Annotated in this window: 43 protein-coding genes and 2 rRNA genes (1 of these 45 running past the window's edge); 25 read left to right on the top strand and 20 right to left on the bottom strand. The window is 43.7% G+C overall.

Going from position 1 to position 57,671, the window contains the following annotated elements:
* On the bottom strand, positions 1–457 hold the 5' end (the start) of the coding sequence (locus E5672_RS08285) for a methyl-accepting chemotaxis protein (protein ID WP_136781773.1). Its footprint begins 860 nt before the window's first position; only the first 457 of its 1,317 coding nucleotides appear in the window; the start codon lies at positions 455–457; the stop codon falls past the left edge of the window.
* A gap of 273 nt (positions 458–730) precedes the next feature.
* Complete coding sequence (locus tag E5672_RS08280) at positions 731–1,618, bottom strand: LysR family transcriptional regulator (protein WP_136781772.1); 888 nt, start codon at positions 1,616–1,618, stop codon at positions 731–733.
* Between the two features lie 98 nt (positions 1,619–1,716).
* On the opposite strand from E5672_RS08280, the gene E5672_RS08275 reads away from it, so the two are divergent.
* The 4 genes from E5672_RS08275 to E5672_RS08260 all read left to right on the top strand — a co-directional run bounded on the left by E5672_RS08275 (position 1,717) and on the right by E5672_RS08260 (position 6,189).
* Positions 1,717–3,216, top strand: a complete 1,500-nt coding sequence (locus E5672_RS08275; RefSeq protein ID WP_136781771.1) for a CoA-acylating methylmalonate-semialdehyde dehydrogenase — start codon at positions 1,717–1,719, stop codon at positions 3,214–3,216.
* A gap of 11 nt (positions 3,217–3,227) precedes the next feature.
* Positions 3,228–4,106, top strand: coding sequence for a 3-hydroxyisobutyrate dehydrogenase (mmsB, locus tag E5672_RS08270; protein WP_136781770.1), 879 nt, complete (start codon positions 3,228–3,230; stop codon positions 4,104–4,106).
* Between the two features lie 531 nt (positions 4,107–4,637).
* Positions 4,638–5,354 carry a hypothetical protein gene (locus E5672_RS08265; protein ID WP_136781769.1) on the top strand — a complete coding sequence of 239 codons (717 nt, stop codon included), beginning with the start codon at positions 4,638–4,640 and terminating at the stop codon, positions 5,352–5,354.
* 70 nt (positions 5,355–5,424) lie between these two features.
* Positions 5,425–6,189 carry a zinc-dependent metalloprotease family protein gene (locus tag E5672_RS08260; RefSeq protein WP_136781768.1) on the top strand — a complete coding sequence of 255 codons (765 nt, stop codon included), beginning with the start codon at positions 5,425–5,427 and terminating at the stop codon, positions 6,187–6,189.
* Between the two features lie 81 nt (positions 6,190–6,270).
* Here the strand turns inward: E5672_RS08260 and E5672_RS08255 are convergent, their stop codons facing one another.
* Both E5672_RS08255 and dld read right to left on the bottom strand, forming a co-directional pair.
* Positions 6,271–8,301, bottom strand: a complete 2,031-nt coding sequence (locus E5672_RS08255; RefSeq protein ID WP_136781767.1) for a BCCT family transporter — start codon at positions 8,299–8,301, stop codon at positions 6,271–6,273.
* A 224-nt stretch (positions 8,302–8,525) separates the two neighbouring features.
* Positions 8,526–10,259, bottom strand: a complete 1,734-nt coding sequence (gene dld / locus E5672_RS08250; protein WP_136781766.1) for a D-lactate dehydrogenase — start codon at positions 10,257–10,259, stop codon at positions 8,526–8,528.
* Between the two features lie 273 nt (positions 10,260–10,532).
* Here dld and E5672_RS08245 point away from each other — a divergent pair, with 273 nt between their 5' ends.
* Positions 10,533–11,210, top strand: coding sequence for a helix-turn-helix transcriptional regulator (locus tag E5672_RS08245; RefSeq protein ID WP_136781765.1), 678 nt, complete (start codon positions 10,533–10,535; stop codon positions 11,208–11,210).
* A 37-nt stretch (positions 11,211–11,247) separates the two neighbouring features.
* Here the strand turns inward: E5672_RS08245 and E5672_RS08240 are convergent, their stop codons facing one another.
* The 5 genes from E5672_RS08240 to E5672_RS08220 are packed head-to-tail and all read right to left on the bottom strand — an operon-like array spanning position 11,248 to position 14,901.
* Positions 11,248–12,009 carry a CsgG/HfaB family protein gene (locus E5672_RS08240; RefSeq protein ID WP_136781764.1) on the bottom strand — a complete coding sequence of 254 codons (762 nt, stop codon included), beginning with the start codon at positions 12,007–12,009 and terminating at the stop codon, positions 11,248–11,250.
* A gap of 8 nt (positions 12,010–12,017) precedes the next feature.
* Positions 12,018–12,473 carry a curli assembly protein CsgF gene (locus E5672_RS08235; protein ID WP_136781763.1) on the bottom strand — a complete coding sequence of 152 codons (456 nt, stop codon included), beginning with the start codon at positions 12,471–12,473 and terminating at the stop codon, positions 12,018–12,020.
* Positions 12,467–12,859, bottom strand: a complete 393-nt coding sequence (locus tag E5672_RS08230) for a CsgE family curli-type amyloid fiber assembly protein (RefSeq protein WP_136781762.1) — start codon at positions 12,857–12,859, stop codon at positions 12,467–12,469. The genes E5672_RS08235 and E5672_RS08230 overlap by 7 nt, the downstream gene beginning before the upstream one ends.
* Positions 12,860–12,912: 53 nt before the next feature.
* Positions 12,913–14,358, bottom strand: coding sequence for an autotransporter outer membrane beta-barrel domain-containing protein (locus E5672_RS08225; RefSeq protein ID WP_136781761.1), 1,446 nt, complete (start codon positions 14,356–14,358; stop codon positions 12,913–12,915).
* 30 nt (positions 14,359–14,388) lie between these two features.
* Positions 14,389–14,901: a curlin subunit CsgB gene (locus E5672_RS08220; RefSeq protein WP_136781760.1), complete on the bottom strand. Its 513-nt coding sequence runs from the start codon at positions 14,899–14,901 to the stop codon at positions 14,389–14,391.
* A gap of 441 nt (positions 14,902–15,342) precedes the next feature.
* Here E5672_RS08220 and E5672_RS08215 point away from each other — a divergent pair, with 441 nt between their 5' ends.
* The 6 genes from E5672_RS08215 to E5672_RS08190 all read left to right on the top strand — a co-directional run bounded on the left by E5672_RS08215 (position 15,343) and on the right by E5672_RS08190 (position 23,103).
* Entirely contained in the window at positions 15,343–17,865 is a 2,523-nt protein-coding gene (locus E5672_RS08215; RefSeq protein WP_136781759.1) for a S8 family serine peptidase, read from the top strand.
* Positions 17,866–18,072: 207 nt separating this feature from the next.
* Positions 18,073–18,729, top strand: a complete 657-nt coding sequence (locus tag E5672_RS08210) for a response regulator transcription factor (RefSeq protein ID WP_136781758.1) — start codon at positions 18,073–18,075, stop codon at positions 18,727–18,729.
* Complete coding sequence (locus E5672_RS08205) at positions 18,729–20,300, top strand: sensor histidine kinase (RefSeq protein WP_136781757.1); 1,572 nt, start codon at positions 18,729–18,731, stop codon at positions 20,298–20,300. Before E5672_RS08210 ends, E5672_RS08205 begins: the two co-directional genes overlap by 1 nt.
* 294 nt (positions 20,301–20,594) lie before the next feature.
* Complete coding sequence (locus E5672_RS08200; RefSeq protein WP_136781756.1) at positions 20,595–21,350, top strand: SDR family NAD(P)-dependent oxidoreductase; 756 nt, start codon at positions 20,595–20,597, stop codon at positions 21,348–21,350.
* 8 nt (positions 21,351–21,358) lie between these two features.
* Positions 21,359–22,183, top strand: coding sequence for a 2-keto-4-pentenoate hydratase (locus E5672_RS08195; protein ID WP_240692189.1), 825 nt, complete (start codon positions 21,359–21,361; stop codon positions 22,181–22,183).
* Between the two features lie 101 nt (positions 22,184–22,284).
* Positions 22,285–23,103 (top strand): thioredoxin family protein, encoded by an 819-nt coding sequence (locus E5672_RS08190; protein WP_136781755.1) that lies wholly within the window; start codon positions 22,285–22,287, stop codon positions 23,101–23,103.
* A gap of 100 nt (positions 23,104–23,203) precedes the next feature.
* Here E5672_RS08190 and E5672_RS08185 read toward each other — a convergent pair whose 3' ends face one another.
* From E5672_RS08185 to E5672_RS08170, 4 genes are all read right to left on the bottom strand, one after another.
* Complete coding sequence (locus tag E5672_RS08185; protein ID WP_136781754.1) at positions 23,204–24,661, bottom strand: DEAD/DEAH box helicase; 1,458 nt, start codon at positions 24,659–24,661, stop codon at positions 23,204–23,206.
* 411 nt (positions 24,662–25,072) lie between these two features.
* Complete coding sequence (eda, locus tag E5672_RS08180; RefSeq protein ID WP_136781753.1) at positions 25,073–25,684, bottom strand: bifunctional 4-hydroxy-2-oxoglutarate aldolase/2-dehydro-3-deoxy-phosphogluconate aldolase; 612 nt, start codon at positions 25,682–25,684, stop codon at positions 25,073–25,075.
* Between the two features lie 79 nt (positions 25,685–25,763).
* Positions 25,764–26,690, bottom strand: coding sequence for a sugar kinase (locus E5672_RS08175; protein ID WP_136781752.1), 927 nt, complete (start codon positions 26,688–26,690; stop codon positions 25,764–25,766).
* An 89-nt stretch (positions 26,691–26,779) separates the two neighbouring features.
* Positions 26,780–29,008, bottom strand: a complete 2,229-nt coding sequence (locus tag E5672_RS08170; RefSeq protein WP_136781751.1) for a polysaccharide lyase 6 family protein — start codon at positions 29,006–29,008, stop codon at positions 26,780–26,782.
* Positions 29,009–29,371: 363 nt separating this feature from the next.
* Between E5672_RS08170 and E5672_RS08165 the strand changes: the two genes are divergently transcribed.
* Positions 29,372–30,103, top strand: coding sequence for a FadR/GntR family transcriptional regulator (locus E5672_RS08165; protein ID WP_136781750.1), 732 nt, complete (start codon positions 29,372–29,374; stop codon positions 30,101–30,103).
* A 648-nt stretch (positions 30,104–30,751) separates the two neighbouring features.
* Complete coding sequence (locus tag E5672_RS08160; RefSeq protein WP_136781749.1) at positions 30,752–32,077, top strand: mechanosensitive ion channel family protein; 1,326 nt, start codon at positions 30,752–30,754, stop codon at positions 32,075–32,077.
* 48 nt (positions 32,078–32,125) lie between these two features.
* On the opposite strand, the gene E5672_RS08155 is transcribed toward E5672_RS08160, so the two are convergent.
* On the bottom strand, positions 32,126–32,683 hold the full coding sequence (locus E5672_RS08155; RefSeq protein WP_240692188.1) for a hypothetical protein: 558 nt from the start codon (positions 32,681–32,683) through the stop codon (positions 32,126–32,128).
* Positions 32,684–32,802: 119 nt separating this feature from the next.
* On the bottom strand, positions 32,803–35,103 hold the full coding sequence (gene katG, locus E5672_RS08150; RefSeq protein ID WP_136781747.1) for a catalase/peroxidase HPI: 2,301 nt from the start codon (positions 35,101–35,103) through the stop codon (positions 32,803–32,805).
* A gap of 509 nt (positions 35,104–35,612) precedes the next feature.
* On the opposite strand from katG, the gene E5672_RS08145 reads away from it, so the two are divergent.
* Positions 35,613–36,209, top strand: a complete 597-nt coding sequence (locus E5672_RS08145) for a porin family protein (RefSeq protein ID WP_136781746.1) — start codon at positions 35,613–35,615, stop codon at positions 36,207–36,209.
* Positions 36,210–36,287: 78 nt separating this feature from the next.
* Here the strand turns inward: E5672_RS08145 and E5672_RS08140 are convergent, their stop codons facing one another.
* Positions 36,288–38,030 (bottom strand): PAS domain S-box protein, encoded by a 1,743-nt coding sequence (locus E5672_RS08140; protein ID WP_136781745.1) that lies wholly within the window; start codon positions 38,028–38,030, stop codon positions 36,288–36,290.
* A 249-nt stretch (positions 38,031–38,279) separates the two neighbouring features.
* On the opposite strand from E5672_RS08140, the gene E5672_RS08135 reads away from it, so the two are divergent.
* Both E5672_RS08135 and E5672_RS08130 read left to right on the top strand, forming a co-directional pair.
* Complete coding sequence (locus tag E5672_RS08135; protein ID WP_136781744.1) at positions 38,280–40,496, top strand: VTT domain-containing protein; 2,217 nt, start codon at positions 38,280–38,282, stop codon at positions 40,494–40,496.
* Positions 40,484–41,191 (top strand): endonuclease/exonuclease/phosphatase family protein, encoded by a 708-nt coding sequence (locus tag E5672_RS08130; RefSeq protein ID WP_167483137.1) that lies wholly within the window; start codon positions 40,484–40,486, stop codon positions 41,189–41,191. The genes E5672_RS08135 and E5672_RS08130 overlap by 13 nt, the downstream gene beginning before the upstream one ends.
* 44 nt (positions 41,192–41,235) lie before the next feature.
* On the opposite strand, the gene E5672_RS08125 is transcribed toward E5672_RS08130, so the two are convergent.
* A complete protein-coding gene (locus E5672_RS08125) occupies positions 41,236–42,216 on the bottom strand; it encodes a LysR family transcriptional regulator (protein WP_136781742.1) in 981 nt (326 codons plus the stop codon).
* 413 nt (positions 42,217–42,629) lie between these two features.
* Here E5672_RS08125 and E5672_RS08120 point away from each other — a divergent pair, with 413 nt between their 5' ends.
* The 6 genes from E5672_RS08120 (at position 42,630) to E5672_RS08095 (ending at position 49,884) form a co-directional block, all read left to right on the top strand.
* Complete coding sequence (locus tag E5672_RS08120) at positions 42,630–45,230, top strand: TonB-dependent receptor plug domain-containing protein (protein ID WP_136781741.1); 2,601 nt, start codon at positions 42,630–42,632, stop codon at positions 45,228–45,230.
* A gap of 116 nt (positions 45,231–45,346) precedes the next feature.
* The gene (locus E5672_RS08115; protein ID WP_136781740.1) at positions 45,347–46,168 is read left to right on the top strand and encodes a sulfite exporter TauE/SafE family protein; all 822 of its coding nucleotides are present in this window, start codon (positions 45,347–45,349) and stop codon (positions 46,166–46,168) included.
* 18 nt (positions 46,169–46,186) lie between these two features.
* Positions 46,187–47,365 (top strand): pyridoxal phosphate-dependent aminotransferase, encoded by a 1,179-nt coding sequence (locus tag E5672_RS08110; protein ID WP_136781739.1) that lies wholly within the window; start codon positions 46,187–46,189, stop codon positions 47,363–47,365.
* 253 nt (positions 47,366–47,618) lie between these two features.
* Positions 47,619–47,984 carry a response regulator gene (locus E5672_RS08105; protein ID WP_136781738.1) on the top strand — a complete coding sequence of 122 codons (366 nt, stop codon included), beginning with the start codon at positions 47,619–47,621 and terminating at the stop codon, positions 47,982–47,984.
* Entirely contained in the window at positions 47,981–48,565 is a 585-nt protein-coding gene (locus E5672_RS08100) for a chemotaxis protein CheX (RefSeq protein ID WP_136781737.1), read from the top strand. Before E5672_RS08105 ends, E5672_RS08100 begins: the two co-directional genes overlap by 4 nt.
* Positions 48,565–49,884, top strand: coding sequence for a sensor histidine kinase (locus tag E5672_RS08095; protein ID WP_136781736.1), 1,320 nt, complete (start codon positions 48,565–48,567; stop codon positions 49,882–49,884). The genes E5672_RS08100 and E5672_RS08095 overlap by 1 nt, the downstream gene beginning before the upstream one ends.
* A 76-nt stretch (positions 49,885–49,960) precedes the next feature.
* Here E5672_RS08095 and E5672_RS08090 read toward each other — a convergent pair whose 3' ends face one another.
* Positions 49,961–50,992 (bottom strand): MBL fold metallo-hydrolase, encoded by a 1,032-nt coding sequence (locus E5672_RS08090; RefSeq protein ID WP_136781735.1) that lies wholly within the window; start codon positions 50,990–50,992, stop codon positions 49,961–49,963.
* Positions 50,993–51,270: 278 nt separating this feature from the next.
* Between E5672_RS08090 and E5672_RS08085 the strand changes: the two genes are divergently transcribed.
* The 3 genes from E5672_RS08085 to E5672_RS08075 all read left to right on the top strand — a co-directional run bounded on the left by E5672_RS08085 (position 51,271) and on the right by E5672_RS08075 (position 56,623).
* Positions 51,271–53,640 (top strand): DNA polymerase II, encoded by a 2,370-nt coding sequence (locus E5672_RS08085; RefSeq protein WP_276606287.1) that lies wholly within the window; start codon positions 51,271–51,273, stop codon positions 53,638–53,640.
* Positions 53,641–53,939: 299 nt separating this feature from the next.
* On the top strand, positions 53,940–54,518 hold the full coding sequence (locus E5672_RS08080; RefSeq protein ID WP_136781734.1) for an EF-hand domain-containing protein: 579 nt from the start codon (positions 53,940–53,942) through the stop codon (positions 54,516–54,518).
* A 368-nt stretch (positions 54,519–54,886) separates the two neighbouring features.
* Positions 54,887–56,623 carry an AMP-binding protein gene (locus E5672_RS08075; protein ID WP_167483136.1) on the top strand — a complete coding sequence of 579 codons (1,737 nt, stop codon included), beginning with the start codon at positions 54,887–54,889 and terminating at the stop codon, positions 56,621–56,623.
* 326 nt (positions 56,624–56,949) lie between these two features.
* Here E5672_RS08075 and rrf read toward each other — a convergent pair.
* Positions 56,950–57,065: ribosomal RNA gene (gene rrf / locus E5672_RS08070) — 5S ribosomal RNA — on the bottom strand.
* 229 nt (positions 57,066–57,294) lie between these two features.
* A 23S ribosomal RNA gene (locus tag E5672_RS08065) occupies positions 57,295–57,671 on the bottom strand; the annotation flags it as partial.

The following is a 57,671-nucleotide window of genomic DNA, read 5'->3' as shown; positions in this document are numbered from 1 at the left end:
TAGATTTGTGCAAAGCAGCAACAAGGTCTTCATGTTCTTTCGACTTCGCAATGGTGCGCGTAAGGTCATTAAGGTTTACCGAGAACTTATGAATCTTACCTTTAATGTCAAAAATTGGCTCAACCACTCCCCTTAGCCAAGCTTCATCTCCATTTTCACGGGCGAACTCTATAGCCCCCCAGTAGTGAACGCGTTGCTCAATAGCATCCTTAAGCTTTTTAAAATGGGGAGTATTTCTTGCGATTTCAGGCACGAAATCAAAAAAGCGATGACCTTTAACCTGAGAGAGAGAGTAACCTAGCTCTTTTTCAAACATCTGGTTGACATCGTCAATTTCTCCGCGCTCATTAAGACGAAGAAAAATCATGTCTTCTCGCAAGCCATCTCGCACTTGCTTGAGTATATGAAGTTCCTCTTTAAGTGCTTCGTTTTCTTTAACTAGGTGTTTGTTAAACATGAACGCTTCCCTGACAAAAAATTTTCGGTAATAAGATGCTTATCGGCTAACTTGGAGTTTCACTTAATAAATTTACAATTCAGTTTTATAACTTACTTGAGAGTAAGTCTAGGCTTTGTGTCCCATGTTGGCTTTCGCCATTTCGTTGCCAAGTATGTTAAGAGTAAACACTTTTTTAATAAATTAAACTTAGGTCTGTACTATTTTGAATGCGCAGAAAATCTTACAGATTATTACTCTTAAAAAGCGCGGTCCCGGTTAATGCCGCTATCATCACTTATCAATAAAGCTTGCCTGATTACGCGCTACGTTTTCAATTAGCCAATGTGTAAACGCTTGGAAACGGGCTTGAGAATGGGTTTCTTTGTGCGTAGCCAACCAAAACGTACGCTTAATGTGGATCTCGTTTTCAATGAGTCGAACTAAACCAGGTTGTTTTTCAGCCATGAATTTAGGCAAAATGCCGACCCCCGCGCCATTTACAAGCATTTGATATTGCGCATTAATGCTGGTGCTGCGAAGTGCACTCAACTGCGAAAGTGCTGTTTCTTCAATGAACTTCAATTGAGGCGCATACACTAAATCGGGAACATAACTTACTAAATTGAACGTGGTAAGGTCTTTTAATGTTCGTGGCTTATAATCGTTGATAAGGGACTGATGTGTATAAAGATAAAGGTTATAGTCAGTTAGTTTCTGTGTTACCAGTAAGCCTTTACTGGGCTTTTCTAATAAGATAGCCATATCGGCTTCTCGTTTATTTAGGTTTAAAAAACCACTGGTAGCTACAAGCTCGATACTGATCCCCGGATATTGCTTCTTGAAGTCGGGTAGCAATGGCGCCAAAAACCAGCTACCAAAACCTTCAGAAACGCTCACTCTGATCGTACCTGCCAAGTGAGAACGTTCATCACCCAGTTCGTTTTGGGCCTCTAAAAAATAGTGCTCAGCTTTCTCAATATAAGTAACTAGCTCACTACCATGGGTGGTAAGTACATAGCCCTTTTTAGTTAGCTCAAACAGCTTGCAATTTAGTGAATCCTCCAGCTTTTTTACACGACGAATTAACGTTGTAGGGTCCACCTTTAAGCCTTTAGCTGCAATGGCTACATGACCATTTCTTGCCAAGCCAAGGAACAAACGCATGTCGTCCCAATTCATTTAAACACCTGCATTTTTACAGCATTATACTGCAAGTATATGTATTGTCTTTGCAAACACAAGGTTTCAATATTGTTAAAAATTATTGGAGCTATGTCATGAGAAAGATTGTTCACTTTATTGCAGGTAAAGATTTTGAAGATAGCAGCGAAAATACCGCGTCTGTATTTGCGCCTAACACAGGTGATGTTCAGGCTGAAGTTAGCTTAGCTAACGCTTCAACTTTGGCCTACGCAATTGAAACAGCCCAAGCTGCACAGGTTGAGTGGGCAGCAACAAATCCTCAACGACGAGCTCGTGTAATGTTCAAGTTTAAAGAGCTAGTTGAAGCAAACCGCGATCGCTTAGCGGCACTATTATCAAGCGAACACGGTAAAGTATTGGTTGATGCCCAGGGTGATATTCAGCGCGGCCTTGAAGTGATTGAGTTTGCCTGCGGTATTCCTCATGCGCAAAAAGGTGAATATACAGAAGGCGCTGGTCCGGGGATTGATGTGTATTCCATGCGCCAAGCGCTGGGTGTGGTGGCGGGTATTACGCCATTTAACTTTCCCGCCATGATCCCAATGTGGATGTTCGGCGTTGCAATTGCGTGCGGTAACGCGTTTATTTTAAAGCCATCAGAGCGCGATCCGTCAGTACCTGTTGAACTGGCAAAGCTTATGATTGAAGCTGGCCTTCCTGCTGGCGTCCTTAACGTTGTACACGGCAACAAAGAAGTGGTTGATGGTATTTTAGATCATCAAACTATTAAGGCGGTGAGCTTTGTAGGCTCTTCTGATATTGCTAACTACGTGTACGAGCGTGGTGCTCGTGCTGGAAAGCGCGTTCAAGCTATGGGCGGCGCGAAAAACCACGGCATAGTAATGCCTGATGCAGATCTAGATCAGGTGGTAACCGACTTAGTGGGTGCTGCATACGGTAGTGCCGGTGAACGCTGTATGGCGCTACCTGTTGTCGTGCCTGTTGGCGATGAAACCGCTGAGAAACTAAAAGCCAAGCTTATACCGGCTATTAAAGACATTATGGTAAGCCATAGTGAAGATCCTAACGCCCATTATGGCCCTGTGGTTACTGCTGCTCACAAAGAGCGCGTGGAAGGCTATATCGACCTTTGCATAGAAGAAGGTGCTGAGCTTGTTTACGACGGTAGAACCAGCCAAATTCCCAGCGACAGCCAAGGCTACTTCATCGGCCCAACGTTCTTCGACCACGTGACCAAAGACATGCGCTCATATCAAGAAGAGATTTTTGGTCCAGTGCTTCAAATGGTACGCGCGAAAGATTTCAACGAAGCGGTTAACTTAGCAAGCGACCACCAATACGGTAATGGTGTTGCTATGTACACCCGTAACGGTCATGCGGCGCGCGAATTTGCGCAACGTGTAAACGTGGGCATGGTTGGGATTAACGTGCCTATTCCTGTGCCAGTTGCCTACCACACTTTTGGGGGCTGGAAGCGCTCTGCATTTGGGGATACCAATCAACATGGTATGGAAGGAGTGAAATTCTGGACCAAGGTTAAAACCATTACGCAGCGCTGGCCTGATGGCTCAGATACGAACGACAACGCCTTTGTTATTCCAACCATGGGCTAAACCAGGAGACGATTATGACTACAGTTGCATTTATTGGCCTAGGTAATATGGGCTCAGGGATGGCAGATAACCTGGTTAAGAACGATTACAACGTATTGGCCTTTGACTTAAGCGAGGCCGCGCTGGCCAAAGCCAAAGAAGCAGGCTGCACTATTGCGAAAAGTACAGAGCAGGCTGTTTCTGAAGCTGACATCGTCATTACTATGTTACCAGCAGGCAAGCACGTAAAAGATATCTATTCAAATCAGATCCTGGCTTCTGTCCGAGAAGGCACCCTGCTTATAGACTGCTCGACCATTGACGTAGAAACGGCGAAGACTGTGTCAGAATTGGCAGAGGAAAAAGGCCTTAAAATGCTGGATGCGCCGGTTTCTGGTGGTGTTGCAGCGGCTGCAGGCGGCACACTTACGTTTATGGTGGGTGGCGACGCTGATGCATTTGACAAAGCGCAAGGCGTACTTAGCGCAATGGGCAAAAAAATTGTTCATGCGGGCGGCCATGGTGCGGGACAAGCAGCGAAGATTTGTAACAACATGTTACTTGGCGCGACCATGATTGCGACGTGTGAAAGCTTCCAGCTGGCACAAAAACTTGGCTTAGATGCGCAAGTGTTCTTTGATATTGCGTCTAATGCATCAGGTCAAACGTGGTCAATGACCAGCTATTGTCCTGTAAAAGGTGTGGGGCCACAAAGCCCTGCTGATAACGACTTTGCTGGCGGTTTCGCATCTGCGCTTATGCTCAAAGACTTGGGGCTAGCCATGCAGGGCGCGAAGGGTGTAAATGCGCAAGTACCTATGGGTGAGCTTGCTGCAAAGTGGTTTGAAATGCATTGCGAAGAAGGCAATGCAGGAATGGATTTTTCTTCGATAATCAACCGATTAGCATAGTAAAAAGCCAATATTTCTCCGACGGCTACTTCCCCTCAGAAGAGGTGGCCTTCTTTTTAAGCGAGTAAAGGATTTTACTCGCTCTTTTTTATCTTTTACCTACTTATCCCACATATCTTTGCGCCGTTAATATCTTCGCGAATTTTCTTGCCAAGCGGGATTATTTCTTTGTTATTTGATGTTTCCTTTTCATCATCCAGAAGCCATTTTTAGGTGACTAATTCGTTCTCACCAGCTTGAATAAAACGAGCCAATTCGGCGTTCGGTCTACATCTTGCAATCCCGTATTTAGCCTAAGAAATTTACACTGCATTAAAGGGCTAAATTTTATACACCCTTATGCAAAGCGATACTTTTTTAAACATAAAAATATTATACGTTTTAATAACTTACTTAATTCACTAAGCAATTTCACTAAACACATTGGTTCTCTATATCGCTCACTTAGAGCGCGCTTTGAGAAGCAGGGTGTCGCTAATTTCTAACGTTCAATTTCCTAAATTCAGTAAGTAAAAATAAAAGGAACACACTATGAAAAAGGGTATTTTTGCCGCTTCGACGGCAATTGTAGCTATTGGTTGTATTTTCGCCTTTATCGATAATTCTCCCTCGGACAAAAAAAAGGTAACAGCAGCCCAAAATGAAACAAAATCTGTTGGTAATGAAAGTACTGTTACTAAGCAACGAAACGGCAAAGTGTTATCGACAGGTGTCGATAACTTCAAACCAAAAAATGAAGCCGAGCTAAAAGCTCAGGCTACTACTAACGGTAAATCAGAGAGAGACACCATTGTCTGGACAACGTCAGAAGATGGCAAAAAGGTACTTGAAGCAGAAGGCCATATTCCCGCGGACGTAACCGATGAAGCTTACATTGAGCTTGATCGTGAAGAATTAATGACGGTAGAAGTTGGCGAGTATCTCGATTTATATATCCCACAATTCGGTGGCAGTTACACCGGTGAAGTTGACCACGTTGTCACTCATCCAAACGGCGATCGTACCGTGGAGGCCCACATCCCAGGTGCGGGCTCTCTCTACGCCGCCGTCATAACACTTGGTGAAAATGCCACCTACGGAAACTTAGCCACGCCTCGCGACGTGTTTGTGCTTGAAGGCAATGATAAATACGCGTGGATAGCCCCAAAGTCTTCAATGATGCAAAACCACATCGAACGTGAACCCGACAGCGAACGCCCGCTTAGCGACGACAACGCTGAAGAAGTTTTCAATCTCGGCCAAAACTAATCCCCTAGTGCCTGTTGAGCTTCACCGGAAATTCAACAAGCTCAAATAAAACAACAAGAAGGAAATAGAAATGAAACACACATTTAAGTGTTTAACGGCAATGGCAGTTTCACTGCTTTGTGCAACATCAGTAACAGCAGCCACCATCGATGTAATGGTGCTTTACACCCAACCTGCTGCAAACAATGTGTCTAATATCGACACTAAAATTAACCAATACATCTCACACGCCAACCGTGTTTATCAAAATAATGCGGTAGATTTACAGTTGCGTTTAGTGGGCGCTCAGTCTTCTGCTGCTACATCTAGCGACCTTCAACCTACCGAAAGTGCACTAGACCTGTTAACGGATAGCAGTGGTGTGCAAAACGCACGATCTTCAAACGGCGCAGACATGGTTGTGCTGTTAGGTAATCGTGAAAACATTTATGAAGGCGGTCAGCTAGTGGGTTACGTGTGCGGCATTGGCTGGGTAGGTCAAGGCAACAACGGTACATTGTACTCTAGCTCGCAAAGCCGCATGTACAGCATCAGCGCCGTTGATTGCGGTCTGTCTACATTTGTTCATGAACTCGGTCACAACATGGGCTTAGGCCACTCTGTTCGCCAAGGTTCAGTAGGCGGTGTATATAGTGATGGTATTGGTCACGGCGTTGATAACAACTTCTCAACTATCATGGCCTACCCTCAGGCATTCGGTAGTGCTACACAGCTAGACTATTTCTCTGACCCTTACTGGTCAGGCTGTAATGGCCAAGCCTGTGGCGTTGAAAACGAGTCAAATGCTTACCGTGCGGTAAATGCGGTTATTAACCAAATTGCTAACTACTTCTAAGTAAGTAATTTATTAGGGGATAAATAAGGGAAAGCAGCCTTGCTTTCCCTTCAACCCTCGCCCTTAAACTCTTCGGATAGTTTACTCCTTGGGCTGCGTCAACATGTCATCATACGCATCCATTTTCCAAGGCAGTTCACCTGGACTGGTATCGAGGAAATGCAGATAACTTTCGAACTGATCTAAGATGTCCTTAGCAATACTCTCTTTGTCATATCCGTAGATATCGTAGGCTTGTCCGCCGCGGCGAAGGAACACTTCAGCGCGAAAATATTTTTCAGACTCGTCATCTTCTGAACGCAGCTCTGCGTAGCTAAACCCTGGTACTAAATACTCAGTCATACGAATATCGTAGATAAAGTCTATGTGATCGTGACGCTCAACGCTGAAGGTGGCTCTTCCCGATTCCTCATCAAGCTTGACGAACGCCTCCCACTCTCGCGCTTTCAAAGCAGCCTGTACATCTTTCATTGCTGCAATAACGGTTTTATCAATAAACTTATGCACCTCATTTCGGCTGGGGTAATCGACCATTGCTGCGAGTCGACCTTTTAGGCTAGTCGAGCGACCGTGATTTCTATTAAGCGTATTCGCCTTCAAACTGTTATTTCGGTAGCCTTCAATGACAAGCGCACGCCATAGACCTGCTGCAGACGCTAGCATAATGAAGGCGAATGGTAAGGCGCTCGCAATGGTCATCGTTTGCAGGGCATTCAGCCCGCCAGCCAGCAGCAACACTGAAGCAACGGTTCCTTCTAAACACGCCCAGAATATACGCTGCCAAACCGGGCTTTCTTCTTTACCACCAGAAGCAAGAGAATCGATAACCAGCGACCCTGAATCTGATGACGTCACGAAGAACGTAATGATCAATAACACGGTCAAGCCTGACATGATTGAGGCACCAGGTAGCAAGTCATAGAGCTTAAATAAGGCAACAGCTTCGTTTTCCTGCACATCGCTAATGAGTGTAGTAACACCTTGGTTCATAATGGCATTTAGCGCAGTGTCGCCAAATACGGAAAACCAAAGGAAGGTGAACATGGTAGGCACTAGCATTACACCAAAAACAAACTGTCTAATGGTTCTGCCTCGGCTTATTTTGGCGATAAACATGCCCACAAACGGCGCCCAGGCAATGGTCCAGCCAAAAATAAACAGCGTCCAGTTACCAATCCAATCGCTACGACTGTAGGCCTGAAGATTAAAGGTACGTTCAATGATGCCGTTGATATAACTTCCCGTATTTTGCAGAAAAGTTTCTAAAATATGTACGGTTTCCCCCATCACAAAGACGGTGCTCATTAGCGATACAGCTAAAAGCATGTTCAGAATAGAAAGTCTTTTGATGCCCTTATCCATACCCGCAATCACCGATATTGTTGCGGCAATGGTTACGATAGCAATGGTGCCTATCTGCACCATAATATCAATGGGGATATCGCCGGAAAGATAGTTAAGCCCCGCATTGATTTGTGTAACAGATAACCCAAGCGTAGTGGCGATACCAAATAATGTACCGAGAATGGCGAATACATCTACCGCGTGTCCAATGGGGCCATAAATCTTATCGCCAATCAGCGGATACAAAGCAGAACGTATAGATAACGGCAAGCCATGTCGAAAAGCAAAATAGGCAAGAACCAAACCCACTAGCCCGTAGATCGCCCAAATGTGAAAACCCCAGTGGAAAAATGCAATTTGCATTGCTTGCTTTGCGGCGTCGACCGTTTCAGCTGCTCCCGCAGGTGGCGAAGAGTAGTGTAAAACAGGCTCTGCCACGCCAAAATAGAGCAGCGCTACGCCGTAGCCTGCTGAGAACAGCATAGAAAACCATTCGGGAAAGCTATATTGAGGCTCTGCATGATCGGGCCCCAATTTTATGTTTCCCCAGCTAGATGACGCTACCGATACAATGAATACCAAAAAGATAGCGACCGACAGCATGTAAAACCAACCAAAGCTTTCGGTGATCCATGCCAGTGTACTGTTAAAAGCCTCGGCAGCGAGTTCGGGGTTACTGATTGTTCCGATAACCAGAAGCAGAATGATGGCAACGGCAGGAAGAAAAACAGGAAGAAGAATGGTGGAGTTGTTTACTTGGCCTTTCATAGCAAATCCCTTTTCACTAACAGGTAAGTTGAAACCCTGCGAAAACTTAGAAGCTGCTTTTTTCTACTCGTGAGGATTTGCTTTGGTTCAGGTTACTTCTGATTAGACCGTTATACGTTAGGCCGAAAGGTTGCAAGAGGATTAAGGGCTCTACTTACTTTTATTTACTTAAATTAAAGTAGGCAGAGCACCATTTGATATTACTTTTAAAGCCAAGTGGCTACTTAATGATGCCCACCGCAGCATCCACCATCATGTTCAGCCCAGTTCTTTAGCTTGGTGGTCTTACCTATTCCCGGGTTAAAGCTATTGGTTGGATCAAGTTCGCGATAGAAATTCTTAAGCGCATCTTTAGCAAAGTACTCATGACCCACATTGTGCTCTGCTGGATACTCAGCGCTTCTTGCATCAAAGGTTTCTAGAATTTTGCCTTTTAGCAATTTCGCGTCCGCGCCTTTTTTCAGTACATAATTCTGGTGCATAACGTGGCAAAACAAATGACCGTAATACAATTTGGTATCAATCTGATCGTCTATTTCCTTTGGTAGTACTTCAAACCAATCAGGGTCGTTACGACGAAGCGCCACATCTATGGTCATCATGGCGCCCACTTTGTTGCTGTGCATTACGTGATAGCGACCTATTGCTCCACCAGCAACAAAGCGGTGTAAAATCGCTTTATCTGCTTCTTCCTCGGTACACTCAAAGTAGCCACCTTCGTTGGTTTTAAAGAACTCATCTAGGTAGGCTTTAGCTTCATCTACCCCGTCGTTGCTCATTTCCAATATCCAGTGATGCTGGTATTTATCTCTGTATTCTTCCATGCGCTTTGGCAAGTGGTTAGGAAAGATATAGCTCATATACTGCATAACGCGATCTGACATTTTGTTGGGTAAAAAACCTAACTTGTCGGTAAAAGCGTCAAACTTCCGCTTAAACGCAAACAGCTTCGGTATGAACTTAGCCCCAAGCTTACTGATAACAATAAACATGTCTTTACCGTATTTCTTAGACACGTCGTAGCAATCGCGGTGAAGGTATTCGCCAGAATCGGGCAAATTTTTAAAGGTAGAAAGAATGTCACGACGCACTTTTGTAAATACAGCGGCATCGTTAGAGCCGACATAAAATACTTGTTTCTTTTCAGGAATAGGGAACGTATCTAGCCTCACCGCGAAGACAGCGAGTTTACCAGCACAGCCTGAAGCGTCGTGAAGTCGTCTGCCGTCATTGTTGAAACGCGATGGCGTGTCAGAGTCTACATCTCGTACGCGCTCATCATATTCATTGTCTGATGCGCGAGCGTCAGGATGCTCTACATCTGCCTCTTTGTAACGCTTGTTTTCAAGGTTACTTAATATTTCTTCAGGCTCACTACCCAAGTTAATGCCGAGGTTGTTTACTAAAGAAAGATTGCCATTGGCGTCGATTTGTGCGAAAAGTGCAAGTTCAGTATAAGCAGGGCCTCGCTTGACCAAAGCGCCACCTGAATTGTTGCATATGCCACCTACGATAGAAGCACCAATACAAGAAGAACCAATAACCGAATGTGGTTCACGACCGTATGGCGCAAGCGTCTCTTCCAGCCCAAACAAAGTACTACCTGCTAAGCCAACAATTTGCTTTCCATTATCAACCAACTGAATATCATCAATCCGCATAGTGCTGATAATAACTAATGGCCTGTCGTAGTCTTTCCCGTCTGGCGTAGAGCCGCCCGTTAAACCAGTATTCGCCGCCTGCATAATTACTGCGACATCAGCTTCAACACAAAGCTTTAGTACACGCCAAATTTCAACCAGTGTGCCCGGCCTTACTACCGCGAGTGCTTCGCCCGCCCCAAAGCGAAATCCTTTGGTATACGGCTGCTTCTTCGCTTTATCTGTTAACAAATAGGCTTGCCCTACTACATCGCGCATAGATGCAATCAAAGACTGAGTGTCAACGTTTACGGTCATGATTCTCTCTGTGTTGAAGTTTTGGAAGGATGAACTTGGTGATGAACTATACACTAACGGCATATTTAACAAAGAGGCCAGGCGTTTTTTATAGAGATAATTTACTTATATTTAATTCATTCAGCATTTAAAAATAGGCTACTTTTAAGCAATGCTTACAAGCGTTTTTCACGGTTACATTTTGTTACGCTTTGGCAATGTAAGTTAGACCAGATGAGTATTGTAAAGCAATTGTATAGTTCGTAAGGTTAACGTACAGGAAAAGGAGTTTTCATGTCACATCAAGCGTTTGTTCTAACAAAAAATAGTTTCTCAGAACATACAAGAACAGAAGGGGCTTACGAACGATTTCTAAGTATCTTGCCAAGCTGCGGCTTTACTGTCACAACAGGGTCAATACAGCCTCCTCGAAGTGTTCTCAATAACACCTACACTTTCTTCATCGATGCACAGTACTGCAGTTCAGAGGCTATGTTGAGCTTGCCGGTAGTTAACGATTACCCCGAATTAAACAAAGTGATTTTCAATGTACCAGTGTCTGACGTCGATTTTCATTACGCGGCTCTTCAGCACGGTATCAATGGCATTTTTCACATAGAGGATAATTTAGAACTGTTAGTTCGCGGGGTACAACAGGTTCAGGCGGGTAACAAGTGGTTTAGTCGCGAGATAATGAGTCGCTATATTGATGCGAATCTCGTAGCAAGATCTAAACCGGTTGCGGCACTGCAATCATCAACCACGGTGTTAACTAAACGGGAACTTGCCATAACCCGTAAAATTGCTGACGGTGCCCAGAATCAAGAAATTGCAGATTGCTTGCATATCAGTGTGAATACAGTGAAAACACACGTGTACAGCATATTCAGAAAGACCGACTGTAGGAATCGCGTTGAGCTTATCAAGTGGTTTGATCATCAGTTTAGTCAGCCTCAACAGGTAAATTACTAAACTGATAACCGATTAAAATAAACGTGAGGATTGGCGCTTACACTTTTGCGCGCCATACACCTTTTTCCATACCTTGCAATACTAATTCAGTCACCGCTTTCTCTATGCTTTGTTTAACGCATTCGAACATGGGTTCGTTAGTGGTGTAACCTGTCTCTGCTTCTAGCAAGCGCTTCAAAGAAACATACCTAAACAGTCCTGCCCTAACTTCTTGGCTTAGCACTTTTTTAGACGTTGAAACCGACACTAAAACTTGCCCAGTCCTTACGTCAACTGCTCGCATATAGATAGAAATTTGATCTTCTCTGAATAGCTCACTCGCTCCAACACCAAAGTACTCTACACCAGCACCGCCGGTACGAATGTTAGTGTCGTAGCTAATAATACCGCCCTCAATAATAATTCTGGCAGTGGTCAATGGTGGCAAATCGCCACCGCTGTTTTCGTCGGCTCGAATTATTTTGCGTTCTGTAAGAATGTTTTGAAGTCCTTCCCGTTCTACAGGCAAAAACCATGACGTCTCGCTTAGGGTCTGTACGAGAATGGAGGTCGCGCCCTGTGTCACTGCAGTTGAAAATGAACTGGCACCAGAACTTGGTTTATATTGCCCGGTTTGATCTCTAAACGCGTACACTGAAACAGGAATTTGTCCCATGGGTGCAGGTAAGCTTTTTACTTCAGACAAGGTGGCACTGTCTTTAATGACATCGGCGGCAGTTGTATCAGGCGGCAGCGTATTTGTAATGGATTGACACCCTGCTAGCGCCATTACCAATATTAAAAAAACGGTACTTCTCATGTGCTTCCCTACCCAAACCGTGGAATTTCTACGACAGTAACTTCACCTGTCAATAAATTAGTAATATTCACAACAATGCTGTCAGGGTTGCTTGTTATTAGCTCTACCTGAAAGTCTCCACTTACAAAAATGCTATCTTGGTTAAAAATACTGTCTATCGGATTACCATCTTCATCGTACTCTTGCTCACCAAATGCGATATCTGTAATTTCTCGAACGATACGATTTATATAGGCACGTTCTAGTGACTCCTGAAGACGCTCATCGTAGGAGCGTTCGCTTAATGATGCAGTGTGCGCATTTTGTGAATTTGCTTTACTCAATAAGAATGAGCCGTTAAGTGGGTTGCCACCAAAAGACGGATTGATTGGCTCATAGACTAGTTCAGTCGCCTGCGTTGTCGCGGATGCCACTAGCGTAGACGCTATGAATGTTGCAACCATTATCCTTTTATTCATTACCATTCGTCCCCTGCTAAGTCTGGGCTTCGACTTTCTATACTTGCATTTGCTACCGCATCTAATACCAACATAATCGCTTGCTGTACTTTTTCATCTATCGGAACTTGCCTGCGCCCCATATAAGTTTGATAAACCACTTTATTGTCGTAAATCACTGAAAGTAGCGTCCCCGCTTGAGGCACAATGATTTCTTTAACAACAAGGTTTTTACCCGAACTGTCGGGTACTTCCCGCCAGTATTGACTAATGCGCGAGGCAAATTCATGACCTTGGCGACTTATGCTGTTGTCGAGCAGCAGGCCACCTAACCGAATTTCTTCTGCGTGAATCGGAGAAAAGAACACAGTTAAAAACAGTGTGATAAGAAAGAAACGATGCGAATACTTCATTTGAAAAATATAGCCGGGCACTCGCCCGGCTTTTTACTTTTACATCTATAGCTTTACATCTGAACAACAGTAGCTACGTTGTAATCACCGACTTGCGTAACACTTACTGTGCCGCCGTTGCCAGTGATACTACCTGTAACTAAGTTGTCGTTACCCATTTGCGTAACTTCAAACGTATTCATATCACCAGAAATAACAAACTGACCACCCGCATCAGCGGTTACCCAGTTGCCTGCGCCTTCTTGCATAACGCTTACTATGTTGTCGTTACCGTTAACAAGTAAATCTAGCAGGTTGAGCTCCCCGGTTTGAGCAACCATAATTTCGTTGCCGTTCGATGAAATATCACGTGCCAATTCCACCGAAGCTATATTCTCATTACCTTCTTGAGACATTTCGATTAGGTTTGCATCAGCGATATATGTCGAATCACCGATACCCGCTTGAGCTAGCGCAAGGTTAAAGTCACCATCTTGTTCTATTTCAACTGTGTTGAACCAACCGTCGAAGTTCACTGTGCTAATTTCATTAGCATCACCTACTTGAGTTAAATCAAACTCGTTGAAAAGACCGATTACCCCTGCATAAGCGGTGTTTCCCTCACCCACTTGGTTAATTTCAAAGGTATTGGCTCCACCGCCGATTGTTTCAACCGTCGCTAAGTTTACATCCCCAATTTGATCGATGTTCACTTCGTTATCCGAACCTTCGAACGCACCCGTAGCAATTTCATTGCCGTCGCCGTCCTGTTCAAATTCAAGCACGCTAGTATCGCCAATCATGGTCCAGCCGATCACGTTTTGATCGCCATCTTGATCTATCTCAACTTCATTATCAGAGCCAATTACGGTCAAATCTGAAATGTTATAAAAACCATCTTGAATAACATCAATTGTATTAGCATCACCGCTAAGTTCACGAACATACGACTCGTGCCAGTCACCACTTTGCTCTACAAACACCGAGTTGTCGTTACCCGTAATAGCATTATTGGCCCAGTTACCGCCATCGCCCTGATACACTGATAACGTGTTCCCACTGCCCGAAATGCCATTGATTGAACGGCTGAAAATAAAGCCAAACGGGCCGCCATCACCTAACTGAACAAGTGAAACCGTGTTGTCATCGCCTTCAACTACAAATTCTGCAGTGCTGTTTAAACTGTCTTGCTCAGATTCCAAGAAATTGCCGTTGCCAGTCACACTTGCATAGAAGGTATTGCCTGATTGCATTTGCGACGCAAGCACTTCGTTCGCGTCACCAGTTACCTCTACAACGATAGCGTTTAGGTCACCTTCTTGACTTAACACTGATTCATTACCTACTTCGTTTCCCTCTGGTGCCGTTTGGGTTAGCGTGATTTCATTACCTTCTGCTGCGGCTACAAAGTCTGCAGAAGCGTTAAAGTCGACTAGTTTGCTTGCAGGAATTTCCTGAGCTGATGCCCACCCTGTCGCTGTAACTAAAAGCAATGCACTCGCTATTTTTGTTTTTTTCATTTTCACATTTGTCTCCCTATGGCAATCACATCATTGTTGATATTGTGTGATGTTAATCACCATTTCGTTCCCTATCTGGTAAACAGTAAAAGACTGCTCACCTAATTGATTAACGTTGGCAACATTGTCGTACCCATCTTGTATAATCTCGAAAAAGTTATTGTTGTTCTGCTGCAATAAGTTAACTACGTTTCCCTCACCCAGCTGAGTGATGATAGCTTCGTTATTGCTGCCGTTTTGAACAACGTTAGATAGGTTGGCGCCGTTGCCGCTTTGGATAATGTTAGTTATGTTATTCAGCCCAAACTGGCTGACAGCAATGAAGACCGTTTCATCGTCTATCGTTATAGCTTGGGCATTCAGACTCATTGAAAGAGAAGATTCCACCATGTCTGAGCTTGTTGATAAGTCGGACTGTTGAGCATGAGCAGAAAGAATGACGGTTAGAAGACTGCATACCGCACGCGCTGTAAACGAAGCAGCTTTTTTCGCTATTACGTTTGTAGCAAACTGGCGCTTTATAACCTTTAGTTTCTTGTCCATGAGAACGACTGCTTCCTTGATTAACAACAAAGGTGACCCTTCTATAAAACGCTTTAAAAGCGCGAGAATCCATCACCATTAAGTTGTATTTATTGAAGGAGAAAGAACGGCTGTTGCTGTTCAACCAGCAACCTAGCGAAAGCCACTCATACCTTAGTGCTAGATTTGAGATGAAATGTCATAGAAAAATTCGGTGGTAAGACCATTTAAGTGTTTTGCGAATTCAGCGCTTTGGAGTAAGCCTGTTCACTAATAAATAAGTACCACTTTATATTACACCTCTGTGCATTACCTAGTGTTTAAGTAGTATTTTTAAACATATTTTGCTGTTAAGGGTGGCAGGTTTTAATATTTGCGTTATACATTTTAACCGTTAGTTATATCAGACCGAACGAGAAGGTTCCGTGATTGAAGCATTTTTGCTAATTATGGAATCTAACTATGAAAACAAAGCCTTTTAAAACAGGCCTTTCAGCACTGTCATTAGCCCTACTTCCGCTAATGGCTTCTAGCCACGCACACGCCGCCAAAGCCGAAATTTTCGATGACAGCGTTATCGTTGTGTACAAAGAAAATGTGAGCAAAGCGGAAAAAATGCGCGCTCGCTCTTCTGTAGGTGCGCAAATTAGTGACGTAAATCGCGATGAAGTTGATGACCGTTTTGCCAACCTTCTAAATGGCCGCATTGCCAAACTTCAACTGCGCGGAAAGTCAGTGAAAGACGCGATTGAAATCCTTAAGAAAAACCCAGCTGTCAAAATTGCCGAGCCAAATTTTTTGTATCGCAAAGCACTGGTACCAAATGATCCTTCTTACGGTGACTTGTGGGGATTGAATAACACAGGCCAAGCAGGTGGTACAAATGATGTGGATATCGATGCACCAGAGGCATGGGATATTACAACGGGCGATAGCGATGTGGTAATTGGTGTTATCGATACGGGTGTTGACTACAATCATGAAGACCTTGCAGATAACGCATGGGTCAACCCTGGTGAAATTGCTGGTAACGGTATTGATGACGATGGCAACGGCTACATTGACGACGTTTACGGAATTGATACAGCAAACGGTGATACCGACCCTATGGACGACGACTCTCACGGTACACACGTAGCAGGTACCATTGGTGCTGTGGGCGGTAATGGTATCGGTGTAGTTGGTGTAAACCACGATGTGTCTATCGCTGCCTGTAAATTCCTTGGAGCAGATGGAACTGGTTCAACCGCCGGCGCTATTGAATGTATCGATTACTTTACTGATCTAAAAGAAAACCGCGGTATCAATATTAAAGCGACCAACAACAGTTGGGGTGGCGGTGGCTACAGTGAAGCACTTGAAACCGCTATCGAGGTAGCTGGCCAGGCGGGTATTCTGTTTGTTGCAGCGGCGGGTAACTCTGGTTCAAACAACGACAACGTAGATAACTACCCGTCTAACTATGTCACCACAACCAATAGTCTGCTTGCGGTTGCAAGCCACACTCGTAATGACGGAGACAGCGGCTATTCATACGGTATTGAAACTGTGGACATCGCTGCGCCGGGTACGGCTATCTTATCTACAGTGCCAGGTGACGGCTATGCGGCTTTCTCGGGTACATCAATGGCAACGCCACATGTTGCCGGTGCAGCAGCACTTGTGTGGTCGCTAAATCCAGAACTAACACCATCTGAAATGAAAGAGCTATTAATGTCGACCGGTGAAACCAGCCTATGGGCTGATGGTCGCACCGTGTCTGGCAATCGCCTAAATGTACTTAACGCCCTTGAAGAAGCCGATCCAACACCTGGCTTTAAACTAGGCATCACTCCAGGTTCAGCTGAAATTGAAGCGGGTGAGACTTACTCTTTCACTATTGAGGTTGGTTCAATTGCTGGCTACGAAGAAGAAGTTCAGCTATCTCTTGCAGAGCCAAGTGATATCGCTTCTTTGAGTGCAAGTTCGGCGATGCCTGGCGATACGGTAACACTTACCGTTGAGACAACTGAAGATACGCCATGGGGACCGTATAGCTTTACCGTTAACGGTGTAAGCGGTGATATTGAAAAGTCTAAATCTGCAAATCTTTATGTTTACCCTCAAGGACTAAACGACTTCCCTTACGCGTATACTGGTGATGTAGTTCCTACGTTACCGAATGAAGAAGATCCAGATGACGTAGGTGTAGATCTAGTGATAAACGTACCTGATGACCTAACGGTGTTTGGTATGCAGGCGTCGGTAGATATTACGCATACGTATAGCGGTGACTTAGTACTATCACTGACTTCTCCTCAAGGTACAACAACCGTTCTGCGTCAAAACCAAGGTGGCGGTACCGATGATATCGTTGAAAGCTATACCACGGATGCCTTTAACGGCGAAGTAGCAACGGGCGATTGGACGTTGAATGTGCTTGATACGTTTAACGGCGACAACGGTACAGTCAATACATGGAGCCTTGTGGTTACTGGTATTGGTGAAGTAGGTCCAACACCGCCAAATTCTGCGTTTACTTATGACGCTTCAGGCTTATCAGTAAGCTTTACCAACAATAGTAACGACGTAAATGACGATATTATTAGCTACAGCTGGGACTTTGGCGACGGCGCAACTTCTACAGAAGAAAACCCAACCCATATCTATGCAAGTACTGGGGCCTATGATGTCACACTTACGGTTACCGACTCTGAAGGCCAAACTGGCGTATCAACAGAAGCAGTGTCAGTTTCAGATAGCAACATTGTTGCCGAAATTGACCGTGCTATGCTGTCTCGATTCGGTTCGTTACGCGTAGATTTGTCATTCAGCGGCTCAATGGCCGATACAGTAATGATTTATCGCAATGGTGAACTGCTTGAAGAAGTAAGCAACACTGGCCGTTATCGCGACAGGAGCAGAGGCGTCCAACCTGGTGAATACACCTATATGGTCTGTGATGAAACTTCTGCATGTTCAGCGCCAGTTACGGTAAATCTTTAAAGCCGTGTTGTGTATTGCTACTTCGCGCAATGTGATGTTTAGCAATTAAGCTTCTAAACACAAAACTTTAAGCAATTGCCGGCCAAGGATGGGCCGGCTTTTTTATGCAAACAAAATAATATATTGCCAATCTAAGCCATCGGCTTATTCCATATAAGCCAAAGACAACGTAAACTTGATGCATTAAGAAACAAAAAGTTTTTTTTCATGCACATACTCCTCATTGACGACCATGAGATTGTAAGGGACGGCATCAAAACTCTCATTGAACAAGAGTATGGCTGGCACGTCGCTTACGCGGTGAGTTCATTAGACGCACTTCCCGCATTCGCCTCTTTAGAAGATATCGATGTTGCTGTTTTAGACATCTCGTTAGCAAAAGAGAGCGGTTTCGATACTCTTATAAAAATTAAGAAAGAAGCTCCGTTCGTAAAGTGTTTGATGCTGAGCATGTATGATCATGTAGGCTATATAAGTAAAGCGCTTGAACTTGGGGCCGATGGCTATGTAACAAAGAACGCAGCCACTAAAGAGTTGATGGATGCGTTAGAATCGCTAGAGCGAGACGAGAACTATTTAAGCTCAGATATTAGTAAAAAATTAGCGTTTGGTGATAAACAGCTAACTTCCATTCTAACAGAAAGAGAAAAAGAAGTTTTTTTACTACTAGCGAAGGGTTTCCAACCAAAGCAGATTGCCTATTATATAGATACTGCACCGAAAACAGTGATGGTGCACAGAACTAACATCTATAGAAAACTCAATGTCACGTCTCAATTTGGTTTACTTAGAATTGCTTTAGAAACAGGATATCTCGATGTTTCTGACGTCATCTATGACGATACACTAGTCAAAGCGAATTAATGAAAATCACGCGGTACATTAATACTAACTATGTAATTCTAGGCCTAGTCTATACCGCATTTTTTCACGGCGTATGGTTATTCAGCACACAATATGAAATTGTATCAGGAACAGTTAGCTGGTACTTACCCGCAGGGATTCGGTTAGCAGCCTTTCTGCTACTGCCTCTGTGCAGTTGGCCACTGCTACTTATTGCCGAAAAGCTAACCCATTTCATTTTATTTCACCCTGGTGGCGTTTTAGATAACACCGCTTTTTTAAGCGGAAGCACAGGCTGGTACTTGGTACATTTGCTTATTTCACCTGCGGTTATTTGCTTCTGCGCTTATCTGTTCAGACGCCGCATTCAAGCTCCTTACTTCGATAATGTTAACAGCACCCTTGCCACGCTTGCATTCGGTGTGTTGACTAGCGTAGCTTTGGGAACTGTATTTTTAGGTCGCAGAGCGATAGAGGTGCAAACAGACATAGAGATTTTTCTCTCTATTTTGTTTGATTTCTCGTTGGGCGATTTTGTTGGAATTGTTGTTCTATGCCCTCTTCTCTTTGCCTTATATACCCGTCAGTACGTCCATAAAGGTAAGCTTACGCTATACCTAACCGCTGGTACTTGGTTACTTTTGTTGGCTTCCAGCCATTACCTATATTCCGATCAAATAAATATAAGCTATCAGATTAAATACCTTGCGGTATTCCCCGCGCTGTTTTTATCGTATCGATATGCTGTGATGGGTAGCGCACTGTCATGTCTACTCATTGGCATTACAGCCTTTGTCGTGGCAAGTCAAAGCACACTCCCCCCCATTGAACATCAGTTTTACATCTTAGCACTGTGTGTTAGCTGTTTAATTTTGGGCGCCTCCATAAACCAATCAAAAGTATTAAATAAGGAGCTAGCCAAGAAAAACGAAGATTTGGAAGCGTCCGTAAAAAGTGCACAAGCCCTCGCCACCCAACTTGTTAATGTGCAAGAAAACGAAAGAAAACGGCTGTCGCGAGATTTACATGACGACTTCGGCCATCGCATTGTCGATTTAAAACTTCAGCTTTCTATTAAGTCCAAAGGCGACGATAACGAAATATTACTCAACAAAATTGACGCCTTGTATCAGGCCATGAAAAAAAGCCTAGGGGGATTACGTCCATCTGGCATCGATACGCTTCCAATTGAGAACGTGATACAGCGTTCTGAGATTATCACTACACTTAAAAAAGCGAATATAGATTGTTTCTACGAACTTAACGGAACGCCCGTGAGCTTTAATTCGGAGCAGAAAATACATATATACCGTATAGTGCAAGAAGCAGTAACGAATAGCATTAAGTACGCCAATGCAACGTCGCTATGGATTAAAATTAACTACGAGCCTCACACTGCTTTATTCACCATTAGCGATGATGGCGACGGCATTCCCCAGCACATTACCCAAGCAGAGAATGCTGAACCTACACTCGGTCTGCTTTCGATGAAAGAGCGCGCTAAATTAATAAACGGAACGCTGGATATATTTCATGGTAATCAATCAGGTACAGTAGTTCGCCTTAGTGTTCCCACTAACGACTTACACTAACGTCTCCCCCCCACGACTACCACACCTGAAATTGGACTTACCAATAAGCATCTTACTTTGTGTTTTGCACTGAGTAAAAACAGCCCTTTCACCATCATTTCCCGCCCCTTACCAAAATCACAAAAAACCACTAAAAATCAGCAACCAAAGAATTAAAGGCTATATTAACAGGTGAACATTTAAAACAATTTTCATAAAACAATGACAAAAAACACACAAAACAGGTAGACCAATTAATTTTATTGACCTAAGATTGGCTTTACACAATGTAATACAACCTAAAGAGTTTTTGTTATGACGAAGAAAGTAGCACTGGTAACTGGAGCAACAGGCGGCATCGGATTTGAAGTTGCCAAAAGACTTGGCCAAGACGGTTTCACTGTTGTTTTAAACGGCATTGAAGACGACAAAGGCGCAGAGCGTGTTAAAGAGCTAACCGACTTAGGCATTGAAGCAGAATACTATGGCTTTGACGTTACAAGTGACGAAGCGGTTAATAAAAACGTACAAGCTATTGGCGACAAGTACGGCAAAATTGATGCTGTTATCAATAATGCCGGAGGCCTTGGTGGTCGAAGCCCAATGGAAGAGATGACAACGGAATTTTACCGTTTTGTTATGGCACTAAACCTTGATAGTGCGTTCTTTGTATCTCGAGCTGCCATTCCATACTTAAAGAAATCTGACAGTGGCTCTATAGTGAATTACACGTCTAACGCTGGTTGGAATGCTGGTGGCCCTGGCGCAGGTATTTACGGTGTTTCAAAGGGCGCTGTACATACACTAACTCGAGCGCTTGCTAAAGAGCTAGCACCAGCAGGTATCCGCGTGAATGCCGTATCTCCGGGCACAATCGATACGCCATTCCATGCGCAAATCAAAGCAACTAAGCCAGAGGTTTTTGCTTCTTGGAAAGACAACATCATGCTTGGTCGCCTTGGTCAGCCTGAAGAGGTAGCATCTGTGGTGTCATTCTTAGTAAGCGAAGATGCATCATTTATTACCGCAGAGACCGTGCAAATTGGTGGCGGACAGGCACTAGGGATTTAATCATTCCGATGTTTCCTGATAAACCACTAACAGAAGACGCCCTGAAAACGCTATCTCATACACTTGTTAATGCGCGTAAGCATGCCAGTGTATTAGAGACGTTTCCGGGCGATGTTCCGACGACACTGGACGCGGCTTATCACGTCCAGGATATGTCACTTGCACAGTGGAATGACGAAATTACCGGCTGGAAAGTAGGAATGGTCATCCCTGAGCTTCGCGAGCAAATGGGTGCAGAGCGCTTAATGGGCCCAATATTTAAAAAGGTTACCCATTTCATTGGCCGTCCTCATGCAGACGATGAGTTCGTCGAGTTAGAAGTCTACGCAGGTGGTATGGTTGCAGTTGAAGCTGAACTGGTGTTTGAATTGGGAGAAGAGATTACTCCTGGTTCAATTGATACCAAAGGACCTTTAAAGCATTTGATCAAAGCCGTATATGCTGGTGTGGAAATAGCCAGTAGCCCGGTCATCGATTTAAATAGCTATGGACCTACAGCCATTATCAGCGATTTTGGTGTAAACCAAGGCATGGTAATTGGCGCTCCAATTGCGTCTTGGGATACAGTGATTGAGAAAATGCAGACATCTGTGTTCATTAACCAAGAACATATCAACACTGCACCTTCCAATAATGTATTACGCGGCCCTATGGCAGCAGTAGCTTATCTAATTGACCAAGCCGCTGCACGTAATATAACCCTTCCGAAGGGCTGTATGATTTGTTCTGGCGCTATTACTGGCGTACATGACACTGTGGCAGGTGCCACATCTACGGTGACTTTTGAAGGTATTGGAAATATCAACATGAAGCTAGTTCCAGTTTCTGTTTAGACCGACCTGCTCAAGCGGTAGTTTACTACGTTTAATTGCCGCTTTTCTTTTCTCTTTTTGTGCTACATTGTTGTTGATTTAACTACTATTTTGACAATCGTATGCAGAACATTTTCTTTTTTCATCACTCTCTATTTATTAAGCGGTGTTTAACTTTCATTACTTTAATTACTGCTTTTGTCGCGCTAAATGGCTGTGTAAGTACACTGGATGAGAACCCTTATACCTATACCCCTTCTGCATCACCTTATCAGGACGTAGAAAATGCACAGCAACGAGCGGTGGAGCAAAGTAAGCTGCTTCTGGTAGTTCTGGGTGCCCAATGGTGCCACGACAGTACAGGCTTAGCTGAGCGTTTTGCTTCGAAAGAAATGGACCTCATTTTACGCGCTCACTATGAAACCGTTTTTGTTGATGTGGGAACGCTTGAAGACAGAAGAAATATAACTCAGCGATTCGACTATCCAATTTACTACGCAACGCCAACTGTTATGGTGGTTGAGCCTAAAACAGGCGCGTTGTTAAACAGAACTTCGATGGATATCTGGGGGCGCGCTGACAGCATTCCCTTGTCGGAGTACATCCAGTATTTCTCTCGCTTTCCCGCAATGACAACTGCGCAAAAAGCCCCTTTCATCAACTGGCAAGCGACAGATGAGGAAAAGGCCTATAACAAAGAGCAAGCGCTGAGATTGCAAAGCGCCTATGACAAACTTGGCCCAATGCTAGCGCTAGATTTACAAGGTAATACCCCACAAGGGCTTAACGAGCTTTGGAAAGAAACCAAAGGGTTTCGCACTGAACTGCAAAAAACGCTTATAAAACGCGCAGAGCTTTCGCTAGACTCTGAGAATGGTAACGGAGTCAACACTGCCCCAGCATTGCGACACTACAACCCGTTTTCTTGGGAACAAAATTAATACAGTCAACGCTATTTAGGATGGGTCAAAGCATTAAAAAAGGGCACAACAAGGGCCCTTTTTTAAATGAACATGGCTTTATTAAGGGTAGTTCAGCAATTTACGCTTTTGCGTGATTAGACGCCCTACTGTTGGAGTTGCCATTAGACGAACTACTTCTGCGTTTAGCTGGTCGTCTTGCAGCAGTACCTTCGCTTCCTGAGCGTCGTTGACCTACTGGCTTTCCACTACCGTTGCCGCGCGAATTCGATTTACCTGCGCGTGGGTTACCGTTTCCGCTACCGTTGCCTTGGCGTTGGCGCTGATTCGACTTTTTCCTCTCACCACTTAGCTTGCTTTCGCTGGTGCTGTCACCCTGTGGTGCTTTTGGCTTTTTAGGTTTTTTAGGCTTTTTAGGTTTTGATAGTGTGGTGGCAGGCACAGCTTGCTGAGGTTCAAAGCCTTCTAAGACTTCACGAGGAAGCAACTTTTGAATAAGCGTTTCAATATCTTTCAGGTTTTGTAGCTCTTCAGCACAAACGAATGACCAAGCTTGTCCGCTAGCACCAGCACGTCCCGTACGACCAATACGGTGAACATAATCGGCAGCCGTGTTCGGCAAGTCTAAGTTAACAACAATCGGCAATTCACTGATGTCGATACCTCGCGCAGCAATATCAGTGGCAACCAACACTTTGATTGCGCCACTTTTAAAGTCAGCAAGGGCTTTAGTTCTTGCACCTTGGCTTTTATTACCATGAATTGCAGCACTTGGGATCTTTGAGCGAGTAAGTTTTTCGGCGATGCGATTAGCACCATGTTTAGTTCGGCTAAACACCAAAACCTGCTCCCATTTCTGCTGTTTAATCAGACAGATAAGCGCAGTCGTCTTTTTAGATTTATCTATGGTTACCAAATGCTGTTGAACAGCATCTACCGTGGTATTTGCAGGTGCGGTCGAAATACTTACCGGATCACGTGTGATCGTTTTCGCCAATGCGGTAATTTCATCGGAAAACGTGGCTGAGAAAAGTAAGCTTTGACGCTCTTGTGGCAATAGCTTCAACACTTTCTTAATGTCGTGTATGAAACCCATATCAAGCATCCTATCGGCTTCATCTAACACCAATACTTCAAGCTGAGAGAACTTCACTGCGTTTTGCTGGTACAAATCAAGTAGTCGTCCAGGCGTTGCAATTAATACATCTACACCTTTACGAAGCTTCATCATTTGCGGGTTAATGCCTACGCCACCAAATACCACAGCCGTTTTTAACGGTAAAAACTCACTAAAGGCTTGCATGCTTTCTTCTACTTGAGCGGCAAGCTCTCGGGTAGGCGTAAGAATAAGCGCGCGAACATTATTGCCCGTCACAGGTTTTCCCGACATCAATCGTTGTAAAATAGGAAGTCCAAATCCAGCGGTTTTCCCTGTTCCCGTTTGCGCAGCTGCTAGCACATCCTTTCCTTGCAACACCTCTGGTATTGCTTTTTCTTGGATAGGTGATGGCGTGCTAAATCCTCGTTTTTCAATAGCTTTCAACAAGGGTTCAGCGAGCCCTAATTGGGTAAATGACATTAACAAACTCCTGTCATAGGTATTTATATAGAAACTGCATACCTCAAAGGTATAAGCGTTAGTGCTTTATTGCTAACCGTGGGGGTTATAGATTACTGGGAAAACCTAAAGAGATACGCTATTGCCAACTTGGCTTATTGGTGTTTGACATCAAGAAAAGAACGTAGGTGTTTACTCTTACAAATTGCGCGCGGAGTCTAACACTAAACACTGAAGGCCACCAGCGCATTTTTTGTTCAAATGACGTTTAACAGAAGGCTGGCACAAACTATAAACACTATTTCCATAGAATGGATAAATAATAAAGGGCATAAAATAAAGTAACCCCCAGTAATTGGATAATCCAACTATTGGGGGTTACTTAAGTATCTAGTATCTTAAAATTAACTGGTCGGGATTATGCTTCGCTCACTAAACTTGTGAACACGCCTCTGTAATTAAATCCCACTGTTTATCTGCAACCCACTGAGGTTTCGCCACCCAAGTACCGCCAGCGGCAAACACGTTACCTAAAGACAAATAGTCTTCAAAATTTTCTGGCGATACGCCGCCCGTTGGACAGAATTTTGTATCTTTAAACAGGCCGCCTACAGCTTTCAAGAATGCAGCTCCACCAGACAAAGACGCAGGAAACAACTTCATCTCTCTAAACCCGTGTTCTCTCGCCAGCACAATATCTGACACATTAGATACACCAGGAAGCACTGGTAAACCAGAATCAACAAGCATAGTAAGCAGTCGCTCTGTTACCGCTGGCGTTACGATAAAGTCTGCACCAGCGTTAATAGCAGCATCTAAAGATGCTCTATCGATAACAGTTCCAGCGCTTACGATCATGTCAGGCAGTGCTTCTTTTATAGCCGTTATACATTTTGCGGAATTTTCAGAACGCAATACGACTTCAACCGTAGTAAGGCCTGCTGCCGCCATCGCTTTGGCAATCGCCACACCATCTTCTACATTATCGGCTTGAATGATTGGAAGCAGGGTTTGATCGCCCATAATGTCTGATATTTTTTTCATGAGTTGTCTCTTTATAAGGTGGGCACTCTGCCCTAATAAGTTCTATGTAGTATTATGTGATATTTGAATTATTTGCTTTTTAAGCGATAGATGACACCAGTTCAGCATAGGCCGCTTTATCGACAATGGCGCCAGGATGTTGAATGACGAAACCTGCACATTTAGCCGCTTTTTCAACACTTGCCTTAGGGCTTTCTCCCGTTAGGTAAGCACCCAAAAAGACGCCATTAAATGCATCACCGGCTGATGTAGTGTCAACTACATGAGTAACAGGGGTTAGGCCTACTACTGAAACTTCACCTTTTTCATTAACCAGCGTTACAGCACTGCTGCCGTTTTTAATTACCAGTTGTTTAAATGAGAATGGAGCCAAGAAATCGATAATCTCTTCTACAGTTTCAAAGCCATATAAGAAGTTAAAATCTTCTAATCCAGGTAACGCTATGTCTGCAATTTCAAATGCTTTTTCGTATAGTACGGTTGCATCGTCTCTTCCCTTCCAAAGCGCAGGACGATGGTTCATGTCAAAGACAATTTGAGTGCCGCTTTCCTTCAACGTTGTCAGTAAACGCCAAAACTGAGGTAGGTCTTCTTTGTTTAATATAGCGAGTGAAATGCCAGAGAATAGCACTAAGTCCAATGCAGTGAGCGACGCTGTATCGTCATTGGTAAGCTGAGACATCAAGCACTTTGCAGCAGAGTCATTTCGCCAATAAGTAAAGGACCGCTCGCCTTGAGCGTCAGTATAAATTTTATAAAGTCCGATATGCTTTTCTGGGTGGGTAAACAAAAAGCGAGTGTTTATTGACTCGCTTTGAGCAAAGTCGACCATTTCTTTTGAAAGCGCGTCGCTACCCACAGCACTAACAAAATAGCTATCTAATTGAGGGAACGTACGCTTTAGATAAACGGCAGAATTAAAAGTATCGCCAGCAAATCCTTCTTCCAATACCCCGTTTACTTTTTTCAGCTCGGCCATGCATTCGCCAATAAAACCAACTCTCATATCATCCACCCTACGCACTCGTAGTCTTTAATTTATTACGTTAATTACTTATGTTCTTTCAAAACTCGATACACAATCATGAACTGTCTTTATTCCGGACAGCTACATTCATCTTTTTCTTTTAAAAAGTCAGTAATGATAATGTCGTGCGTATCAACAAATGTATTTCCGCTGTGTGATGTTTGCGGTTCCCCAACGGTGTGCTCAATTTTAACTGGCGCAGTGGCGTTAAACTCATTGCTTCGAATCTGTGTTTTTTGTACGCCATGAAGAAAAATACTTGCCTTACGCTTATTTCTTTTTCCTAAACCTACGTTAGTTAACACATTCTTGCTTATTGTGACCTTAGGCCCAAAGGTGCTCTCGTCAGTACCACCGCGATAAATAAGAGCTAGCGCGCCCTCTACATCTTTAAAGGTATTACTTTCTAGATTCAATACTTCAACATTGTAAATGCCCAAATCATCTTTCTCTTTATTCAGTGCAAGTACATGGCCGGAGATAGTATCGAATTGGCTGTTAGTAATAGATAGCAAGGTCGCAAAGCTACGGGCGCCTGCTGAGAAAAAATGGTAACTGTGATTAATGTCTAAGTCGGTTACTTTTACCTTGTTCATTACGAATCGGTAGTTAGTTAACATGCCCCACTTTTTAGTACGAATAAAGGTATTTCCGGCAGCATCTGGCGCATCTGCCCCTGAAAGGGTTACTCCTTCAATTTCCAGTGAGCCATTATCACTTATTTCAAAAAGCGCTGAACGCTGGGGAAGAATGACGATGTTTGCATTAGCCCCTCCCTTGACTGAAAGTGTTTTGTCTACTTCTACAATTTTTTCTTCGCTGTATACGCCGTCAGCTAACACAAGCGTATCTCCATCTTGCGCTTTTGCTACAGCTTCAAAAAGCGTATTTACGCCGGGCTCCACAGAAACTTCATTTCCTGAACCAAACGGTGTTTCATACACCTTTTTCTCATACCAACTTGGTCCAACGTCAGATTTATTGAGCGCTTTAACACTGCTGTCAGCACCCACTTGCATTCCGTCTACCGTAATATTGTGAGATGAAGAAGCTTGTATATCGCTTCGCTTAGTGAATCCTTTTTCAATTTGACTTTCTACGCTGTAGTTAGCCACATTATTAGTAAACTCTATTCCGCTTATGTCATCAAAAAAGCTAAACGTAGTAGGTACCGTATCGGCTATCACAAGATTATTACTAAAAATACTGTCCATTGGCGGCGCTGAACGCTCCTCATCCGCCCCTGCAGCAAGTTGAATGTGAGAAACATCAATAAACGTATTGTGGTGAATATTGGCGTTTTTCACTTGGTGATAACGATTTTGTGGTGAGTTGGGCACGCCGTTCATTACTGTAAAACCGCTACCAAAACGGTAACCAGTAAGCCCTTTGAACACGTTATTTGCTACTTCTTGATCGGCATTAATTACACGCACCCCACCGGTATTGGGAACGCCATTTCCTAAAAACACGTTATTGGTGATTGTATTGCCATTTCCATGTCTTAGAGTTAGCGTACCGCGAGATTCAATGAAGGTATTGCCGTTAAGAACGTTGCCACCTGACTTAACGCTAATAATTTCAACTTCGCCATTACATCGGTCAAACACATTATTTTCGACACGGGTAAACGAGTTTTCTAATGAATAATGACTGGTGCCAATTCTTAACGTCTCGCCACCATTTGAGCCTAGCTCTGGACGGTACCCAAAATAGTTATTATCTATTTGATGGTAGTTTTCGATGCTGCCTGCACTATTTAACCGCACTGCAACGGTTACACCTCGGTTTCGTTTTCCTGCCAGATATGAATGATCTAGCCTATTGTGCTTTCCATATAATGCTACCCAATAGTCATTTTCAAATTTATCGGGTTTTGAATAGTCTTCAATAACGACTTCGGTAACTCGTGTGTTATTGGCAAGTTCGTCTTTACTCGTGCGATAACTAATTACCGAGCCTGAGGGGGAAAAGCCGTCTTTAAATACGAGCCCAGATACAATTAGGTGATTTCCCGAAATAGAGAGGTTTGACTGACCAGAGAGAACAACGCCCCCTTTGGTTTCCGCTCTTAACGTAATTGGCGCTTGTTCATTTCCTTGAGCTTTGAATTTAATTTCAAAATTCTGATATGTACCATTTTTAAGGACGATGTCGTCACCAGGTGCAACTTTGGTCAATGCTTCTAGGTAGCTTTGCTCGGAGTCAACTAAGTAGTTGTCAGCATGGACCGCTGAGTTAAACACAAAGAGAGAAATGATCCCCATGGCTGACTTAAAGACATTAACTACTTTCATACATTCCCCGTTTCGTTAGCAACATTGATAACGATATTGCTGCTGATATTGCTCAAATCACATAAATCGCACATAAATTGCCAATGTTCTTTTGCAAAAACGCAATTATGCTGTTATTTATTTGTTATCGGCTGTTTTAGAATCTAACCAATAAATAGACCAAAAACAACCAATTTATTTTACCAATAACAATAAAATGTATTACCAATTAAAATGACAAAGAATGCGCTTAAGCGCTCTATTGCAGCGTGCTAGGGGCTTTGCGCTTTATGCTAATTTCGATATACAATGGTCAGATAGAATTATTTTACCAATTTTGTCCACTTTTTTTGGGTAAGTAACAGGCAAACAAGGGCTGTAAATATGAAGACTCGTCGTCTCTTCTGGAGCATAGTTGAAAAACTTGAAGCGCTAATCGACCAAGGAATCTATCCCGAAGGTAGTCGCTTACCCGCAGAAAGGGAACTGGCGGAGACCTATAACGTAAGTCGGCCTACTATTCGTGAAGCTATCATTGCGTTAGAAGTGCGAGAACGAGTAGAAGTAAAGACTGGGTCTGGCGTCTATGTATTACATCAGAAGAAACAGGGTCAGGTAGCAAAACCTATTAGTGCATTTGAACTTACTCAAGCCCGCGCCCTTGTTGAAGGTGAAGCTGCCGCACTTGCCGCAGCTACAATCTCTAGTGAAGAATTAGAAGCGTTAAAGCAAACCCTCGTCGAAATGCAAAATCCACAGAAAGCAGACGAGGCAGACCAGCGCTTTCATCAAATCATCTCTCAGGCTACCCGCAATAACGCCATTATGTTGTCTGTAGAAAACTTGTGGGACCTAAGAAGAAACGTTCCTCAAGTGATAGCAGCCTACAGCGATGTTTGTTCACAAGGCGAAGAACAAAGAATGCGTGAGCATACGCTTATATACGATGCTATTGCTAACAAAGATTCAGCCGGAGCTAGACGTGCAATGCATCAGCACTTCAACCGCTTGATCAATGCACTTTTTGATGCAAGTGAAGCAAAAGCATTAGAAGAAATAAAGCGTAAAACAGATGAAACTCGAGGCTTATATTCAATTGCTCATCTAAGGCAGTAATGACGAGAGTAAATATTCGTTTTTCTTTTCACATAATAAAACAGGCTTCTTATTTCTAAGAAGCCTGTTTGCTTTGTAGGGTACTCATAAGAGTCACTGTTTTTATTATTTTTGCCTTAAAACGCCAGTACAAAAAATTAAGTTTGCAAATGGTTTTTCCATTTTGCATTCCTGCTTTTTTTGTTTAGACGCGTAGATAAGCTAGTCCACACTCTGCTTAATCAAGCAGCAGAAAACGTCTTCATACTACAATTCGGCCTTACCAGATGTCAACCAATTATTATTACCAATATTTGAAGCTTTGGTTTTTTTCTATCAAAACGACAAAAATTTATCTAATAGAGAAAGTCTTGCCTAGGTTATACCTCATTAACCAACAGAAACAAAAATCAATAAATTCAATATGATAAATAAAAACCTACGTTAAAACCAAACGTTAAAGTGCAACAAAAATTAAAATCACCCATCTCGCCTGTACAAAATAACACCAAAACCTGTATGACCAGCGCTTATTTTGTGCGCCATTTGTATTGTATCGACAAAAAAAGCTTTACCATATTTGGTATAACAGATAAAAAGCGCGCTGTAATTCCACGCTTTTATCACATCCACGCTGCTGTAGCGTGGTGAACAAGTGAAGTAGAAAACATGAATGTTGATAGTTTAACCCAGCACTTTGAAGAAAAGTTAGCGTTAGTCAAAGCGTCAGTAATGTCTGATAGCTTTATTATTCAGCTTACAACAATCGCGGTAATTTACTGCGTGGCGTTTTTGCTTGCCAAGCAGGTAAAAAAGCCTTTTAAATTTACTCGAGAAAAGCCACAGCAAGGTGCTCATACCATGCACGGCTTTTTACACAACCTCGGCGAGGCACTGTTTCCACTTATCACTATAAGCTTACTAAAGCTTACCACCGTGCTAGGTGCGCAATTCCAGTTCGACGCATGGCTGCTAGAAATTGCGGTAGTTGTTGCGCTTATGCTGTTCGTAAATTCTTTAATTACTGGCTTTGTTGAAAATAAAACTATTGCTGCGTTTATGCGCTGGATAGGCCTACCTATCTTGTTTTTGCATCTAATAGACGTGCTTCCACTCATTACTTCGGCTTTAGAGTCGATGGCAATATCAGTTGGTAATGTTGAAATTTCTGCGTATGGCGTAACAAGAGTCTTGCTGTTTGGTGGTTTACTGTTCTGGCTCGGTCGCAGCTCTAATGCGATAGGGCAAGATATTATTCGAAACCACAAATCGCTTGATGTATCTACCAAGGAAGTGTTCGCCAAACTGTTTGAAGTAGCCCTTTTCTGTGTGGTCTTCCTTCTATTGCTTAATGTTATGGGCATTAACCTTACTGCATTAGCCGTATTCGGTGGTGCTGTAGGTGTGGGTTTAGGCTTAGGTTTGCAGTCTATCGCTTCAAACTTCATATCCGGCATTATTATTCTGTTGGATAAATCGTTGACCGTTGGCGATTTCGTTGAATTGGAAGACGGACAGAAAGGTATCGTCAGAGAATTTAAGATGCGTTATGCCGTATTAGAAACCTATGACGGAAAAGATATCTTAGTCCCCAATGAAAAGTTTATCAGTTCTCTGCTAATAAATTGGACGCATAAAGACCCGAAACAGCGTTACCGTATCGATTTTTCGGTGGCCTACAAAACAGATATCCGTGCCATGGTAGAAATAATTAAAGAGGCGGTCTCAGAGCACCCTCAGGTGATAAGTGGCGATGACGTTCCCTTTGAAGAACTGCCTGATTGTGAAATAGATAGCTTTGGCGACTCTGGCGTTAACATGTTTGTCGAGTTTTGGATGGAAGGTGTCGACGATGGTAAAAACCGTGTGGGAGGTGACTTACTGCTTACTGTTTTTGAAACATTACGCGAACACGGCATTGAAATACCTTTCCCTCAACGAGAAGTAAGGGTTATAAACGAACAGGGAATTGGGATTCGAAACACCACCCCTTAGCTACCCCCCATCTTAAAATAAGAGTTTTTAGTTATACCTTCGCGCCGGTTAAAATCTGGCGCGCAGTGTATCCCACTGCCACTCTTTAGCAGACAACCCTAACGTCTGGACAAACTTTGCGTAGTCTTCTTTCCCCATTGCTGACGCTACGGTTTTTAATTGAGATTTAGCTCTAATGGCTTTTACTTGAAGCAACTCCAGTCGCTTATCTGCGCTCGAGTCGAAGTTTTCACTGATGATTGCTTTCGCTTTATTGGTCGCTTCCCACGCGGTAATAACGTAGCCCACAAGCTTTATATAGACTCCCACCATACGCTTTCGCTCAAATATATTTTCAAACAGAGAACCAGATAGCGATCTCTGAAAGCTTGCTTCAGTTTCTAGTGCAACAAATGACTCAGCAATTTTCAGTTCTTCCAGTACACTGTGCAAAAGCTTTATGTGAGCAGCGGTATCAATTACATCATGCTCTAATGCACTAATATCATCGCTGAGCATTTCTAGATTAACCCACGTTCGTTGAAGACTAGCCATTATTGTTTTGTCTGTAAAAGCGAAAAATAAGGGTTCAGTGTATCGAAATAAAGATAGGTTTGCGATGTTCACGCTCTATCCACATTTCGAATTAATAAAGGCATGTGCAATGTAATGAAAAAGGGCGCCAAAGCGCCCTTTTAATCTATGTGTCTATCGAGAATTTATTCACGATAGCAATTCAACCGTACCTATTTACCTAGGTTGGCATTTAAATCATGACGTAAATCAAAACGATCTAGCGTCATCACTTTGGTCCATGCGTCGACAAAGTCTTCAACGAAACGTTTTTTGGCGTTGTCGTAGGCATAAACTTCAGCCACAGCACGTAGCTCACTGTTTGAACCAAAAACTAGATCAACAGGAGTACCTGTGTACATTACTTCACCTGTGCTTCTGTTTACCCCTTCGTATACAGATGGGTTGTCGGTTTTTCTCCACTTAACACCCATATCAAGTAGGGTTACGAAGAAGTCGTTGTTAAGCGTGCCAACCTTGTCGGTAAATACGCCGTGGTTAGTTCCACCTGTGTTAGCTCCTAACGAACGTAAACCGCCTAGTAGAACCGTCATCTCTGGAACCGTTAGGTTAAGCTGGTCAGCCTTATCTACCAACATATCTGTTGGTGAACGATAGCTGGCTTCTGCATTATAGTAATTTCTAAATGCATCAGCGGTTGGCTCAAGCAGTGAGAACGAGTTCACATCGGTTTGCTCTTGAGTAGCGTCGGTACGACCTGGCACCACTGGTACCGTTACCTTAACGCCTGCATCAGCCGCTGCTTTTTCAATCGCCGCAGCACCACCAATAACAATCAAATCAGCAAGTGATACTTTCTTTTTAGACAGCATGCGAGAATTGTAGTCGTCTTGCATCTCTTTAAGCTTTGAAACTACAGCTTTAATCGTCTCTGGTTCGTTAGCTTCCCAATTCATTTGTGGCTCTAGTGCAATACGTGCTCCATTCGCACCACCACGTAAATCAGAAGCACGGAAGCTTGCCGCCGATGCCCATGCTGTTTTAACAAGCTGCTGAACAGTTAAACCACTATCTAAGATGTCTGCTTTAAGCTTCTTCACATCTTTATCAGAGATCATTTTATAGTCAGCTTTAGGAACAGGATCTTGCCAGATAAAGTTTTCTTCTGGAATGTCGTTACCTAAGTAGCGTGCTTTTGGCCCCATATCGCGGTGAGTTAGCTTAAACCACGCTTTAGCAAAGGCAGTTTGATACTCTTTAGGATCGGCTAAGAAACGCTCGGCAATCTTACGATACTCAGGATCATACTTAAGCGCCAAGTCGGCTGTAGTCATCACAGGTGGGTTTCTTTTACCTTCCACGTGTGCATCTGGTACTGACTTATGAAGTGACTCGTCGGTCGGAACCCACTGGATCGCGCCAGCTGGGCTGCGAGTTTGTTTCCACTCAAAACCTAGTAGATTTTGTAGATACAGGCTTGTCCATTTAGTCGGTAGCTGTGTCCACGCACCTTCTAGACCACTGGTAACTGTGTCTTCTGCATTGCCTTTACCACAGTTATTTTTCCAACCTAGCCCCTGCTCTTCCAAGCCTGCGCCACCCGGCTCAGCTTCTAAACAATCAGCAGGCTTGTGAGCGCCGTGCATTTTTCCGAATGTGTGACCACCAGCGATTAACGCTACAGTCTCTTCATCATTCATCGCCATGCGACCAAATGCTGTACGAATATTTTTCGCTGAGCCCATTGGATCAGGCACACCTTTTGGACCTTCAGGATTAACATATATTAGGCCCATATGAGTTGCACCTAATGGACGCTGAAGTTTGCCATCGCGCTCTTCACGGTCACTCGCTAGCATTTCTACTTCTGGACCCCAATACACCATGTCAGGTTCCCAGTCATCAGTACGGCCACCAGCGAAACCATAGGTATCAAAGCCCATGTTTTCCATACCCACGGTTCCCGCGAGGATCATTAAATCACCCCAAGATAGGCTTTCACCATACTTTTGCTTAATTGGCCAAAGCAGACGACGTGCTTTATCTAGGTTACCGTTATCTGGCCAGCTGTTTAGCGGGTCAAAACGCATTTGGCCACCGTCACCACCACCACGACCATCTAATGTGCGGTAAGTACCTGCGCTATGCCATGAAAGGCGAATAAAGAAAGGACCGTAGTTGCCAAAGTCTGCTGGCCACCAATCTTGCGACGTAGTAAGAAGCTCATTAAGATCTTTTTTGACTTCGTCAAGGTCAAGCTTGGCAAACGCTTTAGCGTAATTAAAATCTTCACCAAGCGGGTTTGAACGGTTGTCATGGTCTCGAAGTGGAGAAAGATCTAGCTGATCTGGCCACCAAAATTGATTAGTTTTTGGTTGAAAGGCTTTCGTCATACCCGTGCCTTTCGCACCAGCTGGTTTGCTAATTTGATCGTTAGCAATGGCACCTGTCGCACCTAATGAAAGCGCTACTAACGCTGACAATGTGGTTTTTTTAAACCTATTTAAAGTCATGGTCTTTTCCCATCTGAGTTTGTTGTGGTTAACCAATGAGGATCGCCTAGGGCATCATCTAATCGTTAACATTTTGTTTACCTCATAAGCAGTTAAAAGATAGACAGGCTTACGCAAAATTTACAGTTGATAAAATGAATTCAGCTGATTAAAAAATCCAATTAAAGAAAAGCACTTTAAATTCATACTGTTAGCCTTACCACTTATGATTACTGCGACTATTGAGGCGGATTAGCTTTTAACCTTCGCTAATAAACGAACACCTATGAATCTCTTTCAAACCTTATGAAAATTTTTCGTTCTTAATTTTGTAAAAAGCACGAACCCACCGCAAAAATGGCTAATAAACAAACAGATACATAATTCTCCATGTAAAGTTTGCGCTAAATTGAAGCGAAATTTGAAATTTCTACCATGGCACAACAATTGATGTAGAAAATGTGTAATCAAGACGCATTAGCTTCATATAAGAAGTCGATGGAATGTTAAGAAGTAATGAGGATGAACTTATGAAAAACACACTTAAAACACTAACTGGACTTGCTGCGGTTGCCTCTATCAGCGCAATGGCGTCATTCGGTGCACACGCTCAATCAAATCAAATTGAAGCGAAAGACAGTGGTTTTTATGTAGGTGGTAATTACGGTTACCTACGTGTTGAAGGCGAAGATGACTTTGACGATGACAAAGACGTTTGGCAAGGTCTTGTAGGTTATAAGTTTAACGAGTGGATAGCCCTTGAAGGTGGCTATATCGATTTCGGTGACTACGGTAATGACATTGCTGGTGCTGAAACCGATGGTTACACTGCCGCCATTAAAGGTATTCTTCCACTGACCGAGCGCTTCTCATTGTATGCGAAGGCGGGCCAACTTTGGTCAGAGACAGAATACAATTTTGCAGGTGTATCACGTGATAACGACGACGAAAGCCTGTTTGTAGGCGCGGGCTTAAGCTACGCAATTACTAGCAACTTCCTTGTCAACGCTGAGTACACGGTTTACGACACAGAGTTAGATGCAGATGAAGCATTTGATGACATCGACGATACTGATTTTGAAACTGATCTTAAACAAGCAAGCATCGGTGTAGAATACCGCTTCTAATTGAATACGGTGTTACCGTTTTAGTTAAGTTAAATCAAACTTGTAAGCCTTCGTTATATAACGAAGGCTTTTGTATGTTTAACCATCTATACGCTGAATAAGTTGCGCTAACTCCTCTATTTTTGCCACCGTCGTTTTTACAAGGTTATCAATTTCATTTGATGATGATTGAGAGTTACCCGCCAGCGTTCTGACTTCGTCAGCAACCACTGCAAACCCTCGCCCCATTTCTCCGGCTCTTGCTGCCTCAATGGCCGCATTCAATGCTAACAAATTAGTTTGCTCTGAAATGGAGTTGATAGTGCCAACAATGTTACTGATGGTTTGGCTGGTCACCAACAGTTCTTTCATGGCATCTTGCGTGTCGTTCACGGCTTGTTTTCTAGTAGTTACATTCACAGCAAAAAATACATAGCGCGTTATATGACCATTGAAGTTTTTCAGCGCACTTATTCGTGCATCAAATGCTAAGTAATTCTCACCAACCTCAAACTCAGCTATCTTCGAGACAAATCCTGATGCTTCTAGTGTCGATTTATCCTCTGTAGATAAACTTCCCATTAATTCAGCGGCAAATGCGTCTGTGCTCATTACGCCCTTTAACGTTTCGCGCAGTAATTTATTTACTTCAATAACTTCACCATTTGGCTTCATTTCAAGCAGTACCAAGGCACTGCCAATGGCTTTTAATTTGTTTGTAAAGTCTAGCGCCATCTGTTTCACGCGGGTTATATCAGCCTGGACTGCGATAAAGTTAACTAAATTACCCTCTTTAAAAACAGGGTTAATTGATAGTGAAGTCCAGTAAGGCGTTCCATCTTTTCTATAGTTGAGAATTTCATCGTAAAAGGCTTCGCGGTTATTAATTTTTTGTCGTATAACACTGACGGTTCTCTGATCAGTTTCTTCACCTTGTAAGAATGAACCCGGTTTCTTGCCTTTAACTTCATCAAGCTGCCAACCAGTGAGTCGATAAAAACCATTGTTCACATATTCTATCAGTCCGTTGGCGTCGGAAATAATCACCGCGTTATCGGTCTCGTTAGCAACAAGAGAGAGCATTCGCTGCATTTCTCTCTGTTCAACTTCTTCGGTTACATCTTTGATAAACGCAGTGTAAAGCGTTCTATCAGCCAGTCTTACTTTCGACAAAGAGAGTCTTCCCCATAAACTCCCCCCGTCTTTACGTTCTATTTTAACTTCCCGACTTGTGCCAACAATCTTGTCTTGCCCTGTTTCTCTGTTCGCGTTCACATAATTATCATGATTCGCTTGTATTTCCTGAGGAACAAGCATTTTTACATTTTGACCAATCACTTCATTTCGCGCATAGCCCCATAATTTCTCAGCAGATGCATTAAATAAAGTCACGTTATTATGTTCATCTATGCACACCACAGCATCTAACGCTTGTTCTAATGTTTGCTCCACGATTTCACGCGCTTCGCGTTCTTCGCTGACGTCGCGTACAAATGCAGTGTAGTGCTTCTTTCCTTGGACAATTACCTGCGAAAGTGCGAGTTGAACCCAAATTCGCTCACCACTTTTGGTTTCTAGTTCAACTTCTCGAGCGCTGCCCACAATGTTATTAATATTGGTTTGCCGGTGAGAATTTACATAACTGTCGTGATTCGCCTTGTGTTCTTGAGGCACTAACATTTTTATATTTTTTCCCAATACCTCGCTTGGGGCATAACCCCATAATTCTTGAGCAGCGCCGTTGTAAAACGTGATGTTATTTTTTTCATCAATAGTCACTACGGCCAGAATTGATTGTTCAAGTGCCTGTTTTGAGGCATTTTCCTTTGAAAAAAACTTCATTCTCTTAACCTTTAGTATAAATTTAAGGTTATATAGAAGATATTTTGGTCATTTTCCAATTTTGAACATTAAACTCGTTTTATCGTGAAAAAATTACACATAGTCAAAAAAGACAAGTTTTAAAATCAACCTTATAAAGATAATAAACAATTAAATCAGATAGTTAAAAACCACAGCTTCATTTTGTAATGAGGTACGAATTCTGCAGCACCACCTAAATAGATAGAAAGTAGAAATAGGTAGTGCACCATGCAATCAGGAAAGAGTGTTTTTCAACCAGGTCAAAACTGTTGGGTAAAGAGCCAGGCTCGTTTCTCCACGCCTCTTATAGATTGCGGAAACTATTACAAAGCCTTGCATAGTTCGATTGTCAAAGCTCAGCACAGTATTTTTATTGTAGGTTGGGATATCGATAGTCGAATTCGATTGTTGAGAGGTGAAGATGAAGCTAATAGCGAAGCACCTAGTGTAATTAGTGACCTGCTAAAATGGAAAGCTGAGCAAAACCCCAACATTAAAATTTACTTGTTGCGTTGGGATTCATCATTAGCCTTTTTTGCACAACGAGAGATGTGGGCTAAAGAAGTATGGGAAGAGAAAACCCCAGATAACGTACAAACTGAGCTGGACGATACCATACCGATGGGCGGTAGCCAGCATCAGAAAATAGTGGTTATCGACGATGAACTCGTATTTTCAGGCGGAATGGACGTGTCGACCAATCGCTGGGATACGCGAGAGCACCCTGTAGTTTCAGAAGAAAGAGATGGGCCTGACGGTGAGTATGGTCCATTACATGATGTGCAAATGGTTTCAAGCGGCCCTGTCGTTGCTGATTTTTCACAACTTGTTAGGTGGAGATGGCAGCGCGTGGCAGAAGAATCCCCTATCGATATTCGTGAAGAGGCACGTATTGATGAAGATTCACCGCTACCTGATGCGTGGCCTGAGGACTTTCCCCCGCTTTTCGAAAATGTAGAGTGTGCGCTTGCTCGAACCATTCCATTTATGGATGAAGCAGAGCCGGCTCAGGAAGTACGCCACATGTTGCTCGATCTCATTGGCGAAGCAGAATCCGTTATCTATATTGAAAACCAATTTACTACTCGCCAAGAAATTGCTGAAGCACTCAATAAACAATTAAAGCTAAAACCCAATCTGTCTGTCATTATTGTTAGTTCATACGAGCCGAAAGGTAAATTTGAATGTGAGGCTTTTTGGGCGAGTCGAATTGAATTTAAAGCAATTTTGGAAAAGGGAATCGACCCGAAACGAGTAAAGCTTACCTACTCTTCAATAGAAGACATGCAGGGTCGAAAAGCGTACAAACGCATTCACTCTAAAGTGATGACAATTGATAACAAGTACCTCGTTATTGGCTCTTCAAACCTAAGTAATCGTTCAATGACCTTAGATACAGAGATTGATACGGTTTTATTTGGTAACAACGCAGAAAATCAGTCTTGCATAGAACAGGTGAGAAATGACTTGCTTGCAGAGCATACTGGTCGTGATATCACGGTAATGCCCGGCATATTCAATAATGAATATCCTGTTGAGGCGCTGATGCAAGACCAGATAGCTCACGGCTATGTACTTACCGAAGTGCGCGATGAAGTGTTTACTGAGCATTCAGTGAAAAATGTGTTTCGCGCATTGTCAGACCCAGAAGAACCGCTTATTTCTGTACCTACTTTAGATGGCGCTGCTTTGCCAGCACGCAACCCAAGACGTCGCAGCATAATGATCTTAATTGGGGTCGCTATCATTGCAGTGCTTGGTGGATTAATGTTCTGGGCCAGCCAATCCATTCCATGGTTAAGTTCAGACAGCATTAATGCTTTTTTAGAGAAGAGTAGAGGCACATACTTCGCACTTCCCACGGTATTGTTAGTGTATGTAGTTGGCGGAGTATTATTTTTCCCAGTGACAGTATTGTCACTTGCGGTGGCAGCCATCTTTGGCCCTATATGGGGGCCAATATACGGCATTATGGGAGCGCTGATGAGTTCAGCGATCATGTTTGGTATCGGAAAGCTCTCCGGTAACGCTGGTTTAAGAAAGATAGGCGGGCCTAAGGTTGCTGCGGTCGATGAAAAACTGAAGCGAAGCGGTATAGTTGGCGTAGCCGCTATCCGAATGCTACCGATTGCACCATTCAGTTTGGTAAATTTGGTGGCTGGCATTTCGTCTATCGGCATTTTCCAGTTTTTAGTAGGTACATTCTTAGGTATGTTCCCACCGATGATCGCTAAAGGCCTTGTTGGCGATTCAATTGCACAAATTTGGCAAAACCCTTCCGTTGAAACTATTAGCTACCTTGTGGGCGGAATAATCCTGTGGGGTTTAATGATTTGGGGCTCGCAAAAGTTCGCCCGCTATTATCAGAGCAGAAAAGAAGCAAACGGTGACGCGACACAAAGTAGTAACGATACCAAAGATGAGGGTGAAAAATGTGCCGCATAGTGACTTACAATATTCATAGTGGGGTGGGCAGAGACAAGCAGCACGACTACAAACGCATAGGGCAGTTTCTAGCAAACAGTGGTGCGGACGTGGTACTGCTTCAAGAAATGGACACTCGTCCTGGTGAACGTGATACAGCTCAGGACATTAAAGACATATGCGCTAACAATACGTTCAAACTGATCCCCTCGCCAGCCATAAGAGAGTCAAATGGTTGGTACGGAAATGCAATATTAACTCGATTTGACGTTTTAAAACACGATACTGTGGACGTAAGTCAGAAAGGACGACAGCCAAGAAATGTGCAAATTGTCGAATTGAAGACTGAAAAAACTCCTCTGACGGTGGTGAATACTCACAAAGGTCTAAAAAAGTTAGAGCGTCGTTCGCAGTTCTCCATGCTTCACGAGCACCTTTCACAGCGTTTGAAAGAGAGAAAAACCCCCCTGTTTCTGGCAGGAGATTTCAATGAATGGCAGTTTTTCTCTAAAGCATTTAAAGCATTAAACCAGTTGCTATCACAACAAAAAATTGGCGCCACATTTCCCAGTCATTTTCCGGTGTTTTCTTTAGACCGAGTTTGGGTCACAGAGGATATCGAAGTAAAGTCGTGCAGAAAGCTTAAAAATGCGAAAACTAGGGTGTTTTCAGATCATCTACCTGTGCTGGTTGATATTGCTTTGCCTGAGTCATAAAGCTGCTTGTGCTTGTTAGCGCCTTTATGGTGGTAAGCCTCGTGTTACGCTGATTTCGCTACAAAGGAAGATGCGGCAAACTCCAGTGTGCCGCACCAGTGGTTTAATGCGTTCTCTTGCGCGACGACTTTTCGAATAATATCGATAATTTTTCCGTAATCGTGCGCAGATTTTTTCTGTTTGTTTGTTGCCGCCAGCACGGTTCTATGCATTTCAGGCTGAGTAATTTTAAGTGTTGATACCAGCCCTGACTCCTTTAAATGGAAAATCGCCGAAGTAGGTAGAATCATCACTCCCTCCCCCTGCATGACCTGCCTTAACCCGGTCATAAGCTGCCCAGAATAAGCGAGATCATGCTTTAAACTCACTCCTGTGGCTTTTTCATAATCGGCAATAAGCTGGCCTAGAGCATCTTTATTTCCTGGCGACAGAAGAGGCAGCTCACTTATCTCCCAAAATTTTATGATGGATTTTTCTCGAAGCTTGGCATATTGGGGGTAGGCTGACGAAGCGGTGAAAACAAGGTGCAGCTCCTCTTGAATTAGCGGTGTTACACTCATAAATTTAGGTTCTATTGCCTGCTGGTAAGTCAACGCAATATCCACCTGCTTAGAATCGAGCCAGTCGTTGATTGTGTATGAAGGCCCAGTGCTGATTTCTACTTTTAAATTTTTATGATTCTTCGTAATCTCAGTTAATAGCGGCAGTGAAAGTACGTTTCCAATAGAGGGAAGCATGCCTATTTTTATCACCTTTTGCTGCCCAACATGAAACGCCTCTAACGCTGTTTTCACGTTGTCAATTTCACCCATTATTTTTTCTGCGTGCTTGTAAAACACTTCTCCTGCGGGTGTTAAGCTAACTCCTGAAAAGCTTCTTTCTAACAGCCTCGCTTTTACTTCCCGTTCTAGACTCGCTAGCTGCTGACTAATAGCAGGTTGGGCAATATCCAGAGCGCGAGCCGCTGCAGCTATACTGCCTTTTCGCACCGTAGTAATGAAGTAATGTAGCTGTTTAGAGTGCACTAGATCCCCTCTTGAACATGGCTGAGTTTGAAACGCATTGAATTGCCGTTGAAACAATCTCTTATGAAGGCAGCAAGGTATATGCCATTCCATTAGGTTATATGCAGCGAAAATGTAAAATATGAAGGCCATTCTTGAATTAAAAAAATCTCATATAAGATACTACTTAAGTCTAATATCAAGAAAATCGCGAGCTTCGAGATGGCTCAATATTTTTTTTATACCCCTGAATATTCTTCTTTCTTCCACCAGCGGCAAAGAGTTTTTAGCCTAGTTCCTGTACACGAGTTACACAATAACAATTACAAGATGCCTCTGCATCAAAGTGGTGCTCGTGCGTGCCTAGAAAGAGTGCAAGTTCTAACAACGCGCATTCATAAATTAAGTAGCAATAAGCACGATTGGGAACACTAATGAATCAAAAGAAACTCCACACTGCAGTACGTTACGCACTTACCGGATTAACTCTCTTCACCACCTCAATGCTTGTGCAGGCACAAGAAACAAGTGAAGAAACCACAGAAGCTAAAGACCTTGAACGTATAGCCGTTGTTGGCGCACGAGGCGCGCCGCGGTCAGTAACAAGTTCACCTGTTCCCGTTGATGTGTTAACCGCAGAAGACGTAGAAGCCGTTGCGTTCACTGATATGAACAATGTGCTAATGACCCTAGTACCGTCGTACTCGGTTGGCAGACAACCCATTTCAGACGGTGGAACCTTCATTCGTCCGGCAACGCTTAGAGGTATGCCGACAGATAAAACCTTAGTATTGGTAAATTCAAAACGTCGCCATAGAGCAGCACTTGTTTCAATAGGTGGTTCCGGCACACAAGGGCCAGACATTGCCACAATACCTACCGCAGCTATCCAAAGTGTAGAGGTATTGCGTGACGGTGCAGCAGCTCAGTATGGCTCGGATGCAATCGCAGGTGTAATCAACTTCCAGCTTAAAAACAATACAGAAGGTGGCTCTTTCACTATCGACTATGGCACTTACTATGAAGGTGATGGAGACCAAATAACAGTTACAGGAAACAAAGGCTTCGCTCTTGGTGATGATGGCTTCTTCAGCATATCAGCTGAATATTCAGATAGTGAAGCGACATTTAGAGGGGAACAATATTGTGAGTCGTGGTTCTGTGTAGACGAGCAGTCAGACCAATACATCGCAGATGCAACAGCCATGGCCAACAGTGTTCACGGCTCAGATGTGGTACAACCTTGGGGCCAACCTAATACCAGCGGAAAACGGGTGTTTTTTAACGCGGGTTACGCGCTGAGCGCTGAAGCAGAGTTATACGCTTTTGGTAACTACTCTGAAAGTGAAGGCGACGGCTCTTTCTATTATCGTTATCCGGGTAACGGCACTATCGAAGACATTCGTCTTGAAGACGGCTCTATTTGGAATCCAACAGAATTCTTCCCGGGTGGCTTCACTCCACGCTTCTTCGGAGATGTCACTGATTACTCTTTGGTAGGTGGCATAAAAGGTATGTCTGGCGACCTTACCTACGATATCAGTGGTCGCTACGGGAATAATGAAATCTCTTATACTCTAGCGAATACTATCAACCCTTCTCTTGGTAACGAATCACCCACGTCGTTCGAGCCAGGCGACCTAACTAACGAAGAAACGCAATTACAAGCTGACTTCACCTACGACCTAAGCGGTTACGTTCTTGCCTTCGGTGCAAGTTATCTAGATGAGTCATATGAAATTTCTGAAGGTGAAGAAAGCTCATATTTTGCAGGTCCTTATGCTACTTCTGATCCCTATGGATTCTGTGATGGAACCACTGCTACCGCTGCCGGTTTAGCCGTTATCGCGAACGGTTCAACCTTAAATTGCGCAGACCCAGATGACGCTGTTTATACCGTGGTAGGTGTAGGCTCCAATGGTTTCCCAGGTTATTCACCTGACTACTCAGGCTCATACGAGCGTGACTCATATGCGGTATACACAGATATTTCGGGTGACATTACTGACGAGCTATTCGCACAAGCAGCATTGCGCTATGAAGACTACTCAGATTTCGGTTCTGAGGTGGTGTACAAGGTCGCGGCGTTTTACCAATTGAACGACGATGTAGGCTTTAGATCTTCATTTGGTACTGGCTTCCGCGCCCCCACTCCTGGTCAGCAGGGTACGACTAACGTATCTACACGATTACCTAATGGTTTCCCAGTGGCAACGGGCTTATTCCCAGCGGGCGGTGAAGTAGCACAAGCACTGGGAGCAGAAGAGCTTTCGCCCGAAAAGTCGACCAACTTTACCTTAGGTATGACGGCTAACTACGGTGATGTAACCCTTACCGTCGATTACTACAATATTAAACTTGAGGACCGCTTATATTCTGTATCAACGCGCGATGTATCAACAACCGTTGTTACAGACCCAGATGCTGAAGGTTACGATGCTTACCAAAATTACTTAGCTCTTGCGGGAGCAAACGTTTCAGGCGCTGAGTCAATTGGTGGGGTATTCTTCTTCCAAAACGCATTTGATACCGTTACTGAAGGTTTGGACGTAGTTGCTACCTACAAGATGGAATCTAAATATGGCTCAACCATATTAACTGGCTCTGTCAACTACAATAAAACAGAGTTCGATTCAGACGCTAGCGAGTTCCTAGACCCTGAAGACCGGTTCGATTTTGAGAATAGTACACCCGAAATGCGCGGAGTTTTCTCGGTCACTCATAGCTACGACGTATGGTCTGCAGTTGCTCGTTTAAGCTATTACGGCGAGTACGAAAACGCAGGGAGTGATGACGGAGAGAATGTAAACTTAGACAGTATTCAAACCTTCGGCGACGAGTTTATGTTTGATATTGAGGGCTCGTATCTCATCAATGAGAACCTCACTTTGTCAGTAGGTATTAGAAATCTATTCGATAACTACCCGGATGTAAGCACTAACGGCGACGCTTGTTGTGGTCAAGTCTACGATTCGGGGTCAATTGTCGATTGGCAGGGTGGGTACTATTACACACGCCTAGCCGCCCGCTTTTAATAGAGGTTAACGCACACCGGCTTAGGCCGGTGTTTGCCTATTTAACTAACGGAATATAAGTAAAAATTTAAAGGTCATTCAATGTTTAAAGCTGTATTGTGTGGAGCAAAAAGTCGATGGAAATAGAACTACTGTGGTTTGTAGTTACCTTATGTATAACTGGCGCCATTGCTGGTATCACCGCAGGCCTTTTCGGTAATGGTGGGGGTTTTGTTGTGGTCCCTGCACTGCTCGCCGTTTTTCCTTTCTTTACCCCTCCCTCTGAAGCACTAGTGAAAGTTGCAATAGGCACATCGTTAGCATCAATTGTGGTTTCCAGTGCCCGTTCGGTTATGGCCCATCGAGCCAAAGGCGCGGTAGATTTTGAAATCCTTAAATCTTGGAGTATTTGGCTCATTCTTGGCGTTGGTGGAGGGTTATTAATTGCCAACAACTCTAGCGCAAATGGCTTAACGGTAGTATTCGCTGCCGGTGTATTGCTTTATTCGGTGTATTTTCTTTTCCCAGAATTTGTTGTGCGCCCAGGTCTTGTATTCGATATGCCTAGAGGCATAGGCAAAGCAGTTTTAGCCTTTGTTCTTGGTGGCTTCTCTGCACTACTTGGTATAGGTGGCGGAACTCCTACGGTCATCACCATGGTGATGTGTCAACGCACTATACAACAAGCCGTGGCAACTGCCGCAGGTGTGGGGTTCTTAATCGGCTTACCTGGGGCCATCGGCTTCTTATTTATGAAACATCCAGACACGGCCTCTCTCCCCGTTGGCACTATAGGGTATATCAACATTCCAGCGCTTATTGCTATTAGTATAGGGGCAATTTTTACCGCACCTATCGGAGCGAAGATGGCGCATAACTTTAGCGAGAAAAAGCTAAAGCGATTGTTTGGCATTTATCTCGTCATTGTCTCTAGCGCAATGTTCTATAAAGCCATGTAAAATAAAAGGAGAATCTTTGTGAGTTATAACCGTTCAAGACGTTTATTTTTAGGTGGCTCGGTAGCAGCTTCTGCAATAGGTGCGACTGGTTTGAGTCATCTAGTCAGCGCTCAAACCACGAGTGCAGCCGCAAGTGAAGCGGCATCAGTTATCTATGGCCCAAAACCTGGCGTAGCGAAATTAAATGCTAATGAAAACCCTTTTGGACCTAGTCCACAAGCCTTAAAAGCCATTGCTCAAGCTTCGGCTCAGGGAGGTGCTTATTACGCTTATCCAGCTGCAATGACATTGTTAGATATGATAGCGGAGCGTCATGGTATTACCCGTAAAAATATCTCGTTGAGTGCTGGGTCGAGTCCAATTTTGTCCTACGCCGCCCTAGCCGCCAGCAAAAATGGAAAGATCCTTGGGCCGGACCTGTTTTGGGATACCACGTCTAAAGCACCAGAAAAGCAAGGTGCACCAGAAATAGTCAGAATAGCCAATACAGCAGATCTCGGTATTGACCTTGACGCCATGTATGCTGCCATTGATGACTCAATTGGCATGGTACATATCTGTAACCCTAACAATCCGACAGGCAAAGTACTTGACCCAAATAAACTTCGCGAATTCTGTATAAAAGCCTCTAAGAAAACGCTGGTTCTGGTGGATGAGGCCTATAACGAACTTATCGATGAGCCGCCAAAACATTCTATGATCCCGCTTGTAAAGGCCGGGCATAATGTCATTGTAGCAAGAACCTTCTCAAAAATTTATGGCTTAGCAGGTATGCGCGTAGGCTACTTAATCGCGTCAGAGGAAAATACCGAGTGGATTAATCGCTACGGTATGGGCGGTTACACATTGAATCAAGCGGGCCTTGCAGCCGCAATTGCAAGCTACAATGACGACGCTTTTTTAGCGTTTTCGAAAGAGAAAATCTATGAGGGTAAATCCATGGTTATGGATGCTGTTAAAGCGAATGGTTTGACAGCCCTCCCCTCAAGTACTAACTTTATTTTTGTTAATTTGGGTGACGGCAACGCCGACTATTTCCGCCAAGCTATGGCTGAAAAAGATATACTTATACGAGGCATTTACCGCACCTATAATAATTGGTCTCGAGTGAGCATGGGCAAAATTGCTGACGTTAAACGTTATGTTGATGCTATGCCTGCCGCTTTAGAAAAGATGCAGTTAATGCAAAAGGGTTAGATATTGACGGCGTGTATCAGGACCGATCCACGCCCATCTTGGCTTCCCAACCATTCCATCCCCCACAACCTATCAATTCAACTAAAAGTCTAATACGCACAAAAGTCACCTTTGTCATATACTCAAATCAGTTAACAAGCAGGTAGAGCATGACTACAACAATAATTTTTAGAGGTATTGTTGCAGTAACGCAAAAGTTGCACATACTTTACTAAAAAGGCACCACATTGAATGCCGCTCAAGGAGGCTGTAAATGTCACTTTCTGTACTAGTTGCTGATGATTCCAAGCTGTCGAGGCGCAGCGTTATTCGCTCGCTCCCTCAAGATTTGGAGTACGACATAACCGAGGCAACAAACGGACAAGAAGCGATAAATTCACTTTCCGAAAGCGAATTTGCACTCATTCTTTTAGACCTTACCATGCCTGAAGTAGATGGCGTTGGAGTGCTAGAGTTTTTGCACGCAAGACCTAACATGCCAAACGTGATCGTAATAAGCGCTGATTTTCAGCCTGAAAAACAGAAGATTGTTATGTCGCTTGGTGCTAAGCGCTTTCTTCGTAAGCCTTTAGATAAAGAAGAGCTTGCCATGGCATTGTTTGAGCTGGGGTATTTATGAGTATTGTACTACCACTGGATGAAGAGCAAAGAGACGCCCTTCAAGAGCTGCTGAATATTTCAATGGGGCAAGCTGCAAACTCACTTGCTCAATTAATAGAAACTAAAATCGATATTTCTATACCTAAAATTTCAGCTGTTACCCCTACTCAGCTCTACAGTCTTTTGTTTGAAACTGAAGATGCTTTCTACACTCGTCAGTCTTTTTTGGGCGATGTACACGGTGAAGTCATGTCTGTGCTATCTCAAGCTGGGTTGAGTGAGGTCGCTACGTTGATGGATTACGACGAACCGTTGAGCAAGGAAGACATTCAAGAAATTATTTTAGAGCTTTGCAATATTTTAGCTGGCGCTTGTTTAGCAGGCCTTTCTGAACAGTTGGAACTCACTACCAACCTAAATATGCCAACATTGTTTTTACCCGACAAAGCAAACTTCGATGAGCTACAGTGGCAGCACAGCTTAGTAATGGAAGTTCAGTTTGTTATTGCTATCTCGTCGTTCAGTATGCGCGTGGTTTTTTGCCTAGACGATGAATCTCTTGCACGCATGAAAAACACATTGGATGAGTTACTCGCATAATGTTTGAACAACTGGTAGGTAAATTGCCTGTCGGAATTGGAATAGTTGATGAGAACTTCAACGTCGTTTACCTGAACGACTTCTTTTTAGATCGCCTTCCTCACAATATGCGCGACTGCTACAAAGAAACGCCTGTGGTTGAATTGTTTCAAGGCCAAGGCAAATTTCTCAAACGAAGACTGAAATCAGTATTTGTGCTGCAGCATCCCAGCTTTAGCTATTGGGAGCAACGACCACATATCTTCCCCTTCAAAAGCTCTCGCCCCATAACCGGTGAAGAAACCCAGATGTACCAGAATATGGAGATTTTGCCCATTAAAGACAAAAAAACAGGGCAAAAGCTGGCGTGTATTTTTCTGCAAGATGTTACCGCCCAGGCGAGTTACTTTAGAGCTCAGCAAAAGCTTTCCGAAGCGCTAAAAAAAGAACACGAAGCGCAAAGGAAGCTAATTCGCAAGCTGGATACCGCGCAAAGCCAGCTTATTCAAGCTGAGAAAATGGCCTCCACCGGGCAGCTCGCAGCAGGTATCGCTCACGAAATTAATAACCCTATCGGTTTTGTGAACGCTAATCTCAATACCCTAGGGCAATATGCTTCACACCTTATTGCGATATGCGATGGCGTTCAAGGACAACTTGAACTCTTCACCGACGAGCTTAAAGAGCAGGTCGACGCACTGTTTGAGTCTAATCACTACGACTTGTTGAAGGACGATATTACTGAGCTCATCGCCGAGTCTACTGACGGTCTTACCCGTGTAAAAGATATTGTCGAAAACCTTAAAAACTTTTCGCTGGAGACCACTGAAGGCGTGCAGATAGTTGATATCTGCGCCGTGTGTCACCAGTTGATAACGCTTATTTCCGCCCAGTACAGCGCGCCTCAGTATAAGTTTGAATGTAAGCATGAGAAAGTGGAAGTAATGGGGAACCCTGGGCCGCTGAAGCAGGCGCTTATGAACGTCATGATAAATGCAGCGCAGGCCATAGAAGATAAGGGTTTCATTAAGCTTACGGTTATCGATTCCCCCCAGTTGGTGACTATTAAAATACTGGACTCGGGTTGCGGTATTCCTACAAAACATCTCAAGCGCGTTTTTGAACCCTTCTTTACTACAAAGCCCGAAGGGCAAGGCCAAGGACTGGGCCTTTCTGTAGCTTACACTGCTATAGAACAACATCAGGGTAAAATATCGATTAGCAGTAAAGAAGCAAAAGGAACCGTAGTAGAAATTACTATACCCAAACAGCCCATCGCTGCGGCATCTACTGACGAAGGTAGTGAGAAGAACGAAGCGGAAAACCCTCAAACGGCCTAGAAACCGTTACTCTTTGTGCGCAGTACAGAGCGGACAATAGATAACCCTTACTCAGTTTATATGCTTTATGAATGAACTAACAAGCCAGCTTTTTTTCTTCACAGGCTCTAAATGTATACACCCCCTTGCTGTCTAGCGTTCGCGAAATAACCTCTTGGTTAAGCAAGTAATTAAGATGTGACAAGCACTCTGCAACGGCAAAAACCATGTTACGACTCGAGAGCTTGCGCTTAAACATAACCGGCAGTAGCTCTACGACCGTTTGAGGTTGTTCGCACGCTTTTAATAGTGCTTTTAAGTGCTCGTGATGATGGGCAATAAGCGCATCTACCCGCTCATGCAGACCGATAAAGGGAAGCTTGTGGGCCGGTAACACTGTTGTATCTTTTGGCAAGCTTTTAAATTGCGGCAGAGTACTGAGGTAATCGCCTAGGGTGTTGGCGTCAGGCTCTGTTGAATAGGCGCCAATGTTAGGGGTGATTATCGGCAAAATATGATCGCCTGAAATGAGTATATTTTTTTGTGCATTATAGAGGCAGGCGTGCTCGGGAGAGTGGCCGCGCCCAATGATGATTTGCCACTCATTATCACCAAGCGCTAGCGTCATGCCATGTTTTAGACGGGTGTAGCTAATGGGTAGTGGTGAAACAACGCTGCTATAGCCATTGCCCTCGCCAGAAGTAAGTGCTGCGATCATGGATCCATCTAACCCTGCTCGCTGGTAATACTGCACATCCCGTTCGTTAGTAGCGCCATTTCTCCCTGCAGAAAACGCCCGGGCGGTAAAATACTCGGTTTGAGACATATAAAAGGGGACTTTATATGTATCGGCTATCCAGCCCGCTAACCCCACATGGTCTGGGTGCAAGTGCGTAACAATAACACCAACAATCGGCCCGTCTATTTGCTTAAATATTCGCTCCCAAAGCGCCTTGGTGGTTGACGTTCCTATGCCAGTATCAATGACCACCCAGCCTCCTTCGCCGCGGATCAAATATAAATTTATGTGGTCAAGTTCAAATGGAAGCGGCATTGTTAACCAAAGCACACCATCGGCCACTTCTATAAGCTCGCCCGGCTCTACCTGTTTATCGAATAGATATTCCATATCGCCCTCACCTTATCTAACTTGCACTATTGTCGTTCTAACTCGCCCAGCTTACAAAAACAAACATATCTGCCGAATAGAGATCTATATGAGTTGGTGATAACAAACGTTATACTAAGCCTGCTGCAGTTTCTCGCGTACTGTTGTAGCGCGCTTTTTAGCGACTTAATGCTAATAGTTGAATGGATATGAGCATTGCGAGCTTATACAACGCAAACGCCTATGAGGCGATTTAAAGAAACAATAACTTTTAGAAAACCGGTCAGTAAATTAGATTCATGTCAGCCTCAACAATACAGCAAGGGTTTATACTCAATAAAAGTACGTTTACCCGGCGAGGCAAGGTGTATGTTGAGTTGTGGGTTAAAACGCCTGGTAATACCGTTAGGTTAATTTCTTCACCCCAAAACCCCACGTGCTTTGTATCAATCGATCACGCAAATGATTTACGCAAAATAGCCGAAAGTATTCCAGCAAAGATCAGTATTTCAGAGGACGGATTTCACACATTGGAGCAAGTGCCTGTTGCAACGGTGAAAACTGCAACTGAGTCGCACATGCACCTGCTTCGCCAGCATGCCCAGCAACGCAGTGTTGTATTATACGAAGCCGATATTCGCGTTGCCGATCGCTATTTAATGGAGCGCTTTGTGTATGGCGCAGTGGAATTTCTGGCCCCGCAAAATTTCGATAATTCCTCAGAGGTCGTTATAGAAAATGCGCAAGTCAGACCCTGTCAATTCAGAACCACGTTTACATCGCTAAGCATAGACATCGAATGCAATGAGCATGAAGAACTCTTTAGCATTGCGTTAGCTGGCGAAGGACTTAACGTTGTGCTGCTTTTATCCCCGCCACGTTTTGTTGGGCAATCATTGCAAGGAGAAAAAAGCAGCGCATATGAACTTATCACCGTTGAGTCCGAAAAGGCGCTGCTAGAGGCATTTTTTTCGTATCTGACATCTTACGACCCAGATATTATTTTAGGCTGGAACGTTAAGCAGTTCGATATGGCGGTACTTGAACGCCGCGCAAAGGCGAATTCGCTTAATTATGCCATTGGCCGCCACGGCCGAGAAGCTTCCGTAAGACAGTGGGAAGATCAGACCCTTGTTGATGTGCCAGGACGATGCGTGATTGATGGTATCGAGGCGTTAAAAACAATGACCTATCAATTTGAGTCGTTCTCGCTCGATCACGTTTCTGAAGAACTGCTTGGTGAGAATAAGCTTATTCAAGCTGCCGACAAACTTGAAGCGATCAAACATCTTTATCATAGCGACCCCGTTGCACTCGCTAACTATAACTTTAAAGACACGGAACTGGTCAACCGCATTCAGGATAAAACCCAATTTATCGATTTTTTGGCGCTGCGTAGTATTCTTACAGGCTTAGATATGAGCCGCCCCGGCGGTTCAGTGGCCGCGTTTTTAAATGTGTATTTACCCAAGCTACACCGCAAATCTTATGTAGCGGGAGTAAGACCTGAAAATGGAGGTTTGGCTAGTCCTGGTGGTTATGTGATGCGTTCGCAACCTGGCTTATATAAAGACGTTCTAGTCCTCGATTTTAAAAGCCTTTACCCTTCCATTATCCGCACATTTAAAATCGATCCGTTAGGACTTGCAGAGGGGCTTAAATCTCCTGATAAGGCAATAGAAGGATTTAAAGGTGCAGTATTTAGTCGCGAGTCTCATTTTCTACCTTCCATCATTGAAAACCTATGGCTTCAGCGCGACGAGGCCAAAAAACAGAAAGACGCACCGCGCTCTCAGGCCATCAAAATTTTAATGAATTCCTTCTATGGTGTCCTTGGTAGCGGTGGTTGCCCCTTTTACGATCCTCGCCTGGCTAGCTCTATCACTTTGCGGGGTCATGAGATCATGCAAACTACAGCGGGTTGGATTGAAGAACTTGGCTACACGGTTATTTACGGCGATACCGACTCAACATTTGTTCATGTAGAAGGGAATAATGCACTGGGTTCGCCCTCAGAAACTGGACGCAAGCTTGCTAGCATTATTAATAAGAAGTGGACTGAGTTACTAAAAAGTCAATTCGACATTGATTGCCACCTAGAAATTGAGTTTGAATCTCACTTTTCTACGTTCTTTATGCCAACTATCCGAGGTTCTTCTGAGGGCAGCAAAAAACGTTACGCTGGAATGAAAGGTGGTGAACTTGTCTTCAAAGGCTTAGAGAATGTCCGTTCTGATTGGACGGTGCTTGCTAAAACCTTTCAGTACGAGCTATATAAAAAAGTGTTTACCGGACAGCCTGTCGAAGACTACATAAATAGCACCATAGCCGCTATAAAAGCAGGTGAAATGGACCACGCTTTGATCTATAAAAAGCGGCTTCGAAAGCCTTTATCATCTTATACAAAGTCACTACCTCCTCACGTAAAAGCAGCCCGCTTAGCAGACGAGCAATATAAAGAACAAGGGTTACCTCTTCGCTACCAGTCTAATACTACCATTGCCTACGTCATCACAGTGCAAGGCCCTCAAACTGTCGAAACAGCCGCAGCTCCCCTTCTATATGACCATTATATCGAAAAACAAATTCAACCCATTGCAGATAGCATCTTGCCCCTTATCGGCCTAAGTTTTGAGACGATTGCAAACGACCAGCTTTCATTGTTTTAAAGTCATTAACGGGGGCTTATCTAAATATGAGGTCGCTTCATTTTGATGCATGAAGATCTTGCAAACACTGCGACAATTTAACATAGCAATAACATTGATTTCGTTACCTAAGCTTTTAATTAATATAAAAATCAATTGGTTATGCATTGGCATATTCAATGAATAATAAACTATGTAAGTCATTAACTGTGTTAGGTTGCGACTTCTTTCCAACCGACACCTATATTGAGATCTGTGGACCTAGTGGTTCGGGCAATTGAGCGCCCAAGGTCACTGTAAAAGCCAGAAGGAATTTGATTATGAAGATCACAAAACTAAGTATGATTACCAGTGCTATTGTTGCTGCAACACTTTCTGCTTCAGCAGTAGCAGGCCACCACGAAGAGAAGATTTCGATGGGGTTTAACGCTATGGATAAAGATGGAAACGGCTATATTGTCGGTTCTGAATCTTCTGGCGTTATTGACAGTAAGCTTCGTGCAAAAATGGATACCGATGGCGATAGCATGATTAGTCGTGTTGAATTCAACAAGTTTGTTGATGAAAAACCTTCGATGTTTAGCGACGACATTATCACTCAGGTGAAAACGGAAGGCACCAACGACGCGTTGCTTTCGGAAAAAGGTAATCCTGAACTGTTCTCTAAAACTGACGGTGAGATTATTTCAGAGAAGAATAAAGAGCTTCGCACTGAGATGTCAGCTACCGCCGATAACAAGTTTACTAAAATTGATGTAGACAGCGACGGTAAGCTTACAGCCGAAGAGCTAAAGGTTGCGCATGTAGAAGGTGACTTTGAGATGATGGATGAAAATGGCGATTCTTACGTTACTCGCATGGAGTATCGAGCGTATTTTGAAGGTATTGAATCTGAATAACCTACCATCGGTCATTGGGTAAATAGTTTTTTATAGAGCCTCCTTAGTCGGAGGCTTTTTTATATCGTATAAATCAAATTTTCTCTCTAAGCATTAGTGACATCCCCATTCAGTCTTAACTCTTTCATCAGGCTTTACGACGAATAACACAAATTCATCGTTGGATAGCGCCATATACGACTAACATCTTGTCGACAAAACTCAATTGCAACAATATTGTTAATAAATATTGAATTAATTGTTTTGTTCGTTGCGTATGTAGCATTCACTACAACTCAATTCATTGAATAAATGGAATCAACAATTGTGGTGGCAACGCCATTATTTACATATATATCAGATGCGTACGCGCATGGAGGCAAAATGTGATGGAATCAAAACCTAAAATTACCTCGGTCCCCCCTCTTTACAAAAGTGAGTTTTCAGGCCCTGATGACGCTGAACTAACGTCGCTCACAATTGGCCAATATTTCAAAAAAGTTGTCGACAATTACGGCAATAACACAGCAATAATTGTAAAGCACCAAGATGTTAGCTGGACTTATCAGCAGTATTGGCATGAAGTGGAGTGCGTAGCTTGTGGCTTACTTGCAAACGGTGTAGCACCTGGGGATCGTGTTGGTATTTGGTCCCCAAACAATATCGAATGGTCTATCGTGCAAATGGCGACAGCTCGAATAGGGGCGATCATGGTATGCCTTAATCCTGCCTATCGTCCTGATGAATTAGCATTCGCTATTAATAACGTAGCCGTAAAATACTTAGTCATGGCGCAGTCATTCAAGCAGTCAAACTACGTCGCCATGTTGAAAGAGCTTGCGCCCAAAATAGACGAGAATGAGGATATCGCCTCAAGTACTGCTCTATCGCTTAATAAGTTACCTTCTCTTAAGTATGTATACACAATTGGAGATAAGCCAGTAGACGGATTACAGGCTTTTTCTGCATTGCGAATAGAACCAACGGAAGCGCTTCAATCTCAGTTGGAGGCCATTGAATCGAAACTTAGTGCGGATGATAACATCAATATTCAGTTTACCTCCGGCACCACAGGAAATCCTAAAGGCGCCACGTTAACGCACCGAAATATTCTAAACAACGGTTTATTAGTGTCACAAGCAATGAGGTTCACACACAAAGACAAACTTTGTATTCCCGTACCGCTTTACCATTGTTTCGGAATGGTATTAGGCAACTTAGTTTGCTTAGCGTCGGGGGCATGTGCAGTATTTCCTGGGGAGTCTTTCGATCCCGAACAAACGCTTCGCACAGTAGAAGAAGAAAAGTGCACCGGATTACATGGTGTACCAACCATGTTTATTGCCGAGCTCGAACTATCCAACTTTAAGAGCTTTGATCTATCAACACTAAGAACCGGCGTTATGGCAGGTAGTACCTGTCCAGAAGAGCTAATGCGAAAGGTACATAGTGAATTTCATATGACCGAAGTTGTCATTGGCTATGGCCAGACAGAGTGCAGCCCTATCAATCATATTACTGATATTGACTCTCCATTTGAAAAACAGGTCAAAACAGTGGGGCGGGCCATGCCCCATACAGAAGTTAAGATCATAGATGCCCAAGGCAATACGGTGGCTATTGGCGAACCGGGTGAGATTTGTGCAAGAGGCTACTGTGTTATGAAAGGTTATTGGGGCGATGAAGCCAAGACAAAAGCCACCATAGACGACGAAGGTTGGCTTCATTCTGGCGACTTAGGAGAAATGGACGAAGAAGGTTATGTCACAATAGTTGGCAGAATAAAGGACATGATCATTCGCGGTGGCGAAAATATTTATCCACGGGAAATTGAGGAAGTCTTATATCAACACGAGGATGTGTCTGACGCCGCAGTATTTGGCATCCCAGACAACAAATATGGCGAGCAGGTTTGTCTATGGATTAAAGCAAAAGAAAACCGACATATCGATGAAGAGCAAATACGCGACTTCCTGAAATCTAAGCTTGCTTACTTTAAAGTACCCAAATACATCAGCGTTGTGAAAGAGTACCCCATGACAGTAACAGGCAAGCTTCAGAAGTTTAAAATGCGCGAACACATGATAGAAACGCTGAAAAAGCAAGCCCTACAAACACAAGCATAACCCCCGAATAATGGGGTCAGAGTACATTTCAAAGATTGGGGTCAGAGTACTTTTTCAAAGATTGGGGTCAGAGTACTTTTTTAACCATAACGCTTTAAAGTACTCTGATTCTACCTTCTCACTTCAAAGTCTTGCACCTAAGCTACAGTCTGAACCTATCTACCGTATCGTTAAACTGTTTCTTACATGCTCTAAAGAGATAAAAGCCCGTGTTGTTTAGCTAGGCAACAATAATGGGGTGATGGGGATTAATGTACTCTGACCCCATTATTTTTCTTTCTGCAGAAAGCAAAAAACCCGCCGTTAGGCGGGTTTTTCTTAATGGGACCTGGCAGTGTCCTACTCTCACATGGGGAAGCCCCACACTACCATCGGCGCTAATACGTTTCACTTCTGAGTTCGGAATGGAGTCAGGTGGTACCGTATCGCTATGGCTGCCAGGAAAAACTTTTAGTGCAGAATCATGATGCTTTTTATCATGACTTCTGCGCAAGGAGGACCAACAGTACTCTCAGGAGCATGTTTAATCATCGTTGCTTTATAACTAACAAATCGGAAAACTGGATATCAATTCAATCAGTGAGTAACTACTTTTCACTCTACTTGCTGCTCATTTTTCAGAGCTTAGCTTGTCTACAACACTCAGAAACCTAAAGCTTCTTGGGCGTTGTATGGTTAAGCCTCTCGGGCAATTAGTACAGGTTAGCTTAACGCCTTACAACGCTTCCACACCCTGCCTATCAACGTCATCGTCTATAACAACCCTTCCAGACCTTAAAGGTCAGGGATGACTCATCTTTGGGCCGGCTTCCCGCTTAGATGCTTTCAGCGGTTATCCGTTCCGAACATAGCTACCGGGCAATGCCATTGGCATGACAACCCGAACACCAGCGGTTCGTCCACTCCGGTCCTCTCGTACTAGGAGCAGCTCCCATCAATCATCCAACGCCCACACCAGATAGGGACCGAACTGTCTCACGACGTTCTAAACCCAGCTCGCGTACCACTTTAAATGGCGAACAGCCATACCCTTGGGACCGACTTCAGC

Source organism: Alteromonas portus, assembly GCF_005117025.1.
Lineage (GTDB): Bacteria > Pseudomonadota > Gammaproteobacteria > Enterobacterales > Alteromonadaceae > Alteromonas > Alteromonas portus.
The sequence above is the reverse complement of the archived record's forward strand: the minus strand, read 5'-3'. Positions and strand labels throughout refer to the sequence as shown.

Coding starts and splice junctions, on each gene's coding strand:
- E5672_RS08280 (WP_136781772.1), bottom strand. CDS start 1,618: ATGAATTGGGACGACATGCGTTTGTTCCTTGGCTTGGCAAGAAATGGT.
- E5672_RS08275 (WP_136781771.1), top strand. CDS start 1,717: ATGAGAAAGATTGTTCACTTTATTGCAGGTAAAGATTTTGAAGATAGC.
- E5672_RS08265 (WP_136781769.1), top strand. CDS start 4,638: ATGAAAAAGGGTATTTTTGCCGCTTCGACGGCAATTGTAGCTATTGGT.
- E5672_RS08260 (WP_136781768.1), top strand. CDS start 5,425: ATGAAACACACATTTAAGTGTTTAACGGCAATGGCAGTTTCACTGCTT.
- E5672_RS08255 (WP_136781767.1), bottom strand. CDS start 8,301: ATGAAAGGCCAAGTAAACAACTCCACCATTCTTCTTCCTGTTTTTCTT.
- dld (WP_136781766.1), bottom strand. CDS start 10,259: ATGACCGTAAACGTTGACACTCAGTCTTTGATTGCATCTATGCGCGAT.
- E5672_RS08245 (WP_136781765.1), top strand. CDS start 10,533: ATGTCACATCAAGCGTTTGTTCTAACAAAAAATAGTTTCTCAGAACAT.
- E5672_RS08240 (WP_136781764.1), bottom strand. CDS start 12,009: ATGAGAAGTACCGTTTTTTTAATATTGGTAATGGCGCTAGCAGGGTGT.
- E5672_RS08235 (WP_136781763.1), bottom strand. CDS start 12,473: ATGGTAATGAATAAAAGGATAATGGTTGCAACATTCATAGCGTCTACG.
- E5672_RS08230 (WP_136781762.1), bottom strand. CDS start 12,859: ATGAAGTATTCGCATCGTTTCTTTCTTATCACACTGTTTTTAACTGTG.
- E5672_RS08225 (WP_136781761.1), bottom strand. CDS start 14,358: ATGAAAAAAACAAAAATAGCGAGTGCATTGCTTTTAGTTACAGCGACA.
- E5672_RS08220 (WP_136781760.1), bottom strand. CDS start 14,901: ATGGACAAGAAACTAAAGGTTATAAAGCGCCAGTTTGCTACAAACGTA.
- E5672_RS08215 (WP_136781759.1), top strand. CDS start 15,343: ATGAAAACAAAGCCTTTTAAAACAGGCCTTTCAGCACTGTCATTAGCC.
- E5672_RS08210 (WP_136781758.1), top strand. CDS start 18,073: ATGCACATACTCCTCATTGACGACCATGAGATTGTAAGGGACGGCATC.
- E5672_RS08205 (WP_136781757.1), top strand. CDS start 18,729: ATGAAAATCACGCGGTACATTAATACTAACTATGTAATTCTAGGCCTA.
- E5672_RS08200 (WP_136781756.1), top strand. CDS start 20,595: ATGACGAAGAAAGTAGCACTGGTAACTGGAGCAACAGGCGGCATCGGA.
- E5672_RS08195 (WP_240692189.1), top strand. CDS start 21,359: ATGTTTCCTGATAAACCACTAACAGAAGACGCCCTGAAAACGCTATCT.
- E5672_RS08190 (WP_136781755.1), top strand. CDS start 22,285: ATGCAGAACATTTTCTTTTTTCATCACTCTCTATTTATTAAGCGGTGT.
- E5672_RS08185 (WP_136781754.1), bottom strand. CDS start 24,661: ATGTCATTTACCCAATTAGGGCTCGCTGAACCCTTGTTGAAAGCTATT.
- eda (WP_136781753.1), bottom strand. CDS start 25,684: ATGAAAAAAATATCAGACATTATGGGCGATCAAACCCTGCTTCCAATC.
- E5672_RS08175 (WP_136781752.1), bottom strand. CDS start 26,690: ATGAGAGTTGGTTTTATTGGCGAATGCATGGCCGAGCTGAAAAAAGTA.
- E5672_RS08170 (WP_136781751.1), bottom strand. CDS start 29,008: ATGAAAGTAGTTAATGTCTTTAAGTCAGCCATGGGGATCATTTCTCTC.
- E5672_RS08165 (WP_136781750.1), top strand. CDS start 29,372: ATGAAGACTCGTCGTCTCTTCTGGAGCATAGTTGAAAAACTTGAAGCG.
- E5672_RS08160 (WP_136781749.1), top strand. CDS start 30,752: ATGAATGTTGATAGTTTAACCCAGCACTTTGAAGAAAAGTTAGCGTTA.
- katG (WP_136781747.1), bottom strand. CDS start 35,103: ATGACTTTAAATAGGTTTAAAAAAACCACATTGTCAGCGTTAGTAGCG.
- E5672_RS08145 (WP_136781746.1), top strand. CDS start 35,613: ATGAAAAACACACTTAAAACACTAACTGGACTTGCTGCGGTTGCCTCT.
- E5672_RS08140 (WP_136781745.1), bottom strand. CDS start 38,030: ATGAAGTTTTTTTCAAAGGAAAATGCCTCAAAACAGGCACTTGAACAA.
- E5672_RS08135 (WP_136781744.1), top strand. CDS start 38,280: ATGCAATCAGGAAAGAGTGTTTTTCAACCAGGTCAAAACTGTTGGGTA.
- E5672_RS08130 (WP_167483137.1), top strand. CDS start 40,484: ATGTGCCGCATAGTGACTTACAATATTCATAGTGGGGTGGGCAGAGAC.
- E5672_RS08120 (WP_136781741.1), top strand. CDS start 42,630: ATGAATCAAAAGAAACTCCACACTGCAGTACGTTACGCACTTACCGGA.
- E5672_RS08115 (WP_136781740.1), top strand. CDS start 45,347: ATGGAAATAGAACTACTGTGGTTTGTAGTTACCTTATGTATAACTGGC.
- E5672_RS08105 (WP_136781738.1), top strand. CDS start 47,619: ATGTCACTTTCTGTACTAGTTGCTGATGATTCCAAGCTGTCGAGGCGC.
- E5672_RS08100 (WP_136781737.1), top strand. CDS start 47,981: ATGAGTATTGTACTACCACTGGATGAAGAGCAAAGAGACGCCCTTCAA.
- E5672_RS08095 (WP_136781736.1), top strand. CDS start 48,565: ATGTTTGAACAACTGGTAGGTAAATTGCCTGTCGGAATTGGAATAGTT.
- E5672_RS08090 (WP_136781735.1), bottom strand. CDS start 50,992: ATGGAATATCTATTCGATAAACAGGTAGAGCCGGGCGAGCTTATAGAA.
- E5672_RS08085 (WP_276606287.1), top strand. CDS start 51,271: ATGTCAGCCTCAACAATACAGCAAGGGTTTATACTCAATAAAAGTACG.
- E5672_RS08080 (WP_136781734.1), top strand. CDS start 53,940: ATGAAGATCACAAAACTAAGTATGATTACCAGTGCTATTGTTGCTGCA.
- E5672_RS08075 (WP_167483136.1), top strand. CDS start 54,887: ATGGAATCAAAACCTAAAATTACCTCGGTCCCCCCTCTTTACAAAAGT.